The sequence below is a fragment of the Microbacterium pasadenense genome (assembly GCF_047246565.1).
In the GTDB taxonomy this organism is placed as follows: Bacteria; Actinomycetota; Actinomycetes; order Actinomycetales; family Microbacteriaceae; genus Microbacterium.
Genome location: NZ_JBFOKN010000001.1, coordinates 1,178,762 through 1,235,132, shown reverse-complemented (window position 1 = coordinate 1,235,132; position 56,371 = coordinate 1,178,762). Strand labels below are relative to the sequence as shown.

Annotated in this window: 56 protein-coding genes and 1 pseudogene (2 of these 57 cut by a window edge); 18 read left to right on the top strand and 39 right to left on the bottom strand. The window is 70.6% G+C overall.

Annotated features, from left to right (window positions below; all coding sequences use genetic code 11):
- Positions 1-892, top strand: the final stretch of a protein-coding gene (locus tag AB3M83_RS05950) for a prolyl oligopeptidase family serine peptidase (protein ID WP_412945896.1). The gene continues 1,007 nt to the left of window position 1, outside the view; only the last 892 of its 1,899 coding nucleotides appear in the window; its start codon lies beyond the left edge, outside the window; it ends in the stop codon at positions 890-892.
- Between the two features lie 19 nt (positions 893-911).
- Here AB3M83_RS05950 and hflX read toward each other — a convergent pair whose 3' ends face one another.
- Positions 912-2,429, bottom strand: coding sequence for a GTPase HflX (gene hflX, locus AB3M83_RS05945; RefSeq protein WP_412945894.1), 1,518 nt, complete (start codon positions 2,427-2,429; stop codon positions 912-914).
- 78 nt (positions 2,430-2,507) lie between these two features.
- Between hflX and AB3M83_RS05940 the strand changes: the two genes are divergently transcribed.
- Positions 2,508-3,182, top strand: coding sequence for a class I SAM-dependent methyltransferase (locus AB3M83_RS05940; RefSeq protein ID WP_412945893.1), 675 nt, complete (start codon positions 2,508-2,510; stop codon positions 3,180-3,182).
- On the opposite strand, the gene dapF is transcribed toward AB3M83_RS05940, so the two are convergent.
- From dapF to thyX, 16 genes are all read right to left on the bottom strand, one after another.
- A complete protein-coding gene (gene dapF, locus AB3M83_RS05935) occupies positions 3,159-4,025 on the bottom strand; it encodes a diaminopimelate epimerase (protein ID WP_412945892.1) in 867 nt (288 codons plus the stop codon). The genes AB3M83_RS05940 and dapF overlap by 24 nt on opposite strands.
- A gap of 41 nt (positions 4,026-4,066) precedes the next feature.
- Positions 4,067-4,990, bottom strand: a complete 924-nt coding sequence (miaA, locus tag AB3M83_RS05930; protein ID WP_412945891.1) for a tRNA (adenosine(37)-N6)-dimethylallyltransferase MiaA — start codon at positions 4,988-4,990, stop codon at positions 4,067-4,069.
- 3 nt (positions 4,991-4,993) lie between these two features.
- Positions 4,994-6,544: a tRNA (N6-isopentenyl adenosine(37)-C2)-methylthiotransferase MiaB gene (gene miaB, locus AB3M83_RS05925; protein WP_412945889.1), complete on the bottom strand. Its 1,551-nt coding sequence runs from the start codon at positions 6,542-6,544 to the stop codon at positions 4,994-4,996.
- 76 nt (positions 6,545-6,620) lie between these two features.
- The gene (locus AB3M83_RS05920; protein WP_412945888.1) at positions 6,621-7,343 is read right to left on the bottom strand and encodes a regulatory protein RecX; all 723 of its coding nucleotides are present in this window, start codon (positions 7,341-7,343) and stop codon (positions 6,621-6,623) included.
- Entirely contained in the window at positions 7,343-8,395 is a 1,053-nt protein-coding gene (gene recA / locus AB3M83_RS05915; RefSeq protein ID WP_412945886.1) for a recombinase RecA, read from the bottom strand. The genes AB3M83_RS05920 and recA overlap by 1 nt, the downstream gene beginning before the upstream one ends.
- Positions 8,396-8,648: 253 nt before the next feature.
- Positions 8,649-8,870 (bottom strand): DUF3046 domain-containing protein, encoded by a 222-nt coding sequence (locus tag AB3M83_RS05910; RefSeq protein ID WP_412945884.1) that lies wholly within the window; start codon positions 8,868-8,870, stop codon positions 8,649-8,651.
- A 7-nt stretch (positions 8,871-8,877) separates the two neighbouring features.
- Entirely contained in the window at positions 8,878-9,198 is a 321-nt protein-coding gene (locus AB3M83_RS05905; protein WP_412945882.1) for a helix-turn-helix domain-containing protein, read from the bottom strand.
- A 160-nt stretch (positions 9,199-9,358) separates the two neighbouring features.
- Positions 9,359-9,895, bottom strand: a complete 537-nt coding sequence (locus AB3M83_RS05900; RefSeq protein ID WP_412945881.1) for a CinA family protein — start codon at positions 9,893-9,895, stop codon at positions 9,359-9,361.
- Entirely contained in the window at positions 9,895-10,464 is a 570-nt protein-coding gene (gene pgsA, locus AB3M83_RS05895; RefSeq protein ID WP_412945879.1) for a CDP-diacylglycerol--glycerol-3-phosphate 3-phosphatidyltransferase, read from the bottom strand. Before pgsA ends, AB3M83_RS05900 begins: the two co-directional genes overlap by 1 nt.
- Positions 10,465-10,484: 20 nt before the next feature.
- The gene (locus AB3M83_RS05890; RefSeq protein ID WP_412945877.1) at positions 10,485-13,199 is read right to left on the bottom strand and encodes an FtsK/SpoIIIE family DNA translocase; all 2,715 of its coding nucleotides are present in this window, start codon (positions 13,197-13,199) and stop codon (positions 10,485-10,487) included.
- A 70-nt stretch (positions 13,200-13,269) separates the two neighbouring features.
- Positions 13,270-13,761, bottom strand: coding sequence for a GNAT family N-acetyltransferase (locus AB3M83_RS05885; protein ID WP_412945875.1), 492 nt, complete (start codon positions 13,759-13,761; stop codon positions 13,270-13,272).
- Between the two features lie 19 nt (positions 13,762-13,780).
- On the bottom strand, positions 13,781-15,457 hold the full coding sequence (locus AB3M83_RS05880; RefSeq protein ID WP_412945873.1) for a ribonuclease J: 1,677 nt from the start codon (positions 15,455-15,457) through the stop codon (positions 13,781-13,783).
- Positions 15,454-16,431: a 4-hydroxy-tetrahydrodipicolinate synthase gene (dapA, locus tag AB3M83_RS05875; protein ID WP_412945872.1), complete on the bottom strand. Its 978-nt coding sequence runs from the start codon at positions 16,429-16,431 to the stop codon at positions 15,454-15,456. Before dapA ends, AB3M83_RS05880 begins: the two co-directional genes overlap by 4 nt.
- A 293-nt stretch (positions 16,432-16,724) precedes the next feature.
- Entirely contained in the window at positions 16,725-17,588 is an 864-nt protein-coding gene (locus tag AB3M83_RS05870) for a type IV toxin-antitoxin system AbiEi family antitoxin domain-containing protein (protein ID WP_412945871.1), read from the bottom strand.
- A 430-nt stretch (positions 17,589-18,018) separates the two neighbouring features.
- The gene (locus AB3M83_RS05865; protein ID WP_412945869.1) at positions 18,019-18,783 is read right to left on the bottom strand and encodes an SDR family NAD(P)-dependent oxidoreductase; all 765 of its coding nucleotides are present in this window, start codon (positions 18,781-18,783) and stop codon (positions 18,019-18,021) included.
- A 39-nt stretch (positions 18,784-18,822) separates the two neighbouring features.
- Positions 18,823-19,566: an FAD-dependent thymidylate synthase gene (gene thyX / locus AB3M83_RS05860; RefSeq protein WP_412945867.1), complete on the bottom strand. Its 744-nt coding sequence runs from the start codon at positions 19,564-19,566 to the stop codon at positions 18,823-18,825.
- Positions 19,567-19,658: 92 nt separating this feature from the next.
- On the opposite strand from thyX, the gene AB3M83_RS05855 reads away from it, so the two are divergent.
- The 4 genes from AB3M83_RS05855 to AB3M83_RS05840 all read left to right on the top strand — a co-directional run bounded on the left by AB3M83_RS05855 (position 19,659) and on the right by AB3M83_RS05840 (position 22,108).
- Positions 19,659-20,096 carry a TlpA family protein disulfide reductase gene (locus AB3M83_RS05855; protein ID WP_412945865.1) on the top strand — a complete coding sequence of 146 codons (438 nt, stop codon included), beginning with the start codon at positions 19,659-19,661 and terminating at the stop codon, positions 20,094-20,096.
- Entirely contained in the window at positions 20,089-20,715 is a 627-nt protein-coding gene (locus tag AB3M83_RS05850; protein ID WP_412945864.1) for a DUF4395 domain-containing protein, read from the top strand. Before AB3M83_RS05855 ends, AB3M83_RS05850 begins: the two co-directional genes overlap by 8 nt.
- 84 nt (positions 20,716-20,799) lie before the next feature.
- Complete coding sequence (locus AB3M83_RS05845; RefSeq protein ID WP_412945862.1) at positions 20,800-21,225, top strand: OsmC family peroxiredoxin; 426 nt, start codon at positions 20,800-20,802, stop codon at positions 21,223-21,225.
- Complete coding sequence (locus AB3M83_RS05840) at positions 21,218-22,108, top strand: TIGR01777 family oxidoreductase (RefSeq protein ID WP_412945860.1); 891 nt, start codon at positions 21,218-21,220, stop codon at positions 22,106-22,108. The genes AB3M83_RS05845 and AB3M83_RS05840 overlap by 8 nt, the downstream gene beginning before the upstream one ends.
- Before the next feature lie 32 nt (positions 22,109-22,140).
- Here AB3M83_RS05840 and AB3M83_RS05835 read toward each other — a convergent pair whose 3' ends face one another.
- From AB3M83_RS05835 to AB3M83_RS05805, 7 genes are all read right to left on the bottom strand, one after another.
- Positions 22,141-22,590: a hypothetical protein gene (locus tag AB3M83_RS05835; RefSeq protein WP_412945858.1), complete on the bottom strand. Its 450-nt coding sequence runs from the start codon at positions 22,588-22,590 to the stop codon at positions 22,141-22,143.
- Entirely contained in the window at positions 22,587-23,399 is an 813-nt protein-coding gene (locus AB3M83_RS05830; protein WP_412945856.1) for a 4-hydroxy-tetrahydrodipicolinate reductase, read from the bottom strand. Before AB3M83_RS05830 ends, AB3M83_RS05835 begins: the two co-directional genes overlap by 4 nt.
- Positions 23,400-23,408: 9 nt before the next feature.
- On the bottom strand, positions 23,409-24,230 hold the full coding sequence (locus tag AB3M83_RS05825) for a sulfite exporter TauE/SafE family protein (protein WP_412945854.1): 822 nt from the start codon (positions 24,228-24,230) through the stop codon (positions 23,409-23,411).
- 45 nt (positions 24,231-24,275) lie between these two features.
- Positions 24,276-25,127, bottom strand: a complete 852-nt coding sequence (locus AB3M83_RS05820; RefSeq protein ID WP_412945852.1) for an aminoglycoside phosphotransferase family protein — start codon at positions 25,125-25,127, stop codon at positions 24,276-24,278.
- Between the two features lie 27 nt (positions 25,128-25,154).
- Positions 25,155-25,754, bottom strand: coding sequence for a histidine phosphatase family protein (locus tag AB3M83_RS05815; protein ID WP_412945850.1), 600 nt, complete (start codon positions 25,752-25,754; stop codon positions 25,155-25,157).
- 71 nt (positions 25,755-25,825) lie between these two features.
- Positions 25,826-26,845: an aldo/keto reductase gene (locus tag AB3M83_RS05810; RefSeq protein ID WP_412945848.1), complete on the bottom strand. Its 1,020-nt coding sequence runs from the start codon at positions 26,843-26,845 to the stop codon at positions 25,826-25,828.
- A 225-nt stretch (positions 26,846-27,070) separates the two neighbouring features.
- Positions 27,071-29,335, bottom strand: coding sequence for a polyribonucleotide nucleotidyltransferase (locus AB3M83_RS05805; RefSeq protein WP_412945847.1), 2,265 nt, complete (start codon positions 29,333-29,335; stop codon positions 27,071-27,073).
- A 296-nt stretch (positions 29,336-29,631) separates the two neighbouring features.
- Here AB3M83_RS05805 and AB3M83_RS05800 point away from each other — a divergent pair, with 296 nt between their 5' ends.
- A complete protein-coding gene (locus AB3M83_RS05800) occupies positions 29,632-29,814 on the top strand; it encodes a DUF5302 domain-containing protein (RefSeq protein WP_412945845.1) in 183 nt (60 codons plus the stop codon).
- 58 nt (positions 29,815-29,872) lie between these two features.
- On the opposite strand, the gene AB3M83_RS05795 is transcribed toward AB3M83_RS05800, so the two are convergent.
- A complete protein-coding gene (locus tag AB3M83_RS05795; RefSeq protein WP_412945843.1) occupies positions 29,873-30,517 on the bottom strand; it encodes an FMN reductase in 645 nt (214 codons plus the stop codon).
- A complete protein-coding gene (locus AB3M83_RS05790) occupies positions 30,514-31,710 on the bottom strand; it encodes an LLM class flavin-dependent oxidoreductase (protein ID WP_412945988.1) in 1,197 nt (398 codons plus the stop codon). Before AB3M83_RS05790 ends, AB3M83_RS05795 begins: the two co-directional genes overlap by 4 nt.
- A gap of 135 nt (positions 31,711-31,845) precedes the next feature.
- Here AB3M83_RS05790 and AB3M83_RS05785 point away from each other — a divergent pair, with 135 nt between their 5' ends.
- Positions 31,846-33,015 (top strand): acyltransferase family protein, encoded by a 1,170-nt coding sequence (locus tag AB3M83_RS05785; protein ID WP_412945841.1) that lies wholly within the window; start codon positions 31,846-31,848, stop codon positions 33,013-33,015.
- Between the two features lie 5 nt (positions 33,016-33,020).
- On the opposite strand, the gene ald is transcribed toward AB3M83_RS05785, so the two are convergent.
- Positions 33,021-34,115: an alanine dehydrogenase gene (gene ald, locus AB3M83_RS05780; RefSeq protein ID WP_412945839.1), complete on the bottom strand. Its 1,095-nt coding sequence runs from the start codon at positions 34,113-34,115 to the stop codon at positions 33,021-33,023.
- 117 nt (positions 34,116-34,232) lie between these two features.
- Here ald and AB3M83_RS05775 point away from each other — a divergent pair, with 117 nt between their 5' ends.
- The 3 genes and pseudogenes from AB3M83_RS05775 to AB3M83_RS05765 all read left to right on the top strand — a co-directional run bounded on the left by AB3M83_RS05775 (position 34,233) and on the right by AB3M83_RS05765 (position 37,445).
- Entirely contained in the window at positions 34,233-34,742 is a 510-nt protein-coding gene (locus tag AB3M83_RS05775) for an Lrp/AsnC family transcriptional regulator (protein WP_412945837.1), read from the top strand.
- A gap of 63 nt (positions 34,743-34,805) precedes the next feature.
- Positions 34,806-35,815: pseudogene (locus AB3M83_RS05770) on the top strand (isopenicillin N synthase family dioxygenase).
- Positions 35,816-35,879: 64 nt separating this feature from the next.
- Positions 35,880-37,445: an alpha-amylase family glycosyl hydrolase gene (locus AB3M83_RS05765; RefSeq protein WP_412945836.1), complete on the top strand. Its 1,566-nt coding sequence runs from the start codon at positions 35,880-35,882 to the stop codon at positions 37,443-37,445.
- Between the two features lie 344 nt (positions 37,446-37,789).
- Here the strand turns inward: AB3M83_RS05765 and rpsO are convergent, their stop codons facing one another.
- Positions 37,790-38,059: a 30S ribosomal protein S15 gene (gene rpsO, locus AB3M83_RS05760; RefSeq protein ID WP_018187174.1), complete on the bottom strand. Its 270-nt coding sequence runs from the start codon at positions 38,057-38,059 to the stop codon at positions 37,790-37,792.
- A gap of 220 nt (positions 38,060-38,279) precedes the next feature.
- Here rpsO and AB3M83_RS05755 point away from each other — a divergent pair, with 220 nt between their 5' ends.
- A complete protein-coding gene (locus AB3M83_RS05755; protein ID WP_412945833.1) occupies positions 38,280-39,290 on the top strand; it encodes a DMT family transporter in 1,011 nt (336 codons plus the stop codon).
- Here the strand turns inward: AB3M83_RS05755 and AB3M83_RS05750 are convergent.
- From AB3M83_RS05750 to AB3M83_RS05735, 4 genes are all read right to left on the bottom strand, one after another.
- Positions 39,250-40,764, bottom strand: a complete 1,515-nt coding sequence (locus tag AB3M83_RS05750; protein WP_412945831.1) for a M15 family metallopeptidase — start codon at positions 40,762-40,764, stop codon at positions 39,250-39,252. The two genes, AB3M83_RS05755 and AB3M83_RS05750, sit on opposite strands and share 41 nt — an antisense overlap.
- Before the next feature lie 59 nt (positions 40,765-40,823).
- Entirely contained in the window at positions 40,824-41,192 is a 369-nt protein-coding gene (locus AB3M83_RS05745; RefSeq protein WP_412945829.1) for an FKBP-type peptidyl-prolyl cis-trans isomerase, read from the bottom strand.
- 42 nt (positions 41,193-41,234) lie between these two features.
- A complete protein-coding gene (locus tag AB3M83_RS05740) occupies positions 41,235-41,795 on the bottom strand; it encodes a YceI family protein (protein WP_412945828.1) in 561 nt (186 codons plus the stop codon).
- 234 nt (positions 41,796-42,029) lie between these two features.
- Positions 42,030-43,193: a PrsW family intramembrane metalloprotease gene (locus AB3M83_RS05735; protein ID WP_412945826.1), complete on the bottom strand. Its 1,164-nt coding sequence runs from the start codon at positions 43,191-43,193 to the stop codon at positions 42,030-42,032.
- A 74-nt stretch (positions 43,194-43,267) separates the two neighbouring features.
- Here AB3M83_RS05735 and AB3M83_RS05730 point away from each other — a divergent pair, with 74 nt between their 5' ends.
- The gene (locus AB3M83_RS05730; protein ID WP_412945824.1) at positions 43,268-44,131 is read left to right on the top strand and encodes a fumarylacetoacetate hydrolase family protein; all 864 of its coding nucleotides are present in this window, start codon (positions 43,268-43,270) and stop codon (positions 44,129-44,131) included.
- A gap of 61 nt (positions 44,132-44,192) precedes the next feature.
- On the opposite strand, the gene AB3M83_RS05725 is transcribed toward AB3M83_RS05730, so the two are convergent.
- The 7 genes from AB3M83_RS05725 to AB3M83_RS05695 form a co-directional block, all read right to left on the bottom strand.
- A complete protein-coding gene (locus tag AB3M83_RS05725; RefSeq protein WP_412945822.1) occupies positions 44,193-44,630 on the bottom strand; it encodes a DUF4190 domain-containing protein in 438 nt (145 codons plus the stop codon).
- Between the two features lie 79 nt (positions 44,631-44,709).
- A complete protein-coding gene (locus tag AB3M83_RS05720) occupies positions 44,710-46,167 on the bottom strand; it encodes an aspartate ammonia-lyase (protein ID WP_412945820.1) in 1,458 nt (485 codons plus the stop codon).
- Positions 46,168-46,271: 104 nt separating this feature from the next.
- Entirely contained in the window at positions 46,272-47,255 is a 984-nt protein-coding gene (locus AB3M83_RS05715; protein ID WP_412945818.1) for an aldo/keto reductase, read from the bottom strand.
- A complete protein-coding gene (locus AB3M83_RS05710) occupies positions 47,252-47,644 on the bottom strand; it encodes a MerR family transcriptional regulator (RefSeq protein ID WP_412945816.1) in 393 nt (130 codons plus the stop codon). The genes AB3M83_RS05715 and AB3M83_RS05710 overlap by 4 nt, the downstream gene beginning before the upstream one ends.
- 44 nt (positions 47,645-47,688) lie before the next feature.
- Positions 47,689-48,591, bottom strand: a complete 903-nt coding sequence (locus AB3M83_RS05705) for a phosphodiesterase (protein ID WP_412945814.1) — start codon at positions 48,589-48,591, stop codon at positions 47,689-47,691.
- 41 nt (positions 48,592-48,632) lie between these two features.
- Entirely contained in the window at positions 48,633-48,959 is a 327-nt protein-coding gene (locus AB3M83_RS05700) for a peptidase (RefSeq protein ID WP_412945812.1), read from the bottom strand.
- Positions 48,956-50,338, bottom strand: a complete 1,383-nt coding sequence (locus tag AB3M83_RS05695) for an inorganic phosphate transporter (protein WP_412945810.1) — start codon at positions 50,336-50,338, stop codon at positions 48,956-48,958. The genes AB3M83_RS05700 and AB3M83_RS05695 overlap by 4 nt, the downstream gene beginning before the upstream one ends.
- A gap of 171 nt (positions 50,339-50,509) precedes the next feature.
- Between AB3M83_RS05695 and AB3M83_RS05690 the strand changes: the two genes are divergently transcribed.
- The 5 genes from AB3M83_RS05690 to AB3M83_RS05670 all read left to right on the top strand — a co-directional run.
- The gene (locus AB3M83_RS05690) at positions 50,510-52,627 is read left to right on the top strand and encodes a S9 family peptidase (RefSeq protein WP_412945808.1); all 2,118 of its coding nucleotides are present in this window, start codon (positions 50,510-50,512) and stop codon (positions 52,625-52,627) included.
- Between the two features lie 74 nt (positions 52,628-52,701).
- Positions 52,702-53,643: a hypothetical protein gene (locus tag AB3M83_RS05685; protein ID WP_412945806.1), complete on the top strand. Its 942-nt coding sequence runs from the start codon at positions 52,702-52,704 to the stop codon at positions 53,641-53,643.
- Between the two features lie 187 nt (positions 53,644-53,830).
- A complete protein-coding gene (locus tag AB3M83_RS05680; protein WP_412945804.1) occupies positions 53,831-54,904 on the top strand; it encodes a TerC family protein in 1,074 nt (357 codons plus the stop codon).
- Between the two features lie 69 nt (positions 54,905-54,973).
- Positions 54,974-56,281 (top strand): hemolysin family protein, encoded by a 1,308-nt coding sequence (locus tag AB3M83_RS05675; RefSeq protein ID WP_412945802.1) that lies wholly within the window; start codon positions 54,974-54,976, stop codon positions 56,279-56,281.
- Between the two features lie 10 nt (positions 56,282-56,291).
- Positions 56,292-56,371, top strand: the beginning of a protein-coding gene (locus AB3M83_RS05670) for an SDR family oxidoreductase (protein ID WP_412945800.1). It continues 586 nt past the right edge of the window; the window shows 80 of its 666 coding nt (coding positions 1-80); the start codon lies at positions 56,292-56,294; the stop codon falls past the right edge of the window.

Sequence of the window (56,371 nt, the reverse complement as noted above, 5' to 3'; positions counted from 1 at the left end):
CGTCTGGCTCGTCGAGCAGGACGGCAGCTCGTCGCTCGTCCGCGGCAGCTCATCCGACCTCGCGTCCGAGTGGACGCCGGACGTGCGGGCGCTGACCGTCGCCGGTGCGCACGGCGACGTGCACGCGTTCGACCACCCGCCGACGAATCCCGGGTTCGTCGCGCCGGAAGGCGAGTTGCCGCCCTACGTCGTCCTCGTCCACGGCGGTCCGACCTCGCACGTCGGCGGGGTCGCCGACAGCAAGATCGTCTACTTCACGAGCCGCGGCATCGGGGTGCTCGAGGTGAACTACGGCGGCTCCACCGGCTACGGCAGGGCCTACCGCGACCGACTGCGCGGACAGTGGGGCATCGTCGACGTCGACGACGTCGCCGCCGCCGCAGCCGGACTCGCGGCGGAAGGCCGCGCGGATGCCGCTCGACTCGCGATCGAGGGCGGCTCGGCAGGCGGCTGGACGGTCCTTGCGGCACTCGTCGGAACCGACGTGTTCGGCGCCGGCATCTCGCGGTACGGCGTCGGCGACGCGCGCACCCTCGCGACGGACACGCACGACTTCGAGGCGCGGTACCTGGACGGCCTGATCGGGCCCCTCCCCGAGGCCGAGCACCTGTACCTCGAGCGGTCACCGCTCAGTCGGACGGACCGGTTCCGGGTGCCGGTGCTCCTGCTGCAGGGCGACGAGGACGAGGTCGTCCCGCCGTCGCAGGCGGAGGCGATCCGCACCGCGCTCCTCGAGCACGGCGTCCCCCACGCCCACGTCCTCTACGAGGGCGAGGGCCACGGGTTCCGCCGGCCCGAGACGATCGTCCACTCGCTGGAGTCCGAGCTCGCCTTCCTCGGCCAGGTCTTCGGCTTCCCGACGCCCGGCGTCCCCCCGATCGAGCTCGACTGACAGCGACCGCCGGAGCGGCTCAGCCGACGGCGTAGGGGGCGAGCTCCGCCGCAAGCCGCTCCGACACATGGGCGTGGACGGCTGTGCCGCCCTCCTCGTGGCTCGTCGACACGATGAGCCCCGCCTCGTGGACCGCGTTGACGAGATCCCCGCGGTCGTACGGGACGAGCGCGTGCACCTCGACGGCGGGCAGCGGCAGAGCCTCCTCGATGGCGGCGCGCAGCTCGGCGATGCCCTCGCCGGTGCGGGACGACACGAAGTGCGCCTTCGGCTCGAGGCCGCGTAGCACGAGGCGGGTGTCGGGGTCGACGAGGTCGGCCTTGTTGAACACCACGATCTCGTTGGTCGACCGCGCCCCGACATCACCCATGACGTCCCGGACCGTCGCGAGCTGCGCGGCCGGGTCGGGGTGCGACCCGTCGACGACGTGGACGATGACGTCGGCTTCACCGACCTCTTCGAGCGTCGATCGGAACGCCTCCACCAGCTGGTGCGGGAGGTTCCGCACGAACCCGACGGTGTCGGTGAGGGTGAAGATGCGGCCGTCTGCCGCCTCGGCGCGACGGACCGTCGCGTCCAGCGTCGCGAACAGCGCGTTCTCAACGAGCACGCCCGCGCTCGTGAGCCGGTTCAGCAGGCTCGACTTGCCGGCGTTGGTGTAGCCCGCGATCGCGACCGAGGGGATCGTGTTCCGCTTGCGCTCGGCGCGTTTGGCATCGCGCGCCGGCGCGAAGTCGCGGATCTGCCGACGCAGCATCGCCATGCGGGTGCGGATGCGACGACGATCGAGCTCGATCTTCGTCTCACCGGGACCGCGCGAGCCCATGCCCGCGCCGCCTGCGCCCACCTGTCCACCGGCCTGCCTGCTCATCGAGTCGCCCCAGCCGCGCAGGCGCGGCAGGAGATACTCGAGCTGCGCGAGCTCGACCTGGGCCTTGCCTTCGCGGCTCTTGGCATGCTGGCTGAAGATGTCGAGGATGACGGTGGTCCGATCGATGACCTTGACCTTCACGACGTCCTCGAGCGCGCGCCGCTGGCTGGGGGCGAGCTCGGTGTCGGCGATGACGGTGTCGGCGCCGACCGCCGCGACGAGGTCGCGGAGCTCGGCGGCCTTGCCGCGGCCGATGTACGTGGCGGGGTCGGGGTGCGGTCGACGCTGGAGCACGCCGTCGAGGACGACGGCGCCCGCGGTCTCGGCGAGGGCGGCGAGCTCCCGAAGCGAGTTCTCGGCGTCCTCCTGCGTCCCCTGCGGGTAGACGCCGATCAGGACGACGTTCTCCAGACGCAGCTGGCGGTACTCGACCTCGGTGACGTCCTCGAGCTCCGTGGAGAGACCGGGCACACGACGCAGTGCGGCGCGCTCTTCGCGGTCCCACTGGTCGCCGTCGGTGTCGCCGTACGACACCGTCGCGGCATCCTGCAGCGCCTGAGCGGAACCGAACACGCTCACCCCGGAACGCGCATCGGCGTGCGTGAGCACCCGATCGACCGGGTCCACCGGCTCATCCGTCGTGGAAGGGGTGGTCGTATCTGTCATCTTCACCTTTCGTGGCCTCACGGCCGTCCGGAAACTCTAGCCTCCCGCGGTCGGGAGCGCCTCCGCTACGCTCGGAGGATGGGGAGCGATCATTACTTCAGCGCGTCCCCGTCCAGTTCTGAGAATCTCCGTCGCATCCGTGCCACCCTCTCGGGTCGCGACGTCGAGGTGATGACCGCGGGCGGGGTCTTCAGTCCCGATCACATCGACGGCGGGACGGCGGTGCTGCTCGCCAACACCCCTCCGCCGCCACCGGGCGGTCACCTTCTCGACCTCGGCTGCGGCTGGGGTCCGATCGCGCTGTCGCTCGCGTTCGACGCCCCGCACACGACCGTGTGGGCGGTCGATGTGAACGAGCGCGCCCTCGATCTCGTGCGTCGCAACGCGCAGTCCCTGGGTCTCGACAATGTCAACGCCGTGCGTCCCGAAGATGTTCCCGATGATGTGACGTTCCGCACGATCCGGTCGAACCCGCCCATCCGGGTCGGCAAGGACGTCCTCCACGGGTTGATGGAGACGTGGCTTCCCCGCCTCTCCGACCGCAGCGACGCCTGGCTCGTCGTGCAGCGGAACCTGGGCTCGGATTCGCTGCAGCGCTGGCTCGCTGCGACGCTCGACCGGTCCTACTCCGTGTCACGGGCGGCCACCGCTCGCGGTTTCCGCGTGCTGAGAGTACGCCGTCACGGCAGCCCGGAGACGGGGTCGATCGAGCTCCCCGGCGACACGTCGTCAGACGAGCGCGACCTCGCCTGAGAAGACGAGCGACGCAGGCCCCGACAGGAGGACCCGCTCACCGGCATCCGTCCGCACGACGCGCACGCCCAGGCGGCCGCCCGCGACGTCGACGGTCCATCGATCCGGGGCTGTCGGCCCCGCCCAGTGACGGACGGCGAGAGCGGATGCCGCGACCCCCGTGCCGCACGACAGGGTCTCGCCCACACCGCGCTCGAACACGCGCATGCGGATCGCTCCGACGCCGTCGTGGACGAGCGGCTCCGCCGGCACGACGAACTCGACGTTGGCACCGGCAGGCGGGAGGGGGTCGAGCACCGGCTGGACGGTGAGATCGAGCTGTTCCAGCTCATCCGAGCTCGAGAGAGCGACGACCACATGGGGGTTGCCGACGTCGATGCCGAGGCCCGGTCGCGCGACGGCCAGCCCGCGGCCGCGGACGAGCACGTCCCCCGCTTCCGGCCGCCACAGTCCCAGGTCGACCTCGAAGCCGTTGTCGGACAGCGTCACGCTCTTGGTGCCCGCGCGCGTGCCGATCCTGAGCGTCTCACCGGGCGCCAGCGTCGCGAGGCCGGCACTCAGCAGGTACTTCACGAAGACGCGGACGCCGTTGCCACACATCTCGGCGACCGAGCCGTCCGCGTTGCGGTAGTCCATGAACCATTCCGCGTCCGGCGTGTGCGCGCCGGCGTCGATGGCGGCGGACCGGACGACGCGCAGCAGCCCGTCCGCGCCGATGCCGAAGCGGCGGTCGGTCAGCGCGGCGATCTGCTCGCCGGTGAGGTCGAGGTCGCCGTCCGGGTCGGCGACGATCACGAAGTCGTTTCCGGTTCCGTGGCCTTTGGTGAATGGGATCGTCGACACCCTGCGATTCTACGGGCGGCGAGCACACCGCCGTCCGGGAATCAGCCGTGGTCCGCGTCGGCGAGCAGATCGGCGGGGCGCGCCGACGGCGCGATCCACGTCAGATCCGGGTAGCGCTTGAACCAGGAGACCTGGCGACGCGCGTACCGGCGGGTGAGCGCCTGCGTCTGTGCGATCGCTTCGGCCTCGGTGAGCTCTCCGCTCAGCTGCGCCAGCGCCTGGGCGTATCCGATGGCGCGGCGGGCGGTGGCTCCCGACTCGAGCCCCTGCCGGCGCAGGCGCGCCGCCTCGTCGACGATGCCGTCCGACCACATCGCCTCGACCCGGGCGTCCAGCCGCGCGACGAGTTCGGCACGATCGACGTGCACGCCGAGCACGGTGGTGTCGTCGTGCCAGCGAAGCGGCGCGGCGGGCAGGGCGGCCCCGTGCGTGGACTCCCCCTGCAGCACCACCTCGAGGGCGCGGACGATCCGACGGCCGTTCTTCGCGTCGATGCGCTCGGCCGTCCGGGGATCGAGGGCGCGCAGCCGCGCGAACAGCGCGCCGGCGCCGTCCCGAGCGAGCTCCGCTTCCAGCGTCGCGCGGAGGTCGGGGTCACGCGGCGGGAACCGGAAGTCGAACAGCACGCTCGAGACGTACAGTCCCGAGCCGCCGACGAGGACGGCGTCCTTCCCGCGCGCGAAGATGCCCGCGATCACCGTCCGCGCCTGCTCCTGGTAGGCCGCCACGGCGGCGTCCTCGGTCACGGTCAGGACGTCGAAGAGGTGGTGGGGGATGCCGCGCCGCTCGGCGACCGGCAGCTTCGCCGTGCCGATGTCCATGCCGCGGTACAGCTGCATCGCGTCGGCGTTGACGATCTCGGCCCCGCGACCGGCGGCGCTCAGCGCATCGGCCAGGTCGAGGGACAGCGCCGTCTTCCCGGTGCCGGTGGCACCGACGAGCGCCCACAACCGCGGCGCGCGCACGGCCTACTGTCCGACGCGGAGCGTGGGCAGTCCGAGCGACACGGCGCGGGGCGCACCGTCGCCGGATGCCGGCGCCGTCACACCGCAGGAATCGGCCTGAGCGCGATCCCACGCATCGCCGGCGCGGGTGCGACGGATGCGCAGCGGTGCGCCGTCGATGCTGTCCGCCAGGAGGTGGAACGGGGCTGCGTGCGTCACGACCACCGAGACGATGTCGCCCGGACGCGGCACGGCGGAGCCGTCGGGCAGTTCGAAGTGTACGAGGCGGTTGTCCTCGGCCCGACCGGTGAGCCGGTGCGTGGAGGCATCCTTCTTGCCCTCGCCCGTCGACACGAGGACCTCGACCGCGCGGCCGAGCTGCTTCTGGTTCTCCTGCAGCGAGATGCGCTCCTGCAGGGCGACCAGACGCTCATAGCGCCGCTGCACGATCTCCTTCGGCACCTGGTCGGGCATTGTGGCCGCCGGGGTTCCTTCGCGGATGGAGTACTGGAACGTGAAGGCGCTGGCGAAGCGCGCCTTCTCGACGACGCGGAGGGTGTCTTCGAAGTCCTCTTCGGTCTCTCCCGGAAAGCCGACGATGATGTCGGTCGAGATCGCCGCGTCCGGCATCTTCTCGCGCACCCGGTCGAGGATGCCGAGGAACTTCTCGCTCCGATACGAGCGGCGCATGGCCTTGAGGATGCGGTCCGATCCGGACTGCAGCGGCATGTGCAGCTGGGGCATGACCGACGGCGTCTCGGCCATCGCGTCGATGACGTCGTCCGTGAAGGCTGCCGGGTGCGGGCTCGTGAACCGGATGCGCTCGAGGCCCGGAATGCCGCCCGCGGCGCGCAGGAGCTTTCCGAACGCCTGGCGATCCCCGAACTCGACGCCGTAGCTGTTGACGTTCTGCCCGAGGAGGGTGACCTCGACGGCGCCGTCGTCGACGAGCAGGCGGATCTCGCTGAGGATGTCGCCCGGACGGCGGTCCTTCTCCTTGCCGCGCAGGCTCGGCACGATGCAGAAGGTGCAGGTGTTGTTGCAGCCGACCGAGATCGAGACCCACCCGCTGTGGGCCGAGTCGCGCTTGGTGGGCAGGGTCGAGGGGAACACCTCGAGCGCCTCGAGGATCTCGAGCTCCGCCTCGCCGTTGTGACGCGCGCGCTCGAGAAGGCTCGGCAGCGAGCCCATGTTGTGGGTGCCGAACACGACGTCCACCCACGGCGCCTTCTGCTGCACGGCATCCTTGTCCATCTGCGCGAGGCAGCCGCCGACGGCGATCTGCATGCCCTCGTGCTTGTCCTTGCGGCTCTTGAGATGGCCGAGCGTGCCGTACAGCTTGCCGGCTGCGTTGTCGCGGACGGCGCACGTGTTGATGACGACGACGTCGGCATCGGCGCCCGCGTCGGCACGGACGTAGCCGGCGGACTCCAGCGATCCCGAGAGCCGCTCGGAGTCGTGCACGTTCATCTGGCACCCGAAGGTGCGCACCTCGTAGGTGCGGGCACGTCCGTCGGACGAGACGGCGGCGACCGAGGGGGCGATGAGAGTGGGCGCGGCAGACGGGCTGGTCATGATGGGGAACATTCTACGTTCGCGGTGGCCGCTCGATGCGTCGCCCGGCGCGGCGACGGCGAGATCCCCGGCGACCTCACTCGAAACGGACGCCGGACGTCGGCTTCGTCTGCTCGTCGAGGGCCTGACGCGCCGCACTCAGCGCGAGGGAGCCGAAACCGCGTCGCGCGAGCTGACCGGACAGCCGACGGAGCGCCACATCCCGGTCGAGGTCCGACATCGATGACGCCTTGGCGCGCGCGAACTCCAGCGCACGCTCGGTCTCGTCGTCCGGGAGGGCGGCCAGCGCGATCTCGATGACGTCGCGCGGCAGACCGCGCTGCGAGAGGGTCTGCGAGACGGCTTGCCGACCCTGCGCCTTGCGACTCAGCGCCTTGTGGATGAGCTCCTCGGCGAGTGCCTCGTCGTCGAGGTACCCGCGATCGACGAACCGCTCGATCAGCGCCTCCTCGACGGCAGGATGCAGCTCCGACTCGCGCAGCGCGGTACGCGCCTCGCGGATGGACAGCGATCGCGTCCGCAGCTTGCGGAGCAGCAGCTTCTCGGCACGGTCCGCGCCGTCGTCGGGCGTGGTGGGCTCGGAGGCGGCCGTCGACTGGTCTGCGACCCACGTGCGATGCCAGGTCATCCCCGGGCCGGCGTCGCCGGCGGAACCGACGTCCGCCGCGGCACGCTCGTCGGACGCCGAGCCGCTGCTCGGCGCCCCGGGGCCACGTCCGCCGAAGAGAGGGATCACGGGGGCGAGACCGGCCGTGTCCTCACGGCCTTCGGGCTCGCCCCCGTCGAATCGGACCGCCATCAGGCCGGGCGGCGCGCTGCCAGGTCGTCGGCGGCCGGAGCCTCGACCGCCTTGGGCACACCGATGCCGAGCTTGGCGAGGATCTTGCCCTCAATCTCGGCGGCCACGTCGGTGTTCTTGAGCAGGAAGTTGCGCGAGTTCTCCTTGCCCTGGCCGAGCTGTTCACCCTCGTACGTGTACCAGGCGCCGGACTTCTTGACGATGCCGTGCTCGACGCCGAAGTCGATGAGACTCCCCTCCCGGGAGATGCCCACGCCGTAGAGGATGTCGAACTCGGCCTGCTTGAACGGGGGCGCCATCTTGTTCTTGACGACCTTCACGCGGGTGCGGTTGCCGACCGCCTCCGTGCCGTCCTTGAGGGTCTCGATACGACGGATGTCGAGGCGGACGGACGCGTAGAACTTGAGCGCCTTACCGCCGGCCGTGGTCTCGGGGGAACCGAAGAACACGCCGATCTTCTCGCGCAGCTGGTTGATGAAGATGGCCGTCGTCTTCGTCTGGCTCAGGCCACCGGTGATCTTGCGGAGCGCCTGCGACATGAGCCGCGCCTGCAGTCCGACGTGGGAGTCGCCCATCTCGCCCTTGATCTCGGCCTCGGGCACGAGGGCGGCCACGGAGTCGATGACGACGAGGTCGATGGCGCCGGAGCGGATCAGCATGTCGGCGATCTCGAGCGCCTGCTCGCCGGTGTCGGGCTGCGAGACGAGGAGCTGATCGATGTCGACCCCGAGCTTCTCGGCGTACGCCGGGTCGAGGGCGTGCTCGGCGTCGATGAACGCCGCGATGCCGCCGGCACGCTGGGTGTTCGCGATCGCGTGCAGCGTCAGCGTCGTCTTGCCGGACGATTCCGGACCGTAGATCTCGACGACTCGGCCACGCGGGATGCCGCCGATGCCGAGGGCGACGTCGAGGGCGATCGAACCGGTCGGGATGACCTCGACGGGAGCGCGCTCGTCGCTTCCCAGGCGCATGATCGAGCCCTTGCCGAACTGGCGGTCGATCTGGGCGAGGGCCGATTCCAGGGCCTTCTCGCGGTCGGCGGGTGATGGCATGTCATGCTCCTTGGTGCTCGCGGTTCCGTCGCCCGTAGGCTGTCGCGCTCCGTACCGACGGTGCGGATGCTGCGACAGGGCGTGGGTGTCATCTGACGCCGTTCACGTTACGAAGGGGCTCCGACATCGCGGCCGGAGGGCTCTTCGCGGTGGACGAACTGCATCCGACTCCTGTTGTGAAGGAGCCTACGCCCGGTCGAACAGATCTTCGATCGCGACACGCCGCGCCGAGGGCCGGCGGAATGGCTCGTCGTCAGCGTCGCGGCTCGAGGCGACCGGCGCCGTGGCGCCGCTCGAGCGGAACATCGGCCTCGACGCAGAGCGCGCGCCACACCTCTCGGGGCGGTACGCCCGCAGCCAGGGCCTCGCGCGCGGTCCGGTGGCCGATCTCCGCCAGTGCGAGATCGTCGACCAGCGCGGCTCCGCCGCGGCCGAACTCGTCCTCGACCGCGCGTTCGAACTCGCTGTGACGCATCGAGCCGTCAGCGCAGCGACAGCTCGGGCGCGACCATGTCGTCGCCCAGCGATGCGAGGTCGTCCGGGACGACATCGGTGATGGGGTGCAGGCCCTCGAGGACCGAGATGCGATCGCCCACCTCGCGCATGATCGTCGAGATGGGGACGTCGAGTGCTTCGGCGACCGCGGCGAGGATCTCGCTCGATGCTTCCTTCTGACCGCGCTCGACTTCGCTCAGGTAACCGAGTGCGACGCTCGCACGACCCGACACCTGCCGAAGGGTGTGGCCCTTCTGCAGACGGAAGTCGCGCAGCACATCGCCGATCTCTTGACGAACCAGGATCATGCGGGGCCCCTCCTCTGCGTCCGATCCACTGCTTCCTTCGGGGGAATAACGGTACATCACGTTGGATGTCACCCTAGCCCCGGCGTGCTGGGGGTTGGATGGGAATCACGAATCGTAACGACCACGCAACATCCGGTATTCCCGGTGCCCGCGACCACCGTCACAGCGCGTCGATCGCGAGGGCGATCGCGCGTGCCGCGGCCTCGGTGCGGATCTGATCGCGATCTCCGGAGAGCGCCAGGGACTCGACCCGCGATCCCAGCGGCGTCGACACCGCGATGTGCACGGTGCCGACGGGCTGTCCGCCGGCGGCCAGGGGTCCCGCGACGCCCGTCGTGGCGATCCCGACGTCCGCGGCATCCTCCTGCCCGACGGCGCGTCGGATGCCGTCCGCCATCTGGCGCGCCACCCGAGGATGCACGGGGCCGTGCGCCGCCAGCAGCGTCTCGTCGACTCCCAGCAGCCGGGCCTTGAGGTCGGTCGCGTAGGCGACGATCCCGCCGCGGAAGACGTCCGAGGCACCGGGGACCGAGACGACCGACGCGGCGAGCAGACCGCCGGTGAGCGACTCGGCGACGCCGAGGGTCCAGCCGAGCTCCCTGAGGCGCTGCACGAGGCGCTCAGGCTCGGAGCGCGGCCCTGCCGACACGAGCGTCTCCTCGAGGTCGTCGGGCAGCTCGCTGGGCGTCGGACGCATCAGGGGCGCACCTTCGCGCGCGACCCGCGCATCGCCGTGACGACGTAGTCGATGCCGCTCGCGACGGTGAGGACGACCGCGATCACCATCGCGATCGTGTTCACGACGTGGATCCACTCCCCCACCACGGTCCACAGCGGCAGCAGGGCGAGCGCGAGCGCGACGGCCTGGGCGACGGTCTTCAGCTTGCCCATCCATGCGGCGGCGACGACATGGTCGGTCGCCACGACGAGACGGTGGACGGTGATCCCGAGCTCGCGGACCAGCACGACGGCGGTGATCCACCAGCTCAGCTCACCGAGGATCGAGAGGCAGACGAAAGCGCACCCGGTGAGGGCCTTGTCCGCGATCGGGTCGAGCAGCTTGCCCAGATCCGTCACGATGTCGTGCCGACGCGCGAGGTAGCCGTCGATGCCGTCCGTCGCGATCGCGACGATGAACAGGACCGCGGCCCACCAGCGGAGCGGGCTCCCGTCGTCCTCCGCGGCGAGCAGCATCCACACGAAGACCGGAGCGCACAGGATGCGCACGATCGTGATGGCGTTGGGCAGCTGCCGCGGGATCGTCACGTTCCGAGCCTACCGAGAGATCAGTCCCGGCCGGTGAGCTGCCAGGCGTCCTCGCCGCCCTCGTCGGCGTCGCGGTCCACGACGTCGTAGCCGTCGAACTGCGCCTCGACGGGGTCGGCCCCGTACGGGTCGTCGCCGCCGGTCGTGGCCGGCGGCACGGCGGGCTCCGCATCCTCGGGCGGGTCTTCGCCGCGGAGCCGCGCGAGAACGGCGGGGAGCTCCTCGGGGGTGACGAGGACATCGCGCGCCTTGGACCCCTCGGAGGGACCGACGATGTCGCGCGCCTCGAGCAGGTCCATGAGGCGGCCGGCCTTCGCGAAGCCGACCCGGAGCTTGCGCTGCAGCATCGAGGTCGACCCGAACTGGGTGGAGATGATCTGCTCGGCGGCGGCGAGCAGCAGCTCGAGATCGTCGCCGATGTCGGCGTCGATCTCCTTCTTCTCGATGACGGCTTCGACGTCCTTGCGGTACTCGGGGCGCGCCTGGTCCTTGACGTGTGCGACGACCTTCTCGATCTCCCGCTCGGCGACCCAGGCGCCCTGCACGCGGATGGCCTTCGACGTGCCCATCGGCAGGAACAGTCCGTCACCCTGACCGATGAGCCGGTCGGCGCCCGGCTGGTCGAGGATGACGCGGGAGTCCGTGACACTGGTGACCGCGAACGCCAGGCGCGACGGCACGTTGGCCTTGATGAGCCCGGTGACGACGTCGACCGACGGGCGCTGCGTGGCGAGGACGAGGTGGATGCCGGAGGCGCGAGCCAGCTGCGTGATGCGGACGATCGAGTCCTCGACGTCACGCGGCGCGACCATCATGAGGTCGGCCAGCTCGTCGACCACCACCAGGAGATACGGGTACGGCTTCAGAACCCGCTCGCTGCCCACGGGCAGCTGGAGCTCGCCCGCGACCACGGCCTTGTTGAAGTCGTCGATGTGGCGGAACCCGAACGACGCGAGGTCGTCGTACCGCATGTCCATCTCCTTCACGACCCACTGCAGCGCTTCGGCGGCCTTCTTGGGATTCGTGATGATGGGCGTGATGAGGTGCGGCACCCCGGCGTATGCCGTCAGCTCCACACGCTTGGGGTCGATGAGCACCATCCGGACGTCGGAGGGCTTCGCCCGCATCAGCAGGCTCGTGATCATCGAGTTGACGAAGCTGGATTTACCCGATCCGGTGGAACCGGCGACCAGCAGGTGGGGCATCTTCGCGAGGTTCGCCACGACGAAGCCGCCGCCCACGTCCTTGCCGATGCCGATCGTCATGGGGTGGGTGGCCTGCTGCGCGTTGCCCGAGCGGAGCACATCGCCCAGCGTGACGATCTCACGGTCCGTGTTGGGGATCTCGACGCCGATGGCGCTCTTGCCGGGGATGGGCGCGAGGATCCGGACCTCGTTGGAGGCCACCGCGTACGCGATGTTGTTGGTGAGCGCCGTGATCCGCTCCACCTTCACGCCGGGGCCGAGGGCGATCTCGTACTGCGTCACCGTCGGGCCGCGCGAGAAGCCGGTGACCTTCGCATCGACGGAGAACTGCTCGAACACGCCCGAGATGGCCCGCACCATCGCGTCGTTCGCCTCGGAGCGCGCCTTGGGAGGCGTCCCGCTCGCGAGGGCGTCCGCCGCGGGCAGCCGGTAGTCGGCGGCATCCGGATCGACCGCGTCGAGGTTGGCGGCGACGAAGTCGGGAATCGGCGGCGGCGGGGGCACGTCCAGGTTTCCCGGCTTGCGGCCGGGCTTGCGCGGCGGCGTGGCCGGCATCGGCTCGATGATCTCGGTGACGGCATCCGGCATGACATCGGGAGTCGTGAGCGCATGGTCGAAGCTGCCGTCGCTGCTCGCTTCGAGGAGGGCGGTGAGGTCGTCGGCGCCGAGACCGCCGTCGGCGTCCTCCTCCCTGCCCGACTTGTTGCGTCGCCACCACGGCAGACCGGGGTCGTCGTCCTCGGGAGCGTCGAAGGCGACCGTGGGCCCGGTCTCACCCTTCGCCGGTCGCTCGGGGCGCTCGGCCCGCTCCGCGCCGAACAGCCAGGCGTACAGATCGCCGAGGCGCTGGCCGATGCGGTTCGGCGGGGTCTTGGTCAGGATCAGGACGCTCAGCAGCGCCAGGATGCCGAGCACGATCCCCGCACCGATCTCGGTGAGCGCGGTGAGGGGCTCGCCGACCATCCAGCCGAACAGCCCGCCGCCTTCGCTGAGCGCCGGCAGCCCGCCGCTCGGCTGCGGGCGGCCGCCGATCACGTGGCAGAAGCCGGCGACGGCCAGGACGAACACGCCGAAGCCGATGCCGATGCGACCGTTGTCGTGGACGGACGGCGGGTGCCGGAACAACCAGCCGGCGAGGAGCAGGAGCAGGACCGGGAGGATGAACGCCTCGCGGCCGATGAGGCCGCCGACCGTGTACGAGCTGATGTTCGTGCCGACGTCGGTGCCGATGAAGAACCATTCGACGGTCGCACCGGCGACCGCGGCGAGCACGAGCAGGAACGGGAAACCGTCCCTCCGCTGATCCTTCTCGAGCGTCTCCGGCGCGAAGGCGCGGAACATGCCCCCGGTCGCGTGCGCGAGGCCCATCCACGCGCGCACCAGGACGCCGGGCCTGTCGGCGTCGTCCACGTAGCGACGCGGTGCGGGCTCGGCCTTGCGGCGCGGAGCGGGGTCGGACTTCTTGGCGCGCGACGAGGAGCCCGACGCGGACGCGCGGGACCTGCTGGTCGGACTGGTGCTCCTGGCCATTCCTCCACGGTAGGCGCGGGTGCCGACACTTGCCCGGATTGACGCGGCGATCGCGGGCATTGCCCGGGCGTCAGCCGAGTCGCTTCACCATCGTGTCGCGACCGATCCCGCTCGAGGTGACGGCGAACCCCTCGCTGCGGTAGAGCACCTGGGCGAAGTTCCCACGCTCGACGGACAGGCAGATCCGGGCGTGCCCGTCGGCGCGTGCGGCCGCGCACAGCGCGCGCAGCAGCTCCCGTCCCACGCCGTGCGCGCGCCACATGGGGCGCACGCCGATGATCAGCTCGGGCACGCCCGTGCCGACGTAGCCGAAGCCGGGATCCGTGCGCGGCAGCATCCGGTACCACGCCGCGCCGATCGACTCGCTGCCCGCCACGGCGACCACCCCGACGTCACCGGGCCGCTGCCAGCCCATCAGATACCGACGGTGGTCCGGGTGCGTGAGGATCTCGTGCCGCGGCCGGGCCGTCCCGGCGCGCCAGTTCGCCGCCTCGACGACCATGTCGCCGAGGAAGATCCCGTCCGCCTGGACGGCGGGACGCGTCGTCCACCTCTCGGGCATGCCCGAATGGTACGGCCGATCAGGCCTCGATGACCATCGGAACGATCATCGGCCGACGGCGCAGCGCCTGGTTGACCCAGCGTCCGATCGTGCGACGCACGACCTGCTGCAGCGCGTGCTGGTCGCGGACGCCCGACTGCGCGGCCTCGGCGAGCGCCGCGGCGATCTTCGGCTTGACGGAGTCGAACACCGCGTCGTCCTCCGCGAAGCCGCGGGCGTGGATCTCGGGACCCGTGATGATGCGCCCCGTCGCGGCATCCACCACGACGATGACCGAGATGAAGCCCTCCTCGCCGAGGATGCGGCGGTCCTTGAGGTCGGCATCCGTGATCTCGCCCACCGACGAGCCGTCGACGTACACGAAGCCCAGGTCGAGCTGGCCGGCGACGCGCGCGACACCGTCCTTCAGGTCGATGACCGTGCCGTTCTCGGCGATGATCGTGTTCTCGGCCGGGATGCCGCTGTCCTGCGCCAGCTTGGCGTTCGCCATCAGGTGGCGGTACTCGCCGTGCACGGGCAGCACGTTCTTCGGCTTGAGGATGTTGTAGCAGTAGAGCAGCTCGCCGGCGGCGGCGTGCCCGGACACGTGCACCTTGGCGTTCGCCTTGTGCACGACGTTCGCACCGAGCTTGGTGAGCCCGTCGATGACGCGGTAGACCGCGTTCTCGTTGCCGGGGATCAGGCTGGAGGCGAGGATGACGGTGTCCCCCTCGCCCGGCTCGATGGCGTGGTCGAGGTTCGCCATGCGGGACAGGACCGCCATCGGCTCGCCCTGGGAGCCTGTCGACATGTACACGATGCGGTCGTCGGGCAGGTCCTTGGCCTTCTTGTAGTCGATGAGGACGCCCTGCGGCACCTTGAGGTAGCCGAGGTCCTCCGCGATCGTCATGTTCCGGACCATCGAGCGGCCGAGAAACGCGACCCGGCGACCGTTGGCGGCGGCGGCGTCGATGACCTGCTGAACGCGGTGCACGTGGCTGGAGAAGCTCGCCACGATCACCCGCCGCGGCGCCTTCGCGATCACCTGGTCGAGGACGGGGCCGATGGCGCGCTCGAGCGGTGTGAACCCGGGGACGTCCGCGTTCGTCGAGTCGACGAGGAAGAGATCGACGCCCTCCTCACCGAGACGCGCGAACGCACGCAGGTCGGTGAGACGGCCGTCCAGCGGGAGCTGGTCCATCTTGAAGTCGCCCGTCGCGAGGACGAGACCGGCGGGGGTCCGGATGCCGACGGCGAGCGCGTCCGGGATCGAGTGGTTCACCGCGACGAAGTCGAGCTCGAAGGGGCCGACCTGCTCGCGCTGGCCCTCGGCCACCGTCAGCGAGTACGGCTTGATGCGGTGCTCCTTGAGCTTCGCCTCGACGAGGGCGAGCGTCAGCTGCGAGCCGATGAGGGGGATGTCCGCCTTGCGCTTGAGGAGGTACGGCACCGCGCCGATGTGGTCTTCGTGCCCGTGCGTCAACACGACGCCCACGATGTCGTCCAACCGGCCGGCGATCGCCTCGAAGTCCGGCAGGATCAGGTCGACGCCGGGCTGGTGCTCCTCGGGGAACAGGACGCCGCAGTCGACGATGAGCAGCTTTCCGTCGAACTCGAAGACGGTCATGTTGCGACCGACCTCACCGAGACCTCCGACGGGGGTCACGCGGAGCGTGCCGGGGGCGAGTGCGTCGGGAACGGAGACTGTGTTGCTCATCGGGTTGTGCCATGCACCTTCGGAAGGGCGCCGCCGGCGGCGGCATTGCGGTCAGGACGGAAGTTCGAGAAGTCGGCCCCGTCGACGTCGCGGACGAGCGCGAGTTCGTCTTCGATGAGGGCGGCTTCCCACTCTTCGGGACCCACGAGCGGCAGACGCACCCGCGGGCTGGAGATACGGCCGAGGCCGTGGAGGATGTACTTCGCGCTCACGGTGCCGGGGACATGCGTCATGACGGCACGCACGAGCGGCTCGAGCTTCTTGTGCGCCTCGGTCGCCGTGGTGAGGTCGCCGCGGTTCACCGCATCCATCATCACCCGGTACGGCGCCGACGTGATGTTGGCGGTGACGCCGATCAGGCCGCTCGCGCCGATGGCGAGGTGCGGCAGGACGTTGGCGTCGTCGCCCGAGAAGTACATCAGGTCGGTCTGGTTGAGCACCCGGCTGACCTCGCTGAAGTCGCCCTTAGCGTCCTTCACCGCGAGGATGTTGGGGTGCTTGGCGAGGCGCAGGATCGTCTCGTACCTGATCGGGACCCCGGTGCGGCCCGGGATGTCGTACAGGATGACGGGCAGGTCGGTGGCGTCCGCGACGAGGCGGAAATGCGTGAGGATGCCGGCCTGGGTCGGCTTGTTGTAGTACGGCGTGACGATCATGATGCCGTCGGCGCCGGCCTTCTCGCTGGCCTTGTACAGCTCGATCGCGTGGGCGGTCTCGTTCGAGCCGCCGCCCGTGATGATCTTGGCGCGCCCCGCGGAGACGGACTTGCCGACCTCGACGAGCCTGAGCTTCTCGGCATCCGTCAGCGTGCTCGTCTCACCGGTCGTGCCGGTGACGACGATGCCGTCGGCGCCGCCCGCGATCACGGAGTCGATGTGCTTCTCGACGGCGGGCCAATCCACCTCGCCGTCGGCCGTCATGGGGGTGACGAGCGCGACGAGAACCTGCCCGAAGGGGTTGCCGGAGTGGGTCATCCTCCCAGGGTACCGGTCGGTGTCGGCCGTTCCCGTGCGGCGGGCGGGCGGGGCGGGCTGCGCCGGGCGCGGAGCCGCCACGGGGCGATGCGCATGCACGCCGCGCGTGGGCGATGCGGATGCACGACGCGTGGTGTTGCTGTGGGCCCGTGCGACGGATGTGACGAGCGCGGGATGCCCGATCGGACGCCGGCAGCCCGATGGACCTGAAGGCGGGCCAGGATGCGGGCGCCGCGTGGCCGATGCGGACGCACGACGCGTGGTGCTGCTGTCGGCCCGTGCGACGGATGTGGCTAGCGCGGGATGCCCGATCGGACGCCGGCAGCCCGATGGACCTGAAGGCGGGCCAGGATGGCGCGCTCGACCCGCGGCCAGTCGTGGATGACCATGGCGTAGTCGAATCGGAGCGTCTCGTACCCGGCGGCGGCTGCCGCGGCATCCCGAACGAGGTCGCGGTGCCGCAGCGACGGGCCCTCATGGTTGAGACGTCCGTCGACCTCCAGCACGATGCATCCCTCGAGCACGAAGTCCACGCGCCCGACGCCCGCGATGACCACCTGGCACTCGAGCTGGATGCCGAGCCGCAGCAATCGCAGCCGGAGCAGCGATTCGAGGCCGCTTCCGGCGTCAGGGCGGGCGATGTCGACCAACCAGCGGAAGCGGGCCGGAAGCGACGCGCGGACCTCCCCGCGGTCCGCCGCCGTCAGCAGGCCCAGCGCCCACGCGGACTCGAAAGCGGCGAAGAACACCTCGCTCCCGAGGCATGACGCGCACTGGACGAGAGCGCGGGAGATCGAGACGACGCCGAAGGCCGCGCCGCCGGCATCGCGGTGCGTGACGCACCGGCATCCGTCGTGCGGATGCACCCTCGCGTCCGGACCGACCCAGACGTGAAGACGCTCGTCGGGCTCCCACACCCACACGCCCCGCTGGCGCAACGCGGATGCGCAGCCCACCTCACCGCCGTGCGCCGCGGCGCGACGCACGTCCGGCGGGAGCAGGCCCGCCGCGTACACACCGGTTCGCACCCGCTCGATCGCACCCCGTTCTGCGGCGCGCGCCACCTGCATGCGGCTCGCCCCGCGGGCGCGGAGCTGCGACGTGCGTGCGATACCGCCCAGCATCCGGATCGTCGAAGCCACCGCGCTGCTGTCCATGCGGCCGAGCCTCGTCTTCGTCCGAGCCCGACGGTCGGCGCACAAGCGGCGCCGTGAGAAGCGCGCGGGTCGGGGAGGCTGGGGAGAAGGCGGCGGCACGGATGCACGAGCGGTGGTGCGGGCAGGCACCGGCGGGGCGTCGCGTGCCCCATCGGCCCCACCGGTCGTGCAGATGTTCGCGCACGGCCGAGGTCGCGTGCAGGTGCCGGCCGGCCGGTCCGGTTGCGCCTGCACGATCGGTGGGGCGGAACAGCGCGGGAGGGACTCGTGAGACCCGCAGACTGCCGTCGATCGTGCCGGCGTATCGGCTCGGCCGCGCGAGGCGGCCGGGCGAGGCGGCGGCGCGAGACGGCAGCAGGCGGCGGCGCGAGGTGGCAGCGCGAGGCGGCAGCGCGAGGCGGCGGCGGTCGGCGGGGGTCGGGGGCGGCGATCAGCGGCCGCGCGACGCGGCGGCGATCACGAGGCGGTCCGGCAGCACGCGCGACAGCGCCACCAGGATCCGGTACCGCCGCGACGGGATCGACACCGGCCTGCCGCGGGCGGCATCCCGGAGCGCCTCCGCGACGACAGCCGGCGCGTTCAGCCACATCCAGCCGGGGACCCCCTCCTCCCCCGGCGGCAGCCCGAGACGCTCGTGGAAGTTGGTGTGGACGAAACCCGGGCAGACGGCGGTCACGGTCACCCCATGGTCGCGGTAGGCGACGTTCGCCCACCGACTGAAGCTCACGAGCCAGCCCTTGGCCGCGCCGTATGTCCCGCGGGGCATCAGGCCGGCGACGGATGCCACGTTCACGATGCGACCGGCGCCCCGGGCGAGCATCGCGGGCAGCACCGCATGGGTCAGGCGCATCGGCACCTCGACGTGTAGCGCCAGGTGGCGCGCTTCGTCCTCGACGTCGTTGGACTCGAAGGCCAGCGGAAGGCCGTAGCCCGCGTTGTTGACGAGGAGGTCGACCGGTGCCGTCGCATCCGAGAGCCTCGCCTCGACCCGCGCTCGCTGCTCCGGTTCGACCAGGTCCGACACCAGCACGTCCGCCCGCCGACCGGTCGTCGCCGTGATCTCCGCGGCGAGGGCGGTCAACGCCGCCTCGTCGCGGGCGACGAGCACGACGTCGGCGCCGCGCGCCGCGAGCTGACGGGCGAACTCCGCTCCGAGGCCCGAGCTCGCGCCTGTGATCACTGCCGTCCGTGTCATGGCCGTCAGCTTAGGCCGGGGATGCAGGTGGCGAGCCGGTTACGGGGCGACGCGGCCGTTCGCGTTGAAAGCGGCGTAGGTGAGCGGCATGAGCTCGCGGAATGCGTCTTCCATCTTCTCGGCGCACATCTCGATCTCGCGCTGCGGGAACGACGGGAAGTGCGTCCCCTCGCGCTTCGTGCGCAGCGACAGGAAGTTCATCAGCGAGCGCGCATTCACCGTCACGTACATGGACGAGAAGATGTTCAGCGGCAGGACGATGCGCGCGACCTCGCGGGCGACGCCGGCCTGCAGCATCCGCTGATACGCCTCGAAGGCGGCCACGGATGCCTCGCGTGTCGTCTGATCGACGAGTTCGACCTGCTCGGGCGAGCCGGGGAGGAACTCGTACGCGCCGGGCTTGCCGACCTGCAGCAGGTTCCGCTGGGGCGCGGGAACGTAGAACACGGGTCGCAGCTCTCGGTAGCGGCCCGATTCCTCGTTGTACGACGCCATGCGGTGCCGCATGAACTCGCGGAACACGAAGATCGGCGCCTGCACGTAGAACGTCATCGAGTTGTGCTCGAACGGCGAGCCGTGGCGGTCTCGCATCAGGTAGTTGATGAGACCTCGGTCGCGACCCGTCGCCTCGGTGCCCTCTGCCGCGGCGGTCAGCGTCTGCTCGCCCTGCGTGGACACCCGCGCCGCGAACAGCACGTCGCTGTCGGCGGCGCTCGAGCGCACGAGCTCGACGGTGACGTCGCTGCGGAACTGGATCTCGGGGGCCTCTGCGCTGTCGCTCACGGCTCACACCCTACCTGCGGGGGCCGCGACACGCGTCGCTGATCCGCCCCGTGCGGCGGGGGGCGGCCGCGGAACACTACTGTGGAGCGGTCATGGATCTGCTCCCCGCCGTCATCGTCCTGGCCGCCCTCCTGGCGGCCACCCTCGGCGTCGGCATCGTCGCCCGCTGGCAGCAGAATCGGCCTCGCAGGTTCGACCCGACCGAGGTCGTCGAGCCCTCGCGGCTCGGCGCCGACCGCCTGGGTGACGCCGCGACGCTGCTGCAGTTCAGCACCGACATGTGCAGTCGGTGTCCCGGGGTGCACCGGACCCTCCGCGAGATCGCCGCTGAGCGCGACGGCGTCCTGCACCTGGACGTCGACCTGACCCACCGCCCCGACATCGCCCGGCACTTCGCGGTGCTGCAGACACCCACGACCCTCATCCTCGACCGTCAGGGCACCGTGCGGACTCGCTTCGGCGGCGCGCCCAGCCGATCGATCGTGGAGTTCGAGCTCGACCGCGCCATGACCGGGAGCCGGCGTGGCTGAGGCCGGCCTCATCGACCCGCGCGGACCCCGCTTCGCCGCCGCACTCACCTCCGTGCTGCTGATGGCGGCGACCCTGCTCGCGCTCACGGGGCTCTCCACCGCGCGCGCCGCAGAGTGGTGGGCCACCTTCACGAACGCCGACGGGATCCCGACCGACGTCGCCTTCGCCGACGGTGCGGGCTTCGGCTGGTTCGACACCCAGCAGGTCGACGTCGCGTTCGTCGCCGGTGCGTGGGCGCTCCCCCTCCTCCCGCTCTCCTCCCGCGTCGCCGACCCCGGATTCGTCGCCCTCCTCGTCGTCGCGCTGCTGTTCCTGTGGGGCGTGCTCTCCCCCCGGACCGCCCCGTGGGGCGTCCTGTACCGTGCCGCCGTCCAGCCTCGCCTGGCCCCGCCGGCCGAGCTGGAGGACCCCCGCCCGCCGCGCTTCGCGCAGGGCGTCGGGCTCGTCGTCGCGACGCTCGGCCTCGCCCTGCACGTGGCGGGTGTCCCGCTCGCCCTCCCGATCGCGGCGGCGCTCGCGTTCGTCGCGGCGTTCCTGAACGCGGCGTTCGGCCTGTGCCTGGGATGCCGGCTGTGGCTGCTGCTGCAGCGCATCGGCCTCGTCGGCCGCGCGGCCTGACACCGGGCCGGCCGGCATCCGTTCCCTCTCCCCGCCACCCGGTCTAGGCTCGGGACAACCTGTTCCGCCTGCGAGGGAGATCCCATGAGCGTCACGAGCGAAGCCACCACCAGCTGGAAGGGGAGCCTGTTCGAGGGCTCCGGCGAGATCGCGTTGGAGAGCTCCAACCAGGGGCCGCTGCCCGTGAACTGGAAGGCCCGCAGCGAAGGATCCACCTCGGTCACGACACCCGAGGAGCTCATCGCCGCCGCTCACTCGTCCTGCTTCAGCATGGCCCTGTCCAACGCCCTCGCCGACAACGGCACCCCGCCTGAGAGCGTCGAGACGACGGCATCCGTCACCTTCATCCCCGGGACCGGCATCACCGGCTCCCACCTGAACGTCAATGCGACGGTGCCCGGGATCTCGGCCGAGGACTTCGACCGCATCGCGAACGAGGCGAAGAGCGGATGCCCGGTCTCGGCCGCCCTCGCCGGCATCGAGATCACCCTCGAGGCGACGCTTGCCTGATCGTCGCGTCGTCGTCTCGGGGGCATCGGGGCTCATCGGCCGCGCGCTGACCGAGTCGCTGACCGCGGACGGCATCGCCGTGACCCGCCTCGTCCGGCACGCCCCGGACGGGCCGGACGAGGTGCAGTGGGCGCCCGGTACCGAGAAGCTCGACCCGGCGGTGCTCGCCGGCGCGACGGCGGTCGTGAACCTCAACGGCGCCAGCATCGGCCGCTTCCCCTGGACCTCCCGCTATCGGCACGAGCTCATCTGGTCGCGGATCCACCCGACGCAGACACTCGCCCGTGCGCTCCGCGAACTGGGTGCGGACGCACCGCTGTTCGTCAGCTCGTCAGCGGTCGGGTACTACCCGCCCGACGAGCCGGGACGCGCCTTCGACGAGGACGGCCCGCGCGGCGACGCCTTCCTGTCGGACCTGTGCGGGGAGTGGGAAGGGGCCGCGCGGACCGCGGGCGACGCCGTCGCGCTGCTGCGCACAGCGCCGATCGTCCACCGCGAGGGCGTGCTGAAGCCGCTGATGCTCCTCACGCGCGCGGGCCTGTCGGGTCCGATCGGCCGCGGCACCCAGACGTGGCCGTACATCTCGCTCGACGACGAGATCCGGGCGATCCGCCACGTCATCGACGAGCGCATCACGGGCCCCGTCAACCTGTCCGGCCCGACCCGCGCCACGGCGAACGACCTGGGGTTCGCCCTGGCCGTCCGGCTCAACCGGCCGTACCTGCTGCGCGCGCCGGTCCCCGCGATGAAGCTGGTCCTCGGTGCGGACGCCGTGCAGGCGCTGCTGACGACGGACACCCACGTGGTGCCGCGGGTGCTGACCGACACGGGGTTCACGTTCCGGCATCCCACCGTCGAGGATGCGGTGGCCGCCGCGGTCTGACCGGCCGCCCCGCTGTCCACGAGCGGTCCGGCTCAGGCGCGTCGCGCCGCCCGTTCCAGGCCGATGGCCTTGCGGACGGCACCCCGGGCACGTCGACGGTCGCCGGAGCCGTCGTACAGCAGTCCCAGCCGGTACCAGGCCCGCCAGTCGTCGGGCGCCTGCTCGACCGCCTCGCGATAGGCGGGGAACAGGGCGTCCGCCTCGGCCGCGACGGGACGGCCGCTCGGGCGGAGCGTCAGCTCCTCGTCGGGGAGGCCGCCCTCCGCCTCGAGTCGTCGGCCGAGTCGCTGCGCGCCCACCCCGAAGCTGAGTTCGCGCCACAGCGCCCAGGCGGCGACGACGGGGAGCAGCAGCATCAGCACGCCCATCGTGATCCCCACGGGGGCGCCGCTGGTGAGCAGCAGCCACGCCCGCTGACCGACGAGCGCGATGTACAGCGCGAGGACGGCGGCGACGACGATGACGCCGATGCGGGCGATCATGCGCCGGCCGCGCGCGCGGCCTGGCCGGACACCTCGTCGGCGATCGGCGCCGTGCGTCCCGGGGCGGACGGCATGCGGATGCCGATGTCGATCATCGAGTCCAGCCCCACGATCACGCCGGACGCACTGCGCGCTGCACCGAGGGCGACACGGATGCCGGGGGCATAGGCGGCCGCGGGCTCGATCGTGTCGTGCACGATCGTCAGGGACTCCCCCGGTCCCGACAGGATCGTCTCCTGACGCGCGATGACACCGGGACGCCGCAGGGAGTGGACCGGGATGCTGGCGATCTGCTGCCCCCGGGCACGCTGGTCGACGTGCGGAGCCTCGACGGGCCCCGCATCCGCCCTCGCGGCGGCGATCAGCTCGGCGGTGCGGACGGCGGTGCCGCTCGGCGAGTCGACCTTCGTCTCGCGGTGGGTCTCGACGATCTCGATGGAGGGGAAGAAGCGAGCGGATGCCGCGGCGAGCGCCGAGCCGATGACCGAGCCGAGCGAGAAGTTCGGGATGAACACGACACCGGTGCCGGCGGCCTCCACCAGCGGTCGGACGAGCGAGATGCGCTCGGCTGACCAGCCGGACGTTCCGACCAGGACATTGATCCCCCGGTCGATCGCCGCGCGCACGACGTCGATCGAGACAGCCGGCGTGGAGGCGTCGACGACGAGGTCGGCCCCATCGAGCTCGGTCAGATCGCTCGACGACCCGAGTACCGCGACGGTCTCGAACCCTTCGGTCTCGTCGATCACGCCGGCGATGATGCGCCCCAGCTTGCCGGTTCCGCCCACGAGGGCAACGCGCGTCGTCATGCCTTCAGCCTACGCGGGCAGGAATTGCACGACGGTGTCCCACGCGAGCTTCACGACGAGCAGCGACAGCACGACGAGGAAGACGACCCGGACGAAGCCGTTGCCGTTCTTCGTGGCCATCCGCGCGCCGACGATGCCGCCGGTCATGTTCGCCACCGCCATCGCTGCGCCGAGGAGAAGGAGGACCTCGCCGTGCACGCCGTAGACGGCGAGGGCGGCGAGGTTGGTGGTCAGATTCGCGATCTTCGCGTTGACGCTCGCCTGCAGGAAGCCGAACCCGAGGACGCCGACCAGCAGGATCACGAAGAACGACCCGGTGCCGGGGCCCAGGAGCCCGTCGTAGAACCCGACTCCCACGCCGATGACGGCCGACCGCCAGGCGACCGCGCCCCGGTGGGTGTGCCGAGGTTCGTGATGCAGGCCCATCGTCGGCTTCAGCAGCGTGTAGACGCCGACGACGATGACCGCCACGAGGACGACGGGCGTCAGGACCTCGCGCGGGACGTAGCGGGACAGCGCCGCGCCGACCGACGATCCCGCGAACGCGCCGGCGACGAGCGGCAGCAGGAGCGACAGATGGACGCGGATGCGGCGGAGGTACACCCAGCTCGCCGACAGCGTGCCGACGAACGACGACAGCTTGTTGGTGCCCAGGATGTACGGGGTCGGCACATCCTGCGGGACGGCGATCACGAGCGCCGGCAGCTGGATGAGCCCGCCGCCGCCGACCACGGCGTCCACCCAGCCGGCGATCCCCGCCGCAGCGATCAGGAACACCAGCGCGGCCGCCGAGACGGGCAGCCAGTCGGCGAGAGCAGGACCATCGAGCACCGGTCGATTCTTCCCCCCGTCGACCCGGTTCCCAAACCGGGGGCGCTACCGGGCGGTCAACTCCGCGACGGCGGCGGCGGACATCGCCCGCAACCAGGCATCGTCGGCGTCGGCGAGCAGTGCGGCGATCGCGGCGGCCCAGGCCCGGGCACGGGTCCAGACATGGCTGTCGTAGGCGTCCGCGAGCGAGCGCTGGAAGACGTCCCGCCCGTCGGCCGTGAAGCCCAGCCATGCGATCGCGAGGTCGCAGGCCGGATCCCCCGCGCACATGTCGCCGAAGTCGAGCAGGGCACGCACCCGGCCGTCCCGGACGACGATGTTGCCGGGATGCACGTCGCCGTGGACCCAGACGGGCGGGTGGGGCCAGGACGGCGCCGCGAGTCCCGCGCGCCACAGGCCTCGCAGCTCCGGGAATGCGGCGAAGCGCGGCTCGACCGCGGCGGCACGGTCTGCGAGCGGGACCCCGCGGACCGGATTGCGGGGCGCGTCGATCGGCGCCGGGACGTGCAGGGCCCGCAGGGCGTCGGCGAGCTGCCGGGCGATGCCGTTCCGTTCCGAGGCGGACACGGTCGCTGCGACGGTGCCCTCGAACCAGGGCACGATGCTCCACGGCCACGGGAAGCCGGGATCGGGACGCCCAACCGCGACCGGGACGGGCAGGTCGACCGGCATCCGAGCCGCGATGTCCGCCAGCCAGCGCTGCTCGTGCTCGATCAGCGGCACGGCGGCCTGCCGCCGCGGCAGCCGGACGGCGAGGTCCTCCCCCAACCGGAAGACGTCGTTGTCCCAGCCCGAGGCGGCGCGACGGACGGATGCCCGCAGCGCCGGATGCTGCGTGCCGACCAGTCGCTCGACGTCGGCGACGGTGATGTCGAGCTCGGCTCCGGGTTGTGGCATCCGTTCACCCTAGGGCGCCGGCCGGCGTCAGACGAGGGGCGCCTCGGGGAGGCCGGTGCGGAGCTCCATGGGGAGATGGGCGAGGTCGTTGTGCGCCACCAGCGTCCACGGCCGGCCGGCGCGCTGCGCCAGGACCGTGAGACCGCAGTGCGCCTGATTGATCGTGAGCCAGCGCCAGGTGGGCGCCTGCAGCACCTCGCGGACGAACCAGGCGATGACGAAGTTGTGCGTGATGAGCAGCTCGTGCGCATTGGGCCGGTGCGCGAGGAACTCCGCCACCGCGTCGGACATCTGCGCCGCCCCGGCATCCGTCTCGGCCTCGGTCACACCGCCGAAGAACGGCTCGTAGACGCTCGGCGTGTCCGGCGTCATCCCGCTCGGGACGCAGTCGAACAGCAGCGCGGTGGGCTCGGGCTCCACCGACGGCAGCCGCTCGGAGACCGCACGCGCGGTCTCGGCGGCCCGCTCAAGGGGGGAATGCCAGACGTTCGTCAGCGGCACGCCGGAGAGGCGATCGGCGAGGAACTCCGCCTGGCGGCGTCCTCGCGGCGAGAGGGGACCATCGGCGAGTCCGTGCTCGGCATCGAGGTGCTCGCCATGGCGCACAAGGTAGAGATAGTGCGTCACGTCATTGCTCGCTTCGTCGTCCAGCGCCGCGAGATCGCTGCGGCTTACTCTCACCCTATGTCAGAGTCGGTTCACTCGGTGGCTCGGGCGATCTCAGCCAGATGCGCGCGGCTCAGCTGCACGCCGACACCCTGCACGAGCTCCTCGACGTGGCCCACGGCATACGCGTTGACGATCGGTGCGACCACGATGCGCTGCGCGAGCAGCCAGGCGATCGCGACCGCCGCGGGCGGGACGCTGAGTTCGGCGGCGACGCGGTCGAGGGCGCGCAGCGTGCGCGCGCCGCGCCGGTTCATGCTGGCCGCGAGCTGCCGCCCCCGCACCGACGCGCCGACGCGGTCGCGGCTGCGGTGCGCTCCGGAGAGGTAGCCGTGCTCGAGCGCCTGGGACGGGGTGACGGCGATGCCCTGCGCCCCGGCGACGAGGCGCAGATCGCCGTCGAACTCGTCGCGGCGCAGGACGTTGTGGGGCACGTCGAGGACCGTGAACCTCGGGTAGCCCGCGGATGCCAGGATGCGCGCTTCGACGAGCTGAGCGGCGGTGTAGCCGAAGGCGGCGACCGTGCGCACCTTCCCGGCCTCCACGAGCCATTCCGCCGTGGCGAGGGTGTCCTCCAGCGCGGTCGAGCCGTCGCCGGTGCGATCGAGGTAGAGGACGTCGATGCGGTCGGTGCCGAGGCGGGTCAGGGACGCCTCCACCGAGCGGACGAGGTTCACGGAGCCCAGTCCCGGATGATCGGGATTGCGCCCGACACGAACGGCCAGCACGATGTCGTCGCGCATCCGGCGGGACCGGAACCACTGTCCGATGACGTGCTCGCTGCGTCCCGCCGCGTAGCTGTCGCAGGTGTGGAAGGCGTTGCCGCCCCGGTGGACGTAGGTGTCGAGGATCGCGTGGGCGGCGGTCAGGTCGACATGCCAGCCGAACTCCGCGCCACCGAGCATCAGTGGGAACACCTGCAGGCCCGTCTCCCCCAGCGGAGAGCGGAGCGCGTGCCCCACCGGAGCGCCCTGGACGGGCAGCGGCCCGGACGGGTGCGCGGCGGGATCGGTGGGTGGCGGCGTGTGCGTCGCCGAGCCGAACTGTCCCATCGCCCCTCCTTGCGGAGCGCTCGAGGATCCGTGTGTCCACGCATCCCCCGATGCGTTACTCCGAGGGTAAGCCAGACCTCCGACAGCCCTTCGCATCCGAGCCCGGTTCGCACCGGAAATTACGTAACGGTTTCGTCACGCGGCCGGCGGAGCGCCCCTCGTCGCGAGCGCGGACAGCGAGACGCCCGCCCCTCCGGCAGGAGGGACGGGCGTCGGCGGCCGGGATCAGGCCTCGGCGGGAGCCTCGGCGGGGGCGGCGGACTCGTCCGCAGCCTCCTCGATGACGGGCTCGAGCGAGAGCTTGCCACGGTCGTCGATCTTCGTGATGCGCACGAGGATCTTCTGTCCGACACCGAGCACGTCTTCGACGTTCTCGACGCGCTTGCCGCCGGCGAGCTTGCGGACCTCGCTGATGTGCAGCAGGCCGTCCTTGCCGGGCAGCAGCGACACGAACGCGCCGAACGCGGCCAGCTTCACGACCGTGCCGAGGAACTGCTCGCCGACCTCGGGGTTGGTCGGGTTGGCGATCGCGTTGACCTGCGCGCGAGCAGCCTCGGCCGAGGGACCGTCGACGGCGCCGATGTACACCGTGCCGTCCTCCTCGATCGAGATCTGAGCGCCGGTCTCGTCCTGGATCGCGTTGATCGTCTTGCCCTTGGGGCCGATCAGCTCGCCGATCTTGTCCGTGGGGATCTGCACGCTGATGACGCGCGGCGCGGTGGCCGCCATCTCGTCGGGGGCGTCGATCGCCGAGTTCAGGACGTTCAGGATCGTCATGCGGGCTTCCTTGGCCTGCGTGAGCGCCGCGGTCAGCACCGACGACGGGATGCCGTCGAGCTTCGTGTCGAGCTGGATCGCGGTGATGAACTCGCTCGTGCCGGCGACCTTGAAGTCCATGTCGCCGAGAGCGTCCTCGGCGCCGAGGATGTCGGTCAGCGCGGCGTAGCGCGTCTGGCCGTCGACCTCGTCGGACACGAGACCCATCGCGATGCCGGCGACGGGTGCGCGCAGCGGCACACCCGCGTTCAGCAGCGAGAGGGTCGACGCGCAGACCGAGCCCATCGAGGTCGAGCCGTTGGAGCTCAGCGCCTCGGAGACCTGACGGATCGCGTACGGGAACTCCTCGCGGCTCGGCAGCACCGGCACGAGTGCGCGCTCGGCCAGGAAGCCGTGCCCGATCTCGCGACGCTTGGGGCTGCCCACGCGACCGGTCTCACCGGTCGAGTACGGCGGGAAGTTGTAGTGGTGCATGTAGCGCTTGCTCGTCGTGGGCGACAGCGAGTCGATCTGCTGCTCCATCTTGAGCATGTTGAGCGTCGTGACACCCATGATCTGGGTCTCGCCGCGCTGGAAGACCGCCGAACCGTGGACGCGCGGGATGACCTGCACCTCGGCGTCGAGCGGACGGATGTCGGCGAGTCCGCGACCGTCCATGCGGACGCCCTCGGCGAGGATCCGGCCGCGGACGACCGTCTTCGTCACCGACTTGTACGCGGCGGAGAACTCGATCGGCGCGCCGGCGGGGAGTTCGCCCGCTTCGACCGCGGCGAGCAGGTCGGCCTTCACGCGGTCCTTGACCACGTCATCGGCTGCCTGGCGCTCCTGCTTGTCGGCGATCTGGTAGACGTTCACCAGGTCGTCGTAGGAACGGCCGGCGACGAAGTCGTAGACCTCGGAGCTGTACGCCGCGAAGACGGGGTAGACGCCCGGCTCGCGCGACGAGCTGGCGGCCATCTGCGCCTGCGCCTCGACGAGCTGCTTCAGGAACGGCTTGGCGGCCTCGAGGCCGCCGGCGACGACCTCTTCGCTCGGCTTGACGGCGCCGCCCTTGATGAGGTTCCAGCTGTGCTCGGTGGCCTCCGCCTCGACCATCATGATCGCGACGTCGCCGTCGGGGAGGACCCGACCGGCGACCATGAGGTCGAAGACGGCCTCCTCGACCTGGGCCTGGTTCGGGAAGGCGACCCACTGGTCGGCGTGCTCGCCGTGACCGGGGATGAGCGCGAGGCGCACACCGGCGATGGGGCCGGAGAACGGCAGACCCGAGATCTGCGTCGACGCGGACGCCGCGTTGATCGCGAGGGCGTCGTAGTACTCGCCGGGCGCGATGGACAGAACGGTGATGACGATCTGGACCTCGTTGCGCAGGCCGTCGACGAACGACGGGCGCAGCGGGCGGTCGATCAGACGGCAGACGAGGATCGCCTCGGTGGAGGGACGGCCCTCACGACGGAAGAACGAGCCGGGGATCTTGCCGGCGGCGTACGAACGCTCTTCGACGTCGACCGTCAGCGGGAAGAAGTCGAAGCCTTCGCGAGGGTGCTTGCCGGCGCTGGTGGCCGACAGCAGCATCGTCTCCTCGTCGAGGTACGCGGCGACGGCGCCCTGCGCCTGCTGCGCGAGGCGGCCGGTCTCGAACCGGATGGTGCGGGTGCCGAAGCGGCCGTTGTCGAGGACGGCTTCGGCGGCGGTGATTTCAGGACCTTCCAAGAGGTCTCTCCTTCTTTGTTTAGACTCGCACGCGCGTTTCGCGCACGAGATCGAACGAAGGAGCGGGAACAGGCAGATATGGGCGCGCGGTGCGTACCGCGGGTCCGCCTGCGCTGGCCACCAGTCGAAGATCACCATCGCGTCGGATGGGAACCCACCACAGGGGACCAGCTTCCTGCCGGGCCTGCTCCATGAACCCATCGAGCGATGGGAGCTCAGTGTGAAATTGAGCGGATGCCGATGAGGCAACCCGGCCCAGCCTATCAGTGGGGCTCCGCCGTGCGTATCGTGGCCGTATGAGCGATGCAGACAAGCCCGCGGAAGCGGCATCCGACGACGTGAAGCGGAAGTTCCGCGAGGCGCTCGAGAAGAAGAACGCGCAGCACCGGAAGGGTGAGGCGCACCTGGACGGCGATTCCGCGGTCCACGGCACCCACGGCGCCGTGACCAAGCGCGAGTTCCGGCGCAAGAGCGGCTGACCGCCACCACGACGAAGGGCCCGGATGCCGTGCGCATCCGGGCCCTTCGTGATTGCGGTCACTCGCCGCTCAGGCCTCCGAGCAGGTGCCCGAACGATCCGCCCTTGCCGAGGTACGACTCGGGGTCGAACGGGTCGAGGGCGGCGCCGGCCGGGCGCCGTTCGATCGCGTCCGCCAGCTCCCGCGCGCCGCGATCGATGCGCGACCCCAGCGGCTTGACGTCGTCGGCGCGGGCGCCCCAGTCGGACGACGCGGCGAAGACCCCGGTCGGGACCGCTTCCGCGTGCAGGTAGGCGAACAGCGGTCGGATCGCGTAGTCGATGGCGAGCGAGTGGCGCGCCGTGCCGGCGTTCGCCCCGATGAGCACCGGCATCCCGGTCAGCGCATCGGGGTCGAGCACGTCGATGAACGACTTGAACAGCCCCGAGTAGCTGGTGGAGAAGATCGGCGTCACCACGATCAGAGCGTCCGCCGACACGACCGTGTTGATCATCGACTCGAGGGCGGGCGGGGCGAACCCGGTGAGCAGGTTGTTCGTGACGTCGTGCGCGTACTCGCGGAGCTCGAAGGTGTCGACGGATGCCTCGATGTCGCGTCCGGAGAGCTCGGCGAGCGTCGCCGCGGCGAGCTTGTCCGCGAGCATCCGCGTCGACGAGGGGTTCGACAGTCCCGCCGAGACGACGGCGATCCGACGCCCGGTCATCGAGCACCGCCGAGGCCGAAGGCCGCGCCGACGGGCGCGCCCGAGTCCTGGTACGGGCTCGGGCCGGACAGGTTGTCGCCGCGGTTGGCGCGCGGACGGGCCTCACGGGCGGGTCCCCCGCCGTAGGCCGCCGCGACCCGCGAGGCGTGGGTGGGCGCGTCCGGGACGGATGCCGGTCGGTTCTGCGCCAGCTCCTTGCGGAGGACCGGCACGACCTCGCCGCCCAGGAAGTCGAGCTGTTCGAGGACCGTCTTCAGCGGCAGACCGGCGTGGTCCATGAGGAACAGCTGGCGCTGGAAGTCGCCGAACACGTCGCGCATTCCCGCATAGCGGTCGATGACCTGCTGCGGCGAGCCGACGGTGAGCGGGGTCATCTCCGTGAAGTCCTCCATGGACGGGCCGTGCCCGTACACCGGCGCGTTGTCGAAGTAGGGCCGGAACCGGTTCACCGCGTCCTGCGAGTTCTTCGCCATGAACGCCTGCCCGCCGATGCCGACGATCGCCGTCTCGGGGGCGCCGTGGCCGTAGTGCTCCCACCGCTGGCGGTACAGCCCGATGAGGCGCTGGTAGTGCTCGGCGGGCCAGAAGATGTTGTTCGCGAAGAAGCCGTCACCGTAGTACGCGGCCTGCTCGGCGATCTCGGGCGTGCGGATCGAGCCGTGCCAGACGAACGGCGGCACGCCGTCGAGGGGGCGGGGCGTGGCGGTGAATCCCTGCAGTGCCGTGCGGAAGGTGCCCTCCCAGTCGACGACGTCCTCCCGCCACAGCTTGTGCAGCAGCGCGTAGTTCTCGATCGCAAGGGGAAGCCCCTGCCGGATGTCCTGCCCGAACCACGGGTAGACCGGCCCGGTGTTGCCGCGGCCGAGCATCAGATCCATGCGCCCGCCCGAGAGGTGCTGCAGCATGGCGTAGTCCTCGGCGATCTTCACCGGGTCGTTCGTCGTGATGAGCGTCGTCGAGGTCGACAGGACGAGCCTCTCGGTCTGCGCCGCGATGTAGGCGAGGGTCGTGGTGGGCGACGACGACCAGAACGGCGGGTTGTGGTGCTCGCCGATGGCGAAGACGTCGAGGCCGACCTCCTCGGCGTGCGTGGCGATCTTCAAGGTGGCCGAGATGCGTTCGCGCTCGCTCGGCGTGTGACCGGTGGTGGGGTCCTGCGTGATGTCGGTCACCGTGAAGATGCCGAACTGCACACCGGGCCAGGTGGTGGTCGTGTCGCTCACGATCTTTCTCGCTTTCCGGACGGGTCGCGTCCGATCCATGCATGTGAATGTACCCGTTCCAACGCACTCGTGTCTACGTTATTCCCCCGGGTAGTCTCGCTCTCGATGAGCACCGCCCCCGCCGCCGGACCGGGCACCCGACGCGTCCCCGTGTGGGACAACGCCCGCGCGGCGTGCATCATGCTCGTGGTCCTCGGCCACGCCATCCAGCGACTCACCTACGACTCCGACATCGCCCTCGGCCTGTACCTGCTGGTCTACGCCTTCCACATGCCGGCGTTCGCCCTGATCTCGGGGTACTTCTCGAAATCCGACCCGCCGAGCCGGCGGCAGATGACGCGGATCCTCACCGACATCGTCGCGCCGTACGTCATCTTCGAAGCGCTCTGGACCGCGACGAAGTTCATGGTCGAAGGCAGCGCGAATCCCAACATCACCCAGCCCTCCTGGACGCTGTGGTTCCTGTTGGCGCTGGCGATCTTCCGCCTCGTCCTGCCCTATCTGGCGCTGCTCCGATGGCCGGTCGCATGGACGGTGGTCGTGTCGCTCTCGGTGGGCTACCTGCCGAACGTCGACTCGACGCTCTCGCTGTCGCGGACGCTGGGGCTGCTCCCCTTCTTCACCATCGGGTGGTGGCTCAGCCACCACAGGATCCTCGAGAGGCGTGATCTGCTGCGCCGGCGCCGCCTGTCGTTCCGGCTCGGCGCCATCACCGTCTTCGGCGTCGCCGGATGGGCGGCCTGGTTCTTCGTCGACCGGTGGGAGGAGATGAACCTCCGGCAGTGGCTGTTCTACGACGAGAACTACGCCGCCATCGGCGTCACCGACTGGTGGGCGGCTGCCGTCCGTCTCGCGCTCATGGTCGTCGCCCTGATCCTCAGCGTGGCGTTCTTCGCCCTCGTCCCCCGCGGGGCGTACCGCTGGACCGCCATCGGCCGCTACACGATGTACGTGTACCTGCTGCACTCGTTCGTGCTGTATCCGCTGCGCGAGTCGGGCGTGCTGCGCGACCTCGAGCCCACGTGGATCTGGCTGCCGACCGTGGTGGCCGCGGCCGTCGTCATCACCGCCGCCCTCGCCTCGGCGCCGGTGCCGCGCCTGTTCCGTCCGCTGATCGAGCCGCGACCGGGCTGGCTGTTCGCCGATCCGAGCCTCACCCGACGCGACACGCGGCGCAGCGATCCGACCGGGTCGCGGCGCCCCGGCGACCCGGAACCCGCCGACCGCGGTCAGCGGCCCGGGGACGACCCGGCGAAGGGTCCCGCCGTCCCGTAGCCGGCTCAGGGGGCGAAGGGCAGCCCGAAGGCGTCCGCCACGCCCTGATTCGCCACGCGCCCGGCCACGGTGTTCAGGCCCTTCGCGAGCGCGGGGTCCGCCGCGGCCGCGGCATCCCACCCGCGATCGGCGAGCGCGACGACGTACGGGAGGGTCGCGTTGGTCAGTGCACGCGTGGACGTCTCGGGCACCGCGCCGGGCATGTTGGCCACGCAGTAGTACAGCGCGTCGTGAACAGCGAACGTGGGGTCGTCGTGGGTCGTGGGCCGCGAGCCCTCGAAGCATCCGCCCTGATCGATGGCGATGTCCACGAGGACCGCGCCGCGCTTCATCGAGGCGACCATGTCGGTCGTCACGAGCTTGGGCGCAGCGGCTCCCGGCACGAGCACCGACCCGATGACGAGGTCGGCGACCTCCACCTGCTCGGCGATCGCGTAGCGGCTCGACGCGCGCGTGTGCAGGCCGGGGTACCGCTTCTCGAGCTCGCGCAGCCGGGGCAGCGAGACGTCGATGACGGTGACCTCGGCGCCCATGCCGAGCGCATTGGCGGCGGCGTGCTCCCCCGCCACCCCGCCCCCGATGACGAGGACCTTCGCCTTGGGCGTGCCGGCCACGCCTCCCAGCAGCGTGCCGCGTCCGCCGGCGGCGCTCATGAGCGAGTAGGCGCCCACGGTGATCGAGATGCGACCGGCGACCTCACTCATCGGGGAGAGGAGGGGAAGACTCCGATCGGGCAGCTGCACCGTCTCGTAGGCGACACCCGTCGTGCGCGAGGCGAGCAGGGCGTCGGTGAGCGCCCGATCCGCGGCCAGGTGCAGATACGCGAACAGGGTGAGGTCCTCCCGGAGAAAGCCGTACTCCGCGGCGACGGGCTCCTTCACCTTGACGAGCAGGTCGACGTCGTTCCACACGTCTGCGGCGGTCGGAACGATGGTCGCCCCGGCGGCCGCGTAGTCCTCGTCCCGGATCCGCGATCCCGCACCGGCGCCGGACTGCACGCGGACATCGTGGCCGCGCCCGACGAGTTCGTCCACGCCCGCCGGCGTGATGGCCACGCGGTTCTCGTTGTTCTTGGTCTCGGTGGGGATTCCGACGCGCATCCGGTTCTGCTCCTCGTCCTCGAGTGATGAGGAGATTCTCGTGACTCTTCCGCAGGTGCGGCCGAGAATGGGAGGATCTTCGGGAGAACACCCGAGACGGCCGCGAAAGGAGCCGGGATGACGCCCGCGCAGCCTGCCGGATCGAAGGATCTTCGGCACCCCGATGCGCTCGACGACATCGATCGCGCGATCGTGGACGCGCTCGCCGCCGACGGACGGCTCTCCAACGCCGACCTCGCCGTCCGGGTCGGCGTGGCCCCCTCGACCGCACACGCCCGGACCCGCAGCCTGCTCGAGCGCGGGGTGATCACGGGCTTCCACGCCAGCGTCGACCAGCGCGTGATCGGTGCCGGGCTGCAGGCGATCGTGCATGTGACCCTGCGCCCCGGCTCCCGCCACGACAGCATCGTCGATTTCGCCACCGAGGTGCGCGGCCTCCCGCAGGTGATCCAGGTGTTCTTCCTGGGCGGCTCGGACGACTTCCTGATCCACATCGCCGTGGCGGATTCGAGCGAGGTCCGCACCTTCGTCGTGGAGCATCTGTCCGCACAGCGGAGCGTCGCGAACACCCGCACGAGCATCATCTTCGACTATCACCGCAACCGGGTCGCAGCGCCGTTCTCCTGACCGGCGCGGTAACCCACGGCAACATTCGCCGACGCCCCGTTCCCGTCTGCCTATCCTCGGACGATGTCCGCGCAGCACCTTCCCGTCCTCGATCTCTCCCTTCTCGACCAGGGCCCCGACGCCGCGGCGCGCTTCCGCGCCGATCTGCGGCGGGCGACGCACGAGGTGGGGTTCTTCTATCTGACCGGGACCGGGGTCTCCCCCGAACTCGAAGCCCGACTCCACCACGCCGCACGCGATTTCTTCGCCCTGCCCGAGGACGCGAAGCTCGAGATCGAGAACACGAAGAGCCCGCACTTCCGCGGCTACACCCGCGTGGGCGGCGAGCGCACGCAGGGCCGCGTCGACTGGCGCGAGCAGATCGACATCGGTCCCGAGCTCCCCGCGATCACGGATCCCGACGCCCCCGACCACGCCATCCTGGTCGGTCCGAACCTGTGGCCGTCCGCGCAGCCCGAGCTGCGCGGGATCACCGAGGAGTGGACCGCGATCCTGTCGGATGTGTCGCGCACGCTCCTCCGCGCCTGGGCGGAGGCCCTGGGTGCCGAGGCCTCCTACTTCGACGAGCACTTCGGGGAGGCGCAGACGCTCCTGAAGATCGTCCGGTACCCGGGCTCCGCCGAGCCGGAGCCGCAGCGGGGGTTGGTGCGCACAAGGACTCCGGCGTGCTCACCCTGCTGTGGGTCGAGCCGGGCAAGGGCGGCCTGCAGGTCGAGCGTGACGGCGGCTGGGTGGATGCCCCGTCCGTGCCCGGCGCGTTCGTCGTCAACATCGGAGAGCTCCTCGAGCACGCCACCGGCGGGTACCTGACCGCGACCAATCACCGGGTCGTGTCGCCCCGTGCCCCCGAGGACCGCATCTCGGTGCCGTTCTTCTTCAACCCCTCGCTGGACGCCCGGCTGCCCCCGATCGAGCTGCCGGCGGAGCTCGCCGCGCAGGCCCGCGGCGTCTCGCGGGACCCCCGCAACCCGATCCACGGCCTGCACGGAGAGAACGCACTGAAATCGCGACTCCGGGCGCACCCCGACGTGGCGGAGATCTGGCACGCCGACCTCGTCGCGGCGCGCTCCTGACGGCGGCACGCCGACCCGACATCCCGCCGTTGCGCCGCCGCCCCTGCCCGCTTAGGGTGCCGGGATGACCTGGTGGCAGAACGCGGTCGTCTACGAGGTCTACCCTCGCTCCTTCGCCGACGCGGACGGCGACGGCGTCGGCGACCTCCGCGGGATCATCGGACGGATGCCGTATCTCGCGTCCCTCGGCATCGACGCCCTCTGGCTGACGCCTTTCCAGCGCTCGCCGCAGGTCGACCAGGGCTACGACATCAGCGACTACTGCGCGGTGGACCCGCTGTTCGGGACCCTGGCCGACATCGATGAACTCCTCGTGGCAGCCCACGCCTACGGCATCCGTGTCCTGATCGACATCGTCCCGAACCACACGTCGACCGAGAACGCGCAGTTCCAGGCGGCACTGGCGGCGGGGCCGGGATCGCCGCCACGACGGCTGTTCCACTTCCGGGAGGGGCGCGCGGACGGCGCCGAGCCGCCGAACAACTGGCTGAGCGTCTTCGGCGGCTCCGCATGGGAGCGGGCTCGTCCCGGCGACGCAGCGGACCGCGAGTGGTACCTGCACCTGTTCTCGGCCGGCCAGCCGGACTGGAACTGGGACGATCCGGCGGTCGGCGACCACTTCGAGGGGATCCTCCGCTTCTGGTTCGACCGGGGTGTCGACGGCATCCGCGTCGACGTCGCGCACGGGCTGTTCAAGGCGCCGGGACTGCCGGATTCACCCACCGTCCCGACCGTCATCGACGGCCTCCGATCCAACGCGCTCACGATGGACCAGGAGCTCGTGCACGACGTGTACCGCCGGTGGCGGCGGATCGCGGCGGAGTATGCGCCCGAGCGCCTGCTCGTCGGCGAGGTCAACCTCGATCCGATCCGCGCCGCGCGCTACACCCGCCCCGACGAGCTGCACCAGTCGTTCGCCTTCGTGTTCGTCCGGCTGGGCTGGGATCCGCAGGCCTGGGTCGACGCGGGAACGCTGCTCGACGCCGTCCGCGCGGACCACGGCAGCGCGCCGACCTGGGCGCTCGAGAACCACGACGTGGTGCGCACGCCGACCCGCTTCGCCGGCGGCGAGAGAGGGCGTCGCCGTGCGCATGCGGCGCTGATCGCCCTGCTCGGACTCCCGGGCGCCGTCTACGTCTACCAGGGCCAGGAGCTCGCCGTGCCGGAGGTCGACGTCCCCGTGGATGCGCGTGCGGACCCCATGTGGCATTCCGGCGGCGTCAGCCGCGACGGCGCGCGCGTCCCGCTGCCGTGGACGGCCGACGACGCCGACGCCCACGGCTTCTCCGCTCCCGGTGCCGCCCGTCCGTGGCTGCCCGTCCCGCCGGACTGGGGAAGCTTCGCCGTGCAGGCGCAGGAGACGGATGCCGCGTCTCCGCTCTCGTCGTTCCGGGCCGCCGTCGCCGCGCGCCGCGACCTCGTGGCCGCCGGTGCGCTCGTCCCGGGCGCCGGCCTGCGCTGGCGGCGGGTCGGCGACGCCGTCCTCGCCGAAGGTCCGGCGGTCACCGTGGTCCTCGCGATGGGCGACCGCCCGGTGCGACTGCCCGGCGGCGAGGTCGTGTTCTCGACGGAGCCGGTCCCCCGCGGCATCCTGCCCGCCGACGCGGCGGCGTGGGTGCGCACGCGCTGACCCGTCCCGATACCGGTGCACGATCAGCGGTGCTGATGTCGCCGTCGGCGGCCGGCGAGCCGGCATCCGCCCCGCCGGTCGTGCCGGCGTGGATGCGCACGCGCCGACCCGTCCCGGTACCCGTGCACGATCAGTGGTGCTGATGTCGCCGTCGGCGGCCGGCGAACCGGCATCCGCCCCGCCGGTCGTGCATCCGCACCATGGCCGACGGCGGAAGCGACGGCGGCGGGGACGCGACGGCTGGGGCCGGGCGGAACCGGCCGGGCCGGGAATGACGAAGGCCGCCCCACACCAGGGGCGGCCTTCTCAAGAATGTTTTGCGCGATATTACGCTGGCGGATGCCTTATCGACGGAGACCGAGGCGCTCGATGAGCGAGCGGTAACGGTTGATGTCGACGTCCTGGAGGTAGCCCAGGAGACGGCGGCGCTGACCGACGAGCAGGAACAGCCCACGACGCGAGTGGTGGTCGTGCTTGTGCTCCTTGAGGTGCTCGGTGAGGTCCTTGATGCGCTGCGTCAGCATCGCGACCTGCACCTCGGGGGATCCGGTGTCACCGGGGTGCGTCGCGTACTCTTCGATGATCGCCTTCTTGACGTCTGCTTCCAGTGCCATAGGTGATCCCCTTCCTCTTCGTTGCGCGGCGCCCTCCGCCTGATGCGTGGGCTCTCTTTATCCGCGGCCGATCGAACGGCAACCACAAGAGTCTACCAGTCACGGGCCCCCGGGGTGACCGGGCCGCCGCAGCGACAGGATCCCGCCACGTTCCAGCGGATTCCGGTCGTCGCGTCGGCGCCCCGCCGCACATGTCGGCCTCCGGCGATACAGTCGGCCCGTGACCACGACCTCCCCTCCGCCGGCGCTCGTCGCGACCAGACCGCGCGACGGCAGGATCCTGTGGCAGTTCGTGCTGACCGGCATCATCTGGGGGTCGAGCTTCCTCTTCATGAAGGTCGCCCTCGAGGGCATCTCCCCCGCGCAGGTCGCCTGGAGCAGGCTCGTGCTCGGCGGTCTGACCCTCGGCCTGTTCGTGCTGCTCCGTCGAGAGCGGCTGCCGCGGCGGCTGGCGGTCTGGGGACACCTGACCGTCCTCGCCGTCTCGTTCTGCGTCGTCCCGTTCCTGCTGTTCTCGTGGGCGCAGCAGCACGTCACGTCCGGTCTCGCCAGCATCTTCAACGCCACCACCCCGATCATGACCGCCGTCATGGCGTGGGCGGTGTTCCGGGTCGAGCGGCTCTCCGCGGGTCAGATCGCCGGCATCCTCGTCGGCATCACGGGTGTGATGGTGATCATCGCCCCCTGGCGGGGCCTCGACGGCGCGCAGAGTCTCATCGCGGAGCTCGCGATCCTGGGCGCGACCGCCTGCTACGGCTTCAGCCTCGCCTACATGCGCCGTTTCGCCTCGAACACCGGGATGTCGGCCCTCGTCTTCTCGTTCCTCAATATCGGGATCGCCGCGGTGGTGATGCTGCTGCTCACCCCGTTCATCGCGCTCTCGCCGGTGCGACTCGACCTCGGCATCGTGGTCAGCCTGGTGCTGCTGGGCTGCTTCGGCACCGGCGTCGCGTACATCTGGAACCAGAACGTGGTCCGCGCGTGGGGACCGACCCGGGCGTCGACGGTGACCTATATCACCCCGGTCGTCGGCGTCGTCCTGGGGGTCGTCCTCCTCGGCGAGCGCCTCGGCTGGAACGAGCCGGCGGGTGCGCTGCTGGTCTTCCTCGGCATCCTGCTCGCGCAGGGACGGCTGCGAAGGCGACGGGATGCCGGCGGCGCCGCAGCCGCCATCGCTCCCGACAGCGCCGCTAGTACCGCGAAGGGACGCGGAGGTACTCCTCCAGGGTGAGCTTGGCGGATGTCAGCTTCTTCGCGACGGCGGTGCCGACGTACCGGAGGTGCCAGGGTTCCCAGCGGTAGCCGGTGACCTTCTCCTTGCCCTTCGGGTAGCGGACGATGAACCCGTACTCGGGACCGTGCTTGGCCACCCACCTGCCGGCCTTCGTCTCGCCCCACGCCTGCGAGATGGAGTTCACATCGATCGCGAGGCCCGTCTGGTGCTCGCTGTGCCCCGGGCGCGCGGATCGCTTCTCTGCCGCCGCCCGGCCGTGCTGACGCACCTTGCTCGCGAACACGCTCTTCTGCGTGGCGTAGGACCGGAAGCCCGAGATGATGGTCAGCGAGACCCCGTCCTTCCGCGCTGCCGCCTTCATCGTCGAGAAGGCGCGCGTCAGCTCGGGGCGGAGGCCGTTCCCATAGGACGACGGCAATGGCAGCGACTTGTTCACGATGAGGATGTCGCGGATGTGCGCCGGCTTCGCCGGTCGCACCGAGCGGACCTTCGGCGATCCGGCCGCGCGCCACTGCGACGCGGTGACAGGGGTGAGCGTGCCGCTCAGGCGGTGGTAGACCGTGTCGCCGACCGTCAGGCGCACGAACGAATCCCCCGGGATCCGATAGCGCGTCGTCGTCCGCGGTCTGCCCGCCGCAGCGTACGTCGCTGCGGTGAGGCGGACGACCTGGTCGACGCTGCGGTCACCGGGGCGGTGCGGCCACGTGATCAGGGCGTGGACCGTCGATGACCAGGGCGTGCGGGCGTAGACGGTCGGCGCGATCGACACCTGCGGCTTGCCGGCGGCGGCGTACGTCGCGGCGCTGATCACGCGCTGGGCACCCGAGGCGGCGACGAAGTGGACGTTCTTCGACCACTTCGCACGGTAGTAGCCCCCCGGCACGACGTCGTGCGGCTTCGGCGAGCCGGCTGCCGCCCGCTCCCTGGCGGTGAGGAGGTGCCGGACGCCGTCGGGGGTGCGCGCGTACAGATCCTTGGGTCCCGAGACGTAGCGCGAGTACCGGGTCGTCGGCACGTGCCCGACGACACGGCTGGTTGGCGTGCCGACGGATCTGAGGGCCGCGGCATCCAGCGTCACCACGTCGTCGACAGCCCGGTCGCCCTTGTGATGCGGCCACGTGAGCAGGCCGTAGACCGTCCGCGACCACGATGCGCGGACGTACGAGACGGGCGCGACGGCACGCTTCGGCTTGCCGAGACGGTCCCACTGCGCGACGGAGAGCCGGCGGACCGAGCCGTCCGTCCGAACCTCGTAGACGCTCTGATCCGTGGTCCACGGCGTGCGGTAATACCCGTAGACCGTCACGGGCTCCGGAGACGGGGATGCCGACGGAGCGGGCACCGGCGACGCGGCCGCCGACACGGCGGGTGCCGGGTCGGCGACCGCGGCGGATGCCTGGAGCGCGGAGGCGCCCATCACGAGCACCGCCGTCAGCGCGACGGTGCGGATCCGGCGTCCCCAGAGCGCCATCTCATCCCTTCCCCGACGATGACCCGGCCGGTTCCCCGGCCGGGTCGCGTCGTCGTCGCTCAGGCGACGTCGAGCAGATCGATGATGAAGATGAGGGTCTTGCCGCCGAGGAAGTGCCCCCCGGCCGGTCCGTACGCGAGGTGCGGCGGGATGACCAGTTCACGTCGACCGCCGACCTTCATGCCGGGGATGCCGTCCTGCCAGCCCTGGATGAGGCCGCGCAGCGGGAACTGGATGCTCTCGCCGCGGTTCCAGGAGGAGTCGAACTCCTCGCCGGAGACGTACTCGACACCGACGTAGTGAACCGTGACGGTGTCGCCGGCCTTCGCCTCGGCTCCATCACCCTGGATCAGGTCACGGACGACGAGGTCGTTCGGGGCGGGATCGAGCGGCGCGTCGATCTCGGGCTTGGTGCGGTCTGCAGTCATGCTCCCATCCAACCCGAGGCGAGGACGGCGGTCAACGCGAGGTCAGGCCTGGATGGAGCCCTGGAGGTCCAGCTCGATGGCGACGTCCTTGCCGACGAGCACGCCACCGGTTTCGAGGGCGGCGTTCCAGGTGAGCCCGAAGTCTTCGCGGTTGATGACGGTCTTGGCGGTCGCGCCGGCCTTGTAGTTGCCCCACGGGTCGACCCCGAAGCCGCCGAAGTCGACGGTGAAGGTGATCGGCTTCGTGATCCCCTTGATGGTCAGGTCGCCGTCGACGAGGAAGTCGCCGCCCTCGAGCCGGACGCCGGTCGAGCTGAACGTGATCACGGGGTGGTTCTCGACGTCGAAGAAGTCGGCGCTGCGCAGGTGCACGTCACGACCCTCGTCCTTGGTGGTCAGCGATGCGGCGTCGACCTTCGCGTCGAGCTTGGCCTCGAGCGGGTTCGCCGGGGCGACCAGGGTCGCCTCCTTGATGTCGAAGTGACCCCGCACCTTCGAGATCATCATGTGACGGACGCTGAAGCCCACTTCACTGTGCGAGGCGTCGAGCACCCAGGTGCCTGCCTTGTAACCGGGGATGTCGAGGGTGGTGGAGTCGGTCATGATCGTCCTTCGTCTGTCGTCCGGGATGTCCGGCTGTCGGAGAGCGCAACGCACGCGCATCCGATTGTATTTCCGTGAATGCAAAATCCCTTCGTCGGCGGCCGAGGAGCCGACCACTCTTGACACCCGCGGGGACCGGAGCGATGATTGCCGCAGACCAACTCAGCGCCCGGGAAGACTTGCAGGCATCGCCGCAGCTCCGGGCGCTGAGTCTTGGTCGGGGCACCCGAGTGATCAGCGGGCGAGCAGCTGTTCGCGCACGGCCGTCGTCCGCTCCAGGTAGACGCGCTCATCGGCCGACGCCGCGGCATCGCGTCCGCTGATGGCACGCTGACGCGCGGCCGCGAGAGCCGTCGCCTCCGCGATGAAGCGGCGCATCAGCGCCGAGCGGTCGCCGGGAAGGGTCCGCGCCCACGCGATCGCCTTGCTGCGTCCTGCCCCGGTGGCGAGCATCTCCACCTCGGCCGGGGAGAACCAGCCGACGCTCGCATACTCCCCCAGCCGCTCCCGCGTGAGCCGGGCTTCTTCACGGCGCAGCAGCACCACCCCGAGCGTGAACAGCAGGAACAGCGGCACCTGCAGGGTCACGTACAGGCCGAAGAAGTCGGCGAAGACGGCTGACCCGTTCCATAGGGCGTGCAGGACGATCCCCGCCACGAGACCGGCGGTCCACGGCCCGAGGGCCGCCACGCGCGAGTAGCCGGCGCGCGCGGCCAGGCCGAGCCCGTAACCGATCAGCGCGGTGAACATGACGTGCGCGAACGGCGACAGGATGCCGCGCAGGAAGAACGTGATGGCCGTCTCGCCCACTCCCCCGACGATCAGGCTGTCAGCGAAGTAGAGGATGTTCTCGGTGAAGGCGAAGCCCGCCCCGACCAGGGCGCCGTAGACGACCCCGTCGACGGGACCGTCGAACGCGCGCCGCGCGGCCGCGAAGATCAGGAACACACCGATGCCCTTCGCGACCTCCTCGACGATGGGCGCCTGGACGACGGCGGAGATCGTCCCGGGGACTCCTTCGGGGCCGAGGACGAGCGTCAGCGCCAGGTCGACGGCCAGGGCGAGGACGGCGGCGGCGATCGCCCCCCAGGCCACCGCGAAGAACAGGAGTGCGCGGGGCTCGGGTTCCCAGCGGTCGATGGCACGCACCGCGAGCAGGACCATGCCGAGGGGAATGAGGGCGAGGATGCCGGCGATGACGGATGCGGCCGCGCCGAGGAAGGTCAGGAGGTATGCGACGAGTCCGACGCACAGCACCAGGAGGACGGCTGCGGCGAGCCAGAGCACGATGCGCCCCTTCGACTTCGCGGGGACGGGCAGCGGCCGCGCCATCGTGGCGACCGGCGGCGCGGCGGGGATCGCGTGAGGCGGCTGTGCGAGCGGCGACGGGTACGTCATCCGCTCAGCCTAGAGGCGGGGCCCGGGGTGCACGGGGCGGTCTCGCATGCCGTCCGCGACGGTAGCCTTGAGGCATGCGCTTCGCCCACGTTGTCCCCGACGGTGCCGACGATCCGCAGCTGGTCCTGGTCGAATCCGACCGTGCCACCGTGGTGTCGGACCTCTTCGACGGCGCGCCGTCCGCGCTGCAGGAGCTCATCGAGGGCGGTGAGGCGCTGCTCGAGCGGGTCCGCGCCGGCGCGTCGTCGGCGACGTGGCATCCACTCGACGAGCCCGTGTTCGCGTCGGCGATCCTCGACAACCCGGTGACCATCGCCATCGGCCTGAACTACGCCGCGCATTCCAGCGAACTCGGGCTGAAGGCCGACGCCGCCCCGACGATCTTCACCCTCTGGCCTGGCTCGCTCAGCGGACACCGGCACACCACGACCTGGTCGCGCTCGCTGAGCGAGTCCGTCGACTACGAAGCCGAGCTGGGCGTCATCGTCGGCCCGGCTGCCCGGGACGTCTCGCTCGAGGACGCGCTCGACCATGTCTGGGGCTACACGGTCGTCAACGACATCACCGCGCGCGACATCCAGTTCTCCGAGGCCCAGTGGTCGCGGTGCAAGTCGTTCGACGGTTTCACCCCGACCGGCCCGTTCGTCGTCACGGCCGATGAGGTCCCCGACCCGCAGGACCTGCACATCTGGACCGTCGTCGACGGGCGCACCGTGCAGGACGCGTCGACCGGACAGATGATCCATCCTGTCGCGAAGCTCGTCTCGTACCTCTCGCGGTCCGCGACGCTGCTGCCCGGCACGCTCATCTCGACGGGCAGCCCGGGCGGCGCCGGCTACTCCCGCGATCCGCAGATCTTCCTGCGCGACCGCTCCACCGTGACCGTCGGGATCGACGGGATCGGCGAGCTCACCACCTTCTGCCGCATCACCGACTGACGACGGAGCGCGGACGCGGAAGCGGCGGCCCCCGGAAGAGGACCGCCGCTTCGCGGGGCGTTCAGTTCTGGAGCAGCTGCTCGCAGTCGAACTGCTGGCCGTAGAGCTCGACGGTGCCGCCGCCGTTCTGCATGCAGAGCTCGATGACCTGGTTGACGTCGCCGCCGACGGTCGCCAGCGTGCTGATCACGATGATCGCGATGATGATGGCGATCACGCCGAGGACGACGCTGATGATGATGGCCGCCAGGGCGAAGCCGTTCTTGTGACCGGCCTTGCGGCTCTGCACGAGCGCGATGATGCCGAGGATCAGCGCGACGAGCTGGACGAAGAAGGACAGCACGAACGCGACGATGCCGAGCGTCTTGCCCGGGACCGGCGCGTCGGGAGCGGGCCCGCCGGAGCCGTACTGCGGCGCGTTCGGGTAGGCGGGCGCCGAGTAGGCGGGTGCCTCGTACGCCGGAGGCGTGTTCTGCGGCGGCTGGTTGGGGTCGGTCATGAAATGTCCTTCTGGTCGATGATCGGCCGATGTGTGTTCTCGACGCTACTGGGCGCGGGGTTCCCGCACCAAGCGATCGTCAGTTCCCGTCGACGTCGCCGGTCGCGCTGATGATGGGAATCGCGCGGGTCGCCACCTGCAGGCCCGACAGTCGCGCCGGCGACAGCTGCTTGGCGACGTCTTCTCGCGACATGAGACCGGCCTCGACCACGAGGTCGCCGACGTTCCGCTTGGTGAGCAGGGCCGTCTTGGCAAGAGCCGCCGCGGCGGCGTAGCCGATGAACGGGGTGAGGGCGGTGACCACGCCGACCGACGACCCGACCATCGCACCGAGCCGCTCGCGGTTGGCGGTGATGCCGTCGACGCAGTTGACGCGCAGCGTGCGCATCCCGCGGCGCATCCACGTGATGGACTGGAAGATCGAGTGCGCGATGACCGGCTCGAAGGCGTTGAGCTGCAGCTGCCCTCCCTCGACGGCCATCGTGACGGTGAGGTCGGCACCGGCCACGGCGTAGGCGATCTGGTTCACGACCTCGGGGATCACGGGGTTGACCTTGCCGGGCATGATGCTCGACCCGGCCTGGCGGGGCGGCAGGTTGATCTCGCCGAAGCCGGCCTGCGGACCGCTGGAGAGCAGGCGGAGGTCGTTGCTGATCTTGGAGAGCTTGATCGCATTGCGCTTGAGCGAGGACGAGAACGACATGAAGGCACCCGTGTCGCTCGTGGACTCGACGAGGTCCGCCGCGGTCTCGAGATCGAGGCCGCTGATCTCCCGCAGGTGCTTCAGCACCGACCCCGCGTAATCGGGATGCGTCGTGATCCCCGTGCCGATCGCGGTGGCGCCCATGTTGACCTCGTAGAGGAGGGAGGCATTCTCCCGCAGGCGGTGGTAGTCCTCGCCGAGCGTCGTGGCGAAGCCATGGAACTCCTGCCCGAGGGTCATCGGCACGGCGTCCTGCAGCTGGGTGCGACCCACCTTGAGGATGTCGTGGAACTCGCCGGCCTTCGCCAGGAACGACTGGCGGAGCAGGTCGAGCTCCTCGAGGAGCGATTTCAGGTCGAGCCCCAGCCCGATCTTGATCGCGGTCGGGTAGACGTCGTTGGTCGACTGGCTGCGGTTGGTGTGGTCGATGGGCGAGAGGAAGGCGTAGTCGCCTTTCTCGCGGCCCGCGATCTCGAGCGCGACGTTGGTGATGACCTCGTTCGCGTTCATGTTCGTCGAGGTCCCGGCACCGCCCTGGATCACGCCGACGACGAACTGGTCGTGGAACTCGCCCTCGATCACCCGCTGGGATGCCTGGTCGATGAGGTCGGCGTGCGTCTCCTCCAGGACGCCGATCTCCCGGTTCGCGCGCGCCGAGGCCTGCTTCACCATGGCGAGGGCGACGACCAGGTCCCGGTAGACGGAGATGGGTCGTTGCGAGATGGGGAAGTTCTCCAGCGCCCGGGCGGTGTGGATGCCCCAATAGGCATCCGCCGGGATCTCCATCGAACCGAGCGAATCGGTCTCCGTGCGCGTCGTTGCGTCCAGTGCCATGTGTCGTGTCCTCGTGGGTCTCACAGTGCTGCGGGGGTCTCCCCGAGCCTACCTGCGCGCCGCCGCGGACACGGGCGGCGCGCAGGGAGCTCGACCGGGCCTGGTCAGCGGTTCAGCGGCGACATGTCCGCGTAGCGGTCGCCGACCGGCGGGACCACCGCGCTCAGCGCCGCCACCTGCTCGGCGGTCAGCTGCAGCTGCGCCGCGGCGATGTTCTCCTCCAGCCGCTCGAGACGCCGCGTACCGGGGATCGGGACGATGTCATCACCCTGAGCGAGCAGCCACGCCAGCGCGACCTGCGCGGGCGTCGCGTCCGCGTCCGCGGCGACGCGCTCGATCTCCTCGACGATCCGGAGATTGGCGGCGATGGCGTCCTCGGCGAATCGCGGATTGCTCCGGCGGAAGTCGCCCTCGGCGAAGGCGTCGGTGGACCGGATCGCCCCGGTGAGGAAGCCCCGGCCGAGGGGCGAGTACGGCACGAATCCGATGCCCAGCTCCCGCAGCGCCGGCAGCAGCTCGACCTCGGGGTCGCGCGACCACAGCGAGTACTCCGTCTGCACGGCGGTCACCGGATGCACGGCATGAGCGCGTCGCACGGTGGCGACGGAGGCCTCGGAGAGGCCGTATCCGAGGATCTTCCCCGCCGTGATCAGCTCGGCGAGGGCTCCGACCGTGTCCTCGATCGGCACGGCCGGGTCCATCCGGTGCTGGTAGTAGAGATCGATGCGATCGGTCTGCAGCCGGCGCAGCGAGCCTTCGACCGACGCCCGCACGTTCGCTGCGCTGCCGTCGAGTCCGGGCTCGTCGCCATCCGCGTGTCGGATGGTGCCGAACTTGGTGGCGATGACCACCTCGTCGCGGCGGCCCGCCTCGGCGAGGGTGGCGCCGAGGAGCTCCTCGTTCGCGTACGGGCCGTAGATCTCGGCCGTGTCGAGGAACGTCACCCCCCTGTCCAGTGCACCGATGATCGTGCGCGCCCCACCCGCGTCGTCCTGTCCCGCCCCCGTGTAGAAGGCGCTGATGCCCATGAGGCCGAGGCCGAGCCGGCTGACCTGAGGTCCGTTCGTTCCGAGTGTGGTGGTGTTCATGAGATCTCCCTGTCGTAGATGTCGATCTTGTGGTCGATGGCGGCGAGGCTCGCCGTGACTTCCTGCAGGTTCCGCCGGACGGATTCGCGGTGATCCAGGAGCAGCTGCCGCCGCTCGGCGATGGTGGCATCCCCCTCGCGCACCAGCTCGGTGTAGCGGCGCATGGTCGCGATGGGCATCCCGGTCCAGCGGAGTCGCACGAGGAAGCGCACCCAGTTCACGTCCGCCTCCGAATAGCGCCGATGGGTCGAGGAGGCGCGGTCGATGGGCGCCAGCATGAGTCCGGCCCGCTCGTAGTAGCGGAGCGTGTGCACGGTCAGGCCGCTGGCGGCCGCGGCGTCGGCGATCGTGAGACCCGTCGCGGGAGAGGGCGAGGAGAGAAGGGACATGCCCTCACGGTAGGACTTCGAGCGCGCTCGAAGTCAAGCGGTCGTTACCGACGCTTGCGCGAGAACTCCTCGAGGCGCTGCTCGGGCGTGAGGGATGCCATGTGCGCCACCCATTCCGACGAGAAGAAATCCCCGGTCTCCGCTTCGACGACGGGGACGACGCTCGAGGTGATGGTGTCGTCGTAGACGTGGACGAGGTGGAACGACTGTCCGGCATCCATGCCGTTGACCTCGACCGCGGGACGCTGCAGGTTCATGGTGTAGCAGGTGGCGGAGGCGACGGTCACGGGGACGCCGGCGAACATGCCGCTCGTCGAGTAGTGGAGGTGGCCGGCGATGATGCCGCGGACGTCGGTCCCGGCGATGACCTCGGCCAGCTCGTGCTGTCGCTGCAGCTCGAGGATGTCGAACAGCGGCAGGTGACTCGGCAGCGGCGGGTGGTGCAGCGCGAGCAGCGTGCCGAGCGGCGCGGGCTCCGCGAGGACGTCGGCCAGCCACGCGAGCTGCGCGGCGTCGAGCTCGCCGTGGTGCCAGCCGGGCACCGTCGAGTCGAGCGCGATCAGGCGGAGACCACCCAGGTCCCATACGCCGGTGACGGGATCCTCGGTGCCGGGCTGATCGAACAGCCCCTCCCGCATCGCGGGCCGCTCGTCGTGGTTGCCGGCGACCCACACGAGCGGGGCGCCCAATCGCTCCGCGACCGGCTCGACGAGGTCGCGGAGGCGGCGGTACGCGGCGGGTTCGCCGAGGTCGGTCAGATCGCCCGTGATGACGATCGCGTCGGGACGGATGCCGGTGCGCTCCACCGCGGCGAGCGCCGCGACGATGCCGGCGGTGGAGTCGAAGCGTCCGCCGAGCGCGGCATCCCCCGCAAGCAGGTGCGTGTCGCTCAGGTGGACGAGGGACCGTGACGCAGGCGCGTGCTGACCGAAGGAGACAGGCTGCATGGGTTCAGCCTACGGATCGGTCCGGACGTCCCGCCGCGCGCTCAGTGGTTGAAGAGGATGAGCAGCAGGCCGCCGAGCACGGCGAGACCGCTCACCGAGAACGCGGCGTACGCGCCGACGAGGGCGAACCGCTTCTGCCCCACGGTGAGTGGACTCTTCTTGGCGGCCTTCGCCGCTGCCTTCGCGGCGCGGCGCCGCTCCTTCTCGCTGATGACCGCGATGGCGTCCGTGAACTCGGCCGGTGCCACGACCGGCGCGTGACCGGACCGGACCAGCAGGCGCAGACCGACGGCGTAGAACGTGACGACGATGGTCGCCGCGATGATCGCCGCGACGAACACCTGGAGGAAGGCGAACCAGTCGATCATCGGGTCTCTCCCTCGTCGTCGCGAGCGGTGGTGATGGGGGGCGCGGCCGGAGCGGTGTCGGGCGTCGCGGACCCCGCCATGTCGGGCACGGTGACCTCGGGGCCGTCCGCCGCCGGAGCCTCCGACGACTCGCCGGCGGGGCCCGCCTTCCCTGCCTTCGCGTTCTTGCCCGCGCGGGCGGCCTTCTCGGCCCGGCGCTGCCGACGCGTGGGCGGCGGGTTGCGCTTGACCTTGACGGCACGACCGGAGTGCGCGACCTCGCTCATCGCGTTCGACGACGTGACCTCGTTGCGGCGTGAGCGGAGGAAGATCGCCAGGATGATGATGACGGCGGCGATGGCCCCGATGATCACGCCGACGAGGTCGCCGAACCACACGACGAGCAGAGCGGCCAGGGCGCCCACGCCACCGGCGGCGGGCAGCGTCAGCAGCCAGCCGACCGCGATCTGACCGACGGTCCGCCACCGGACCTTCGACCCGCGGCGGCCGAGGCCCGAGCCGATCACCGAGCCGGATGCGACCTGGGTGGTGGACAGCGCGAAGCCGAGGGCGCTCGAGGCGAGGATCGTCGAGGCGGTGGATGCCTCGGCCGAGAAGCCCTGCGCGGGCTTCACGTCGGTCAGGCCCTTGCCGAGCGTGCGGATGATGCGCCATCCGCCCATGTAGGTGCCGAGCGCGATCGTGACCGCGCAGGCGACGACGACCCACAGCTGCGGCTCGTGATGGGCCGCGGACTGCCATCCGACGGTGATCATCGCGAGCGTGATGACGCCCATCGTCTTCTGCGCGTCGTTGGTGCCGTGCGCGAGCGCCACGAGTGACGAGGTGAAGATCTGCCCCCAGCGGAAGCCGTCGCGGCCATCGGGCTTGGAGTCGTAGCGACGCGTGACGGCGTACGCGATCTTCGTGGCGGCGAAGGCGATGATGCCGGCCGTCAGCGGCGCGATGAGGGCCGGCAGGACGACCTTCGACAGGACGACGCCGAAGTCGATCGCTGCGACGCTCGCGCCCACCAGGGTGGCGCCGATGAGGCCGCCGAACAGGGCGTGCGACGAGCTGGAGGGCAGCCCGAGCAGCCACGTGAGCATGTTCCACGTGATGGCGCCGACGAGTCCCGCGAAGATGATCGCCGGGAAGATGTCGACGGATATCTGGTCTTCGCGGACGATGCCGCCCGAGATCGTCTTGGCGACCTCGGTGGACAGGAACGCTCCGACGAGGTTCAGCGACGCGGCGAGCAGGACCGCGACCTTCGGGCGCAGAGCGCCCGTCGCGATCGGGGTCGCCATGGCGTTCGCGGTGTCATGGAAGCCGTTGGTGAAGTCGAAGAAGAGCGCCAGTGCGATGACGAGGACGACGATGAGGGCTGCGGTTTCCACAGTTCGCTTTCCGTCTTAGTTCGGGGGGAAACGGGTGCCGCGGCGATCGGCGTGCGAACGAAGAGTTCACCCTGACGTCATCAGTCGTTCAGTCGGGCCGGAGAAATCCTTGCACACGTTGGGCTGAGAGATAACCCACGACCCGGCCGAGCGGTCCGTTAGCGTGGAACGGTGACCACCGACGCCCCGCAGCCCCCCGTCGCCGACGCCCGCCCCTCGACCCGCACCCACCACGGCGACACCGTGGAGGATCGGTACGAATGGCTCCGCGACAAGGAGGACGCCGAGGTCATCGCGCATCTCGAGGCGGAGAACGCCTACACGGCTCAGCGCACGGATCACCTCGAGTCGCTGCGGGAGCGGATCTTCGAGGAGATCAAAGACCGTACGCTCGAGACCGATCTGTCGGTCCCCTCCCGACGCGGCGACTGGTGGTACTACGGCCGCACCGTGGCGGGCCAGCAGTACGGCATCCACTGCCGTGCCCCCATCGCGGACCAGGACGACTGGACGCCGCCGCTCCTCTCCCCCGACGCCGACGTTCCCGGCGAGCAGATCCTCCTCGACGGCAACGCCGAGGCGGCCGGTCACGACTTCTTCTCGCTCGGGAGCCTCGACATCACGAACGACGGCACGCGCATGCTGTACGGCGTCGACGTGGCCGGGGACGAGCGCTACACCCTGCGCATCCGCGACCTGACGACGGGCGCCGACCTCGACGACGTCATCGAGAAGACGTTCTCGGGGGCGGTCTTCTCCCCCGACGGACGCTTCGTGGTGTACACGACGGTCGACGATGCATGGCGCCCCGACACGGTGTGGCTCCACGAGGTGGGGACGGATGCCGCATCCGACCGCGTCATCTTCACCGAACCCGACGACCGCTACTGGGTCGGTGCCGGGTTCACCCGCAGCGACCGCTATCTGGTCATCGGTGTCGGATCGTCCATCACATCCGAGGAGTTCCTGGTCCCGGCCGACGACCTGACCGCCGAGCCGCAGTCGGTCTGGCCCCGGCGCGAAGGCGTCGAGTACTCGCTGACGCACGCGATCGTGGACGGCGAGGACGTCCTGTACATCGTCCACAACGACGGAGCCCTCGACTTCGAGCTGGTGCGTGTCGCGGCATCCGACCCGACGGGTGAACGGCACGTCGTCCTGGCGCACGAGCCGGGTCGCCGCCTGCTCGACGTGTCGGCCTACCGCGACTGGGCGATCGCCGAGTACCGTCGCGACGGGCTCGTGCGCGTCGGCATCCTCGATTACGCGACCGATGCGGTCCGCGAGATCGGGTTCGACGAGGAGCTGTACGCCGTCGGCGCCTCGGGATCGCCCGAGTGGGCGCCTCCCGTGATCCGGCTCGGCTACGCCTCGTTCGTCACCCCCAGCACGGTTTTCGATTACCACGTGGCGCAGGGAGAGCTGCTGCTCCGCAAGCAGCAGCCGGTGCTCGGCGGCTACGACGCGGACGAGTACGCCCAGGAGCGCGTGTGGGCCACGGCCGAAGACGGCACCCGCATCCCGGTGTCGCTGGTCTGGAAGCGGTCGTTCGGCGAGCTGGGCGATGCGCCCCGCCCGCTGCACCTCTACGGATACGGCTCGTACGAGCACTCCATCGAGCCCGGTTTCTCGGTCGCGCGCCTGTCGATGCTCGACCGGGGCGTCGTCTTCGCGATCGCGCACGTGCGCGGCGGCGGCGAGATGGGCCGGCAGTGGTACGAGGACGGCAAGCTCCTCCAGAAGCGGAACACGTTCACCGACTTCGTCGCCGTGGGCCGCGACCTCGTGTCGCGCGGATTCACCTCCCCCGACCGCCTGGTCGCCGAGGGCGGGTCCGCCGGCGGGCTGCTGATGGGTGCGGTCGCCAACCTCGCACCGGACCTCTTCGCCGGAATCGTCGCGGCGGTCCCGTTCGTCGACGCCCTGACGACGATCCTCGACCCCTCCCTCCCGCTCACGGTCATCGAGTGGGACGAGTGGGGTGACCCGCTGCACAACGACGACGTCTACGCGTACATGAAGTCGTACTCGCCCTACGAGAACGTGCGCGACGGCGTCGACTACCCGCGGATCCTGGCCGTGACCTCGCTCAACGACACCCGCGTGTTCTACGTCGAGCCGGCCAAGTGGGTGGCGCGACTGCGGGAGGTGGGCGCCGATGCGCTGCTCAAGTGCGAGATGGTCGCCGGTCACGGCGGCGTCAGCGGCCGGTACAACTCCTGGCGCGAGCGCGCGTTCGAGCTGGCCTGGCTGCTCGACGTGATGGGTCTCGCCGGCGCCGCGGACTGAGACGACGCGGCGGCGCGGGCGTCGGCGGAGCGCCCGCGTCACCGCATCTGCGACCCGTCGCATACTATTCGGCTGTGTCCTTCGAACGCCCCTTCCACGCCTCCGTGCGCATCGACCTCGATCTGGTCTGCACCCACCCCCAGGCGCTGCTGCGCAGCGCGCGGGAGAGCGGGCGGGCGGCGAGCTCGAAAGAAGCGACCGCCGACGCCGAGGCGGCGCTGCTCGCGCTGGTCGACGTCGGCGTCACGCCCGTTGCCCAGCATGTGGCGATGGTGGGGTCCATCAGGTCTGCGATCGTCAGCTCGGACTGGCGGGACGCCCGCGACAGCCGGCTGACCGGTGACACCGAGACGTCCGAGGTCGCGCGCACGGGATCCCGGCTCTCGGGCATCGACTGGGCGCTGAACGAGCTCTTCGCCGACGATCTCGCGCCGTCGGACGAGGCCGACAGCCTGCGACAGCGCACCCTGCTCAAGGGGCTGCTCTGGAACGCCTCGGTCGCCGTCGTGGAGTGCCTGTTCGAGGACGTCACGACCCTCGCCGACCGGACGGACGATCCCGCGGCCTGGCGGGACACCCATGTGATCTCGAAGCTGCCCTCTCGCTTCGCCCAGCATTACGATCGCTCGTTCGCGCAGAAGTTCCTCGCCGCCACCGTCGAGGTCACCTCGAGGTTCGCGGCCGCGTGGGTCTATCCGCAGACCGTCGCGCACGAACTCGGTCTCCGGATCGTCCTGGATGAGGCGGAGAGCAACGCCGACAAGGTGAGCGAGCCCATGCCCTACGCGTGGCGGGAGCACCTCGACCACGTCCTGTTCCAGGACCAGGACGTCGAGCGCCTCTACCTGACGGAGCAGGACATCGCCGACGGCCTCGACGACCCGATCCTGCAGGTCCCCCCGCTGGACTTCGCCAGCTGGTTCATCCCGTACCCGAACGCGAGCCCGTCGGTTCCCTACGCGAACGACGAACCGAAGGAGCCGGTCACGAGCGCGATGGACCCCCGGCTGGCCTGAACCGCCACCGGGCGCCTTCACAGGAACGGCATCCGGTCGTCCTCTACGATCAGAGGATTCCCAGGGGGAGTACTCCGACACGATCGGCTCGTCAGTACGGATGCCACGGCATCCCGGGCCGCCGGTCCCGCAGCGCGGGATGGAGAAGACTCTGGCGTCGTCCGCCACGCCCACAAGGAGCACCCCTGTGAACATCACCCCTCTCGTCTGGGGCGTCACGATCGCGATCACGATCGCGTTCTTCGTCTACGAGTTCTTCGCGCACGTCCGCAGGCCGCACGAGCCGAGCATCGCCGAGTCGGCCCGCTGGTCGGCGTTCTACATCGGCCTCGCACTGATCTTCGGCGTCATCATCGGCGTCGTCCCGGGATGGGGATGGGTCTACGCGGGCGAGTACTTCGCCGGCTACCTGACCGAGAAGGCGCTGTCGATCGACAACCTGTTCGTCTTCCTCATCGTGATGACCGGCTTCGCGGTGCCGAAGCGGTACCAGCAGAAGGTGCTGATGATCGGCATCGTGATCGCGCTGATCCTGCGCGGCGGCTTCATCGCGATCGGTGCGTCGCTCATCTCGAACTTCGCGTGGATCTTCTACGTCTTCGGAGCACTGCTGCTGTTCCTCGCGTACCGGCAGGCCTTCGGCTCGCACGAGTCCGACCCCGCCAACGGCCGGTTCATGCGCTGGGTGCGCCGCCACCTCGCCGTCACCGAGGAGTACCACGGTGACAAGCTGACCGTCCGGGAGAACGGCCGCCGCTACGTCACGCCGATGCTGCTCACCATCATCACGATCGGCTTCGTCGACCTGATCTTCGCGGTCGATTCGATCCCGGCGATCTACGGCCTCACGAACGAGGCGTTCATCGTCTTCACCGCGAACGCGTTCGCCCTCATGGGCCTGCGCCAGCTGTACTTCCTGATCGGCGGCCTGCTCGAGCGGCTCGTGTACCTCGCGCAGGGACTCGCCGTCATCCTCGCCTTCATCGGCGTGAAGCTCGTCCTGCACGCCATGCACGTCAACGAACTGCCGTTCATCAACGGCGGCGAGCCGATGCTGTGGGCCCCGGAGATCCCGATCTGGTTCTCCCTCCTGTTCATCGCGGTCACGATCGCCGTGGCCACGGTCGCGAGCCTCCTGAAGACCCGCGACGACCCGCGCCGCGGCGACCGCGACCGCGTGCAGGGCCAGCCGGTCACGACCGCACGGGACGAGTCGGCCTCCCCCGAGCGCGTCGACGACGGCCACCGCGGCGCACACTGACCTCGTGGGACACTGTCCCCACCGACCCGCGGCCGCCTTCCGGCCCCGACCCCCGAAGGAGCGCACGCGTTGAGCGGCGATCTCATCCTGAACATCGCCCTCGTCGTGGTGTTCGTCCTCATCGGCGGCGCCTTCGCCGCGACGGAGATGGCCCTGGTCACGCTCCGCGAGAGCCAGGTCAACGCCATCGCGGCGCGCGGACGCCGCGGTGCGAAGGTCGCCGCGCTCGCACGGAATCCGAACAGGTTCCTGTCGGCCGTGCAGATCGGCGTCACCGTCGCCGGCTTCGCATCGGCCGCGTACGGCGCGACGTCCCTCGCGCCGTCGGTGGCACCGCTGTTCCGGCTCTGGGGGGTGGCCGAGCCGCTCGCGCTGACACTCGCCACCGTCCTGCTGACGCTGATCATCGCCTACCTGTCGCTGGTGCTGGGCGAGTTGGTGCCGAAGCGGCTGGCCATCCAGCGGAACGCGCAGTTCGCCTACGCCGTCGCTCCGGTGCTCGGCGGCTTCGCGACCGTCATGCGACCGGTCATCTGGTTGCTCTCCGTCTCGACGGACGCTCTCGTGCGGCTGCTCGGCGGCGATCCCGATAAGACCGCGGAGCAGCTCACGGATGAAGAGGTGCGCGACATCGTGGCATCCCACGAGGGCCTGCCCGAGGACGAGCGGCGGATCCTCGACGACGTGCTGTCGCTCCGCGGCCGTCAGATCAGCGAGGTGATGCGGCCGCGGCCCGAGGTGACCGCCCTCGATGAGACGTCGACCGTCGGCGAGGCGGTCGACTACGTCCGCGACCTGCCGTTCTCGCGGTACCCGGTCACCGATACGTCGCTCGACGACATCGTCGGGTTCGTGCACGTGCGGGATCTGCTCGACGCCGTCCGCGACGCGCCGGACGCACCGCTGGAACGCGTCATCCGGCCGATGTCGTACTTCCCCTCGACGGCCGGACTGCTGCCGACCCTCACGCGCATGCGCGCCGAGAGCCATCACATCGCGGTCGTCGTCGACGAGTACGGCGGGACCGACGGCATCGTCACGCTCGAGGACCTCGTCGAGGAGGTCGTCGGCGAGATCTTCGACGAATACGACCCGGCGGCGTCCCCGGCCTCCGCGGACGGCCTCGTCGACGGGCGCCTCAACCTGCAGGAGTTCGCCGAGGCGACGGGCGTCGACCTCCCCCGCGGTGCGTCGGACACGGTCGCCGGCTTCGTCACGGAGCGGCTCGGACGACTGGCCGTGGTCGGCGACACCGTGACGGTGGGAGACGTCACGATCCAGGTCACGGCCCTCGACCGGCGCCGCATCGCCGAGGTGCGGGTCGCGCCGCGGCTCGTCGGCGACCCGTCGGCCGGCGAGGTCGGCCCGGCCGTCTAGCATTCGATCCATGCCCCTCGCACTGGTCACCGGAGCCGCGCGCTCGAACAGCATCGCCGCCGCCGTCGTGCCGCGGCTCCGGGCCGACGG

Bases quoted from the DNA above. Each gene is read 5' to 3' on its own strand.
- hflX (WP_412945894.1), bottom strand. From the start codon at position 2,429: ATGACAGATACGACCACCCCTTCCACGACGGATGAGCCGGTGGACCCG.
- AB3M83_RS05940 (WP_412945893.1), top strand. From the start codon at position 2,508: ATGGGGAGCGATCATTACTTCAGCGCGTCCCCGTCCAGTTCTGAGAAT.
- miaB (WP_412945889.1), bottom strand. From the start codon at position 6,544: ATGACCAGCCCGTCTGCCGCGCCCACTCTCATCGCCCCCTCGGTCGCC.
- AB3M83_RS05920 (WP_412945888.1), bottom strand. From the start codon at position 7,343: ATGGCGGTCCGATTCGACGGGGGCGAGCCCGAAGGCCGTGAGGACACG.
- recA (WP_412945886.1), bottom strand. From the start codon at position 8,395: ATGCCATCACCCGCCGACCGCGAGAAGGCCCTGGAATCGGCCCTCGCC.
- AB3M83_RS05910 (WP_412945884.1), bottom strand. From the start codon at position 8,870: ATGCGTCACAGCGAGTTCGAACGCGCGGTCGAGGACGAGTTCGGCCGC.
- AB3M83_RS05905 (WP_412945882.1), bottom strand. From the start codon at position 9,198: ATGATCCTGGTTCGTCAAGAGATCGGCGATGTGCTGCGCGACTTCCGT.
- AB3M83_RS05900 (WP_412945881.1), bottom strand. From the start codon at position 9,895: ATGCGTCCGACGCCCAGCGAGCTGCCCGACGACCTCGAGGAGACGCTC.
- AB3M83_RS05890 (WP_412945877.1), bottom strand. From the start codon at position 13,199: ATGGCCAGGAGCACCAGTCCGACCAGCAGGTCCCGCGCGTCCGCGTCG.
- AB3M83_RS05885 (WP_412945875.1), bottom strand. From the start codon at position 13,761: ATGCCCGAGAGGTGGACGACGCGTCCCGCCGTCCAGGCGGACGGGATC.
- AB3M83_RS05880 (WP_412945873.1), bottom strand. From the start codon at position 15,457: ATGAGCAACACAGTCTCCGTTCCCGACGCACTCGCCCCCGGCACGCTC.
- dapA (WP_412945872.1), bottom strand. From the start codon at position 16,431: ATGACCCACTCCGGCAACCCCTTCGGGCAGGTTCTCGTCGCGCTCGTC.
- AB3M83_RS05870 (WP_412945871.1), bottom strand. From the start codon at position 17,588: ATGGACAGCAGCGCGGTGGCTTCGACGATCCGGATGCTGGGCGGTATC.
- AB3M83_RS05865 (WP_412945869.1), bottom strand. From the start codon at position 18,783: ATGACACGGACGGCAGTGATCACAGGCGCGAGCTCGGGCCTCGGAGCG.
- AB3M83_RS05855 (WP_412945865.1), top strand. From the start codon at position 19,659: ATGGATCTGCTCCCCGCCGTCATCGTCCTGGCCGCCCTCCTGGCGGCC.
- AB3M83_RS05845 (WP_412945862.1), top strand. From the start codon at position 20,800: ATGAGCGTCACGAGCGAAGCCACCACCAGCTGGAAGGGGAGCCTGTTC.
- AB3M83_RS05835 (WP_412945858.1), bottom strand. From the start codon at position 22,590: ATGATCGCCCGCATCGGCGTCATCGTCGTCGCCGCCGTCCTCGCGCTG.
- AB3M83_RS05830 (WP_412945856.1), bottom strand. From the start codon at position 23,399: ATGACGACGCGCGTTGCCCTCGTGGGCGGAACCGGCAAGCTGGGGCGC.
- AB3M83_RS05820 (WP_412945852.1), bottom strand. From the start codon at position 25,127: ATGCCACAACCCGGAGCCGAGCTCGACATCACCGTCGCCGACGTCGAG.
- AB3M83_RS05810 (WP_412945848.1), bottom strand. From the start codon at position 26,845: ATGGGACAGTTCGGCTCGGCGACGCACACGCCGCCACCCACCGATCCC.
- AB3M83_RS05800 (WP_412945845.1), top strand. From the start codon at position 29,632: ATGAGCGATGCAGACAAGCCCGCGGAAGCGGCATCCGACGACGTGAAG.
- AB3M83_RS05795 (WP_412945843.1), bottom strand. From the start codon at position 30,517: ATGACCGGGCGTCGGATCGCCGTCGTCTCGGCGGGACTGTCGAACCCC.
- AB3M83_RS05785 (WP_412945841.1), top strand. From the start codon at position 31,846: ATGAGCACCGCCCCCGCCGCCGGACCGGGCACCCGACGCGTCCCCGTG.
- ald (WP_412945839.1), bottom strand. From the start codon at position 34,115: ATGCGCGTCGGAATCCCCACCGAGACCAAGAACAACGAGAACCGCGTG.
- AB3M83_RS05775 (WP_412945837.1), top strand. From the start codon at position 34,233: ATGACGCCCGCGCAGCCTGCCGGATCGAAGGATCTTCGGCACCCCGAT.
- AB3M83_RS05765 (WP_412945836.1), top strand. From the start codon at position 35,880: ATGACCTGGTGGCAGAACGCGGTCGTCTACGAGGTCTACCCTCGCTCC.
- rpsO (WP_018187174.1), bottom strand. From the start codon at position 38,059: ATGGCACTGGAAGCAGACGTCAAGAAGGCGATCATCGAAGAGTACGCG.
- AB3M83_RS05750 (WP_412945831.1), bottom strand. From the start codon at position 40,764: ATGGCGCTCTGGGGACGCCGGATCCGCACCGTCGCGCTGACGGCGGTG.
- AB3M83_RS05745 (WP_412945829.1), bottom strand. From the start codon at position 41,192: ATGACTGCAGACCGCACCAAGCCCGAGATCGACGCGCCGCTCGATCCC.
- AB3M83_RS05740 (WP_412945828.1), bottom strand. From the start codon at position 41,795: ATGACCGACTCCACCACCCTCGACATCCCCGGTTACAAGGCAGGCACC.
- AB3M83_RS05735 (WP_412945826.1), bottom strand. From the start codon at position 43,193: ATGACGTACCCGTCGCCGCTCGCACAGCCGCCTCACGCGATCCCCGCC.
- AB3M83_RS05730 (WP_412945824.1), top strand. From the start codon at position 43,268: ATGCGCTTCGCCCACGTTGTCCCCGACGGTGCCGACGATCCGCAGCTG.
- AB3M83_RS05725 (WP_412945822.1), bottom strand. From the start codon at position 44,630: ATGACCGACCCCAACCAGCCGCCGCAGAACACGCCTCCGGCGTACGAG.
- AB3M83_RS05720 (WP_412945820.1), bottom strand. From the start codon at position 46,167: ATGGCACTGGACGCAACGACGCGCACGGAGACCGATTCGCTCGGTTCG.
- AB3M83_RS05715 (WP_412945818.1), bottom strand. From the start codon at position 47,255: ATGAACACCACCACACTCGGAACGAACGGACCTCAGGTCAGCCGGCTC.
- AB3M83_RS05710 (WP_412945816.1), bottom strand. From the start codon at position 47,644: ATGTCCCTTCTCTCCTCGCCCTCTCCCGCGACGGGTCTCACGATCGCC.
- AB3M83_RS05705 (WP_412945814.1), bottom strand. From the start codon at position 48,591: ATGCAGCCTGTCTCCTTCGGTCAGCACGCGCCTGCGTCACGGTCCCTC.
- AB3M83_RS05700 (WP_412945812.1), bottom strand. From the start codon at position 48,959: ATGATCGACTGGTTCGCCTTCCTCCAGGTGTTCGTCGCGGCGATCATC.